Source organism: Gramella sp. KN1008 (assembly GCF_004332155.1).
GTDB lineage: Bacteria > Bacteroidota > Bacteroidia > Flavobacteriales > Flavobacteriaceae > Christiangramia.
The window spans coordinates 1-57,671 of the sequence record NZ_SJDV01000010.1; the positions used below are offsets into that span (position 1 = coordinate 1).

Genomic DNA, 57,671 nt, shown 5'->3' on the forward strand with positions numbered 1-57,671 from the left:
TCGCCCCAAACGGCTGTTTCTTATAACTCTCAATCTGTAATTCTTGAACGGCTGCTCTCTGTGAAAGCGGGTGCAAATATACAACGCTTTTTTCTTCCCAACCAAAACTTTTTTAGAAAAAATTTTGATTTCAAGCTAAAGCGCTCAACAACAAAACCCTTACCTGCTCCACAACCCCTTCCAAATGAACATCACTTCGTTTCCAAAGCGGGTGCAAATATAAAACGACTATCCTTTCCAATCCAAATAATTTTAAAGAAAAAATTAAAATTATTTTCAAGCAATTTCCAGCCTTAAGCCCTATTCCCATTACTGTCAGTGAACATCCGCTCCCTGCGAAAGCGGCTGCAAATATACACTCATTCTTTCCTTACCAACAAACTTTTTCTAAAGTATTTTTGGATTTTTTTAAGAGTAAACTTTAAACATTTGAATGTCAGGGTTCAGCACACTTGAAAGATCAGCTTCTTTTTTTGGGAGAGATGGATTTACTCCATTTATCAGTCAGCTCCAGATATTCAAAATCCAGTGCGGTAGCCTGTCTTTCTAAAATATTATCTCTAAAAGACCTTTGAAGTATATCCTCAATAAGAAAATCTTCCTGGTTGGATTCCGGATGATACTCCTCTTTTAGAGAGATGTCAAACATACTGGCAGTAGTATTGTACCAGAAAGCCCTCCACCCACTCTTTAGATTCTTAACAAGATTAAAGGCTGTTGTGCCGGTTTGCCGGTGAATTAACTTAACAAGGATCTGCCCTTCTGTGCGGGTAAGTTTTTTTAATTCTGCCGAAAACTCTTCCTCTATATAATCCTGTACTATCTTGGTATATTGTTTTCTATCCCGCCTGGATTTGATTTTATCAAGCCTCGCATTAAGGGTCACTAACCTTTCAGAAGCCAGTTTAGCATAAGGATAGACCTTGCGCGTCTTTTTTCTCAAAATCAAATAACGCCTTCTGGCATCAATATCATCAAATCGGAGCTTGCGCAATAACACAACCTCTTCAAGATCTATAGCTTCCCTTGGAACGGAATCTCCCGCGATGATCATATACCGTTTTTCTACCGTATCATTTTCCAGCGTATCCAGAGCCTTCTCAGAGGTACTCCTCTGAGCAAACCCGGTCACACCGAACAGAAAGATTAAAATGGAAATATATTTGATCATTTATTTCATTAAATTCAAAATGATTTTCACCAAAATCATTCCAAAATTAATCATTAGGCTGTTGCCTTCCGTGTAAATCTTTTTAATTTCGCTAAAATTTATGAATTATGAAGAAAACCGAAATACTGGATAAAAAATCATTAAAGTTTCTGGAGAACTATCTCAATAATGCAGCTCCCACAGGTTATGAAGCTGAAGGACAAAAATTATGGATGGAATACCTAAAACCTTACGTGGATGAATTCATAACCGACACCTATGGAACAGCTGTAGGAGTAATAAATCCTGAAGCCGAATATAAGGTCGTAATAGAAGGACATGCCGACGAAATTTCATGGTATGTAAATTATATTAATGATGAGGGCCTTATATATGTAGTAAGAAACGGAGGGAGTGATCATCAGATCGCGGCTTCTAAAAGAGTGAATATCCATACAAAAAAAGGAATTGTAAAAGGTGTATTCGGCTGGCCGGCTATTCATACCAGGGACAAAGAAAAAGAACAGTCTCCCAAAATGGACAATATTTGTATTGATGTTGGCTGCACCAGCAAAGAAGAAGTTGAGAAACTGGGAGTACATGTGGGATGTGTGATTACCTATCCGGATGAGTTCTTTGTATTGAATGAGAATAAGTTTGTATGTCGTGCACTTGATAACCGAATAGGTGGATTCATGATCGCTCAGGTAGCCAGACTCCTGAAAGAAAATAAGAAAAAGCTGCCATTTGGTCTGTATGTGACAAATTCAGTGCAGGAAGAGATTGGTTTAAGAGGAGCTGAGATGATCACTCACAGAATAAAGCCTAATGTTGCTATCGTGACAGATGTAACTCATGACACCACTACTCCGATGATCGAAAAAAAGACCAACGGTCTTAATAAGATAGGAGATGGTCCGGTAATTTCTTATGCCCCGGCAGTTCAGAATAAATTGCGGGAACTCATCATAGATACTGCCGAAGAAAAGAAGATCCCATTCCAGAGACATGCATCTTCAAGATTTACAGGAACAGACACTGATGCATTTGCTTATAGTAACGGAGGTGTGCCTTCGGCTCTAATCTCCCTTCCTCTTAGATATATGCATACTACGGTAGAAATGGTTCACCGTGATGATGTGGAAAATGTTATTAACCTTATTTATGAATCTCTTCTGAAAATAAAAGAAGGTGATACCTTCAGTTATTTTGAATAATAAATTCTCAATATAAGAAGTTCTAAACTCCCGTAAAATACGGGAGTTTTTTTATTTTTTCTTTCAGAATATTTCACAAATTTTTAATCATAAGCGAGAGTCATTCCCATTATCTTTAGGGAAAAAGCTATGACCTTATCACAGGATGACATTTCCACTATTATCAAAGACCCGCAGGAAGCGGTAAAAATGGCCGATCTGGTTTATGTTTCGGAAGATCATCTTTCCATCAAAAGAAAAAAGGTTGGACGTGGTTTCGCCTATTATAAAAAGGAGGAAAAGGTTTCTGATAAAAAAACCATCCAAAGAATAAAGAAGCTTGTTATCCCACCCGCCTGGAGAGAAGTAAGAATAAGCCACCTCAAAAACGGGCATATTCAAGTAGTGGGGCGAGATGACAAGGACCGGAAACAATATATGTATCATCCTGTCTGGTCCAGGATAAGAAACCAGACCAAATTCTTTAAGATGTCGGCTTTCGGGAAGGTATTGCCCAAAATAAGAAGACAGGTTTCAAAAGATATGGAGCTGGAAGGAATGCCACAACGAAAAGTTCTGGCTTTGGTAATTAGATTGATGGAAGAAACCCATATAAGGATAGGAAACCAGTATTATGCAAAGAATAACAAAACCTACGGTCTTTCAACTTTCAGGACCAAACATGTAAAGACATTTAGAAGTGGCCTTAAATTCGAATTCATAGGTAAGAAAGGTAAAGAGCATTCAATCACCGTAGAGAACAGGAAGCTTGTTGATCTTATAAACCAGTGTGAGGAAATACCGGGTTGGGAACTGTTCAAGTTCTATGATGAAAATGGCAAGAAACAGAGTATAGACAGTGGAATGATCAATGATTACATTCACGAAATAAGCGGAGACATATTCTCGGCAAAGGATTTCCGAACCTGGTCTGCCACCAAAATTTTCTTTGAAACACTACGGGAACTCGGTTACAAAGAGGATGAGAAAGAGAATAAAAAGAATATTTTAGAGGCCTTTGATTCTGCCGCTGAAGGTCTTGGCAACACCCGGGCTATCTGCAGGTCATACTACGTACATCCAAAAGTGGTGGAAACTTATGAAAACGGGGAGATTGTACCTTATTTTAAAAAGGTGAAGAATGATGAAGCGGCAGATTACATTGAGCTTTCGGAGACCGAAAAAGCTATTCATAAACTCATCCAGGATTATAAAATTGAGATCAATAATTAAATAACCGGCTTACCTTCTATATTCTTTCCCATATTTCAGATAAATTTGAAGTATGACTAATACCATAGCTGCAAGAATAGCCGATTTTCTAAGCAATTATCCGCCGTTCTCACTACTGGAGAAAGACCAGCTCCATAGTATCGCCCAGCAGGTGCGGATAAATTACTATGAACAGGGGAAAGCAATTTTCCTTAAAGGAGAGAAAGTTCATGAGCATTTTTACATTGTTCATAAAGGAGCAGTGGATCTTCAAAAGGTGGACGAGAAAGAGGAGCCTGAAACTATTGATAAATGTGATGAGGGAGATGTTTTTGGTTTAAGACCATTGTTCGCAAAAGAGAATTATCAGATCAATGCCATTACAGATGAGGAAAGCGTTATATACGCCATTCCGCTTACTGACTTTAAGCCGATAGCCGTGAGCAATCCCCAGGTTGGAAATTTTCTAATGGAAAGTTTCGCCTCTAACACCAGAAATCCTTACTCTAATGAGCACCGTGGGAAACTTTTTTCTGATGAGACCGAAGTGAGCTTTAATAAGGAAGTTCTATTTGACCTTCAACCTATCCCAATGGTCAAAAAAATGGTAACGGTATCCCCGGAGACCAGTATTCAAAAAGCGGCTACCTTAATGAACCGGCGAAAGGTGGGATCTGTGATCGTGGTGGAGGAACAGAAACCTGTTGGAATTGTAACCGATATAGATTTCAGGGAATCCATAGGGACGGGCAGGTTTCGAATAGATGACCCCGTGAATGTGATCATGAATTCGCCGGTGATATGCTACTCTAAAGGTATCACTATTGCCCAGGCCCAGCTTACCATGATGAAGCATAACATCAACCATATATGCATCACCAAAGACGGCACACCCAATACCAAAGTAAAGGGAATTGTTTCTGAACATGACCTCATGGTATCCCAGGGGAATAATCCGTCGGTATTAATGAAGGCGATTAACCGGGCGAGAAGCACAAAGAAATTAAAGAAAATCAGAAGCAAGATAATGTTTCTGTTGCAGGGTTATATAAAGAACAATATTCCACTTACTCATATTTCAAATATCCTTTTTGAGCTCAATGATGCAACCATAAAAAGAACTATCCGGAGGTGTGTGGACAAGATGGAAGAAGCTCCACCAGTAAAATTTGCGTGGATGTCCCTTGGCAGCCAGGGAAGAAAAGAACAACTACTACATACAGATCAGGACAATGCACTTGTATTTGAGGATGTGCCTGAAGAAAAACTTGAAGAGACCAGGGCATATTTCTTAAAGCTGGCCAGAAAAGTCACTAAAAGACTGAACATTATAGGTTATGAATTTTGCCCGGCCGAGATGATGGCCCGCAACCCAAAATACTGCCTTTCCCTTTCTGAATGGAAAAATCAGTTTTCTGAATGGGTAACCAATCCGGGGACTGATGAAATCTTATTATGCCAGATCTTCTTTGATTTTGACATCACCTACGGGGAAGTAAGGCTTACCAATTCACTGGCCGACCATGTCTTTGGTATATTGAAAGGCAACAAGAATTTCCTTACGCGACTGGCGGCTCAGGCTCTGAGGAACCCTTCTCCACTGGGATTCTTCAGGCAATTCCTTGTAGAACAGGACGGTGAGAAAAAGGACTTGTTCGATATCAAAAAAAGAGGGATCATGCCCCTCACCGATGCCGGGCGTCTCCTCATCCTGGAACATCAGGTAAAGAATATAAGCAATACGGCAGAAAGATTTGAAAAACTGGCCCAGCTGGAACCCAATAATAAGGAACTTTATCTTGCCTGCGCCTATTCCTCGAAGGCACTTATAAAATTTAGGACAAGGCAGGGACTTAAATACAAAGACAATGGGAGATACATTAATCTGGCAGATCTGAGTAAGGAAGACAAAGTAAAACTTAAACGTTGTTTTAAGACGATAAAGGAGATACAGGAGCTCATTAAACTAAGATTTGAAGTAACCTATATATGATATTCAACTGGTTTAAGAAGAAACAAAAGCTTGAGAATCTTCCGGAATTCTGGCGGAATTATTCAAAAAGCTTTGAGGAGAGTTTGCCTGAAGACATCAATGCAAACCGCTTTGTGGTCTTCGATACTGAAACTACTGGCTTTGATTTTGAAAAGGACCGCATCCTAAGCATTGGAGCCATGACAATCATGAATAATAGCATCGAGGTAAAGCACAATCTGGAAATATACCTCGAGCAGGAAATGTTCAATCCTGAGACGGTTAAAATCCACGGAATAATTCAGAATGAAAAATTTGAGAAGCTTTCTGAAATAGAAGCCTTGAAAAAGTTCCTTAAATATATCGGGAATTCTGTCCTGGTAGCTCATCATGCCAGGTTTGACATAAGAATGATCAATAAGGCGCTGGCTCGCCACAAATTACCAAAATTAAAAAACAAAGTTCTGGATACGGCGGTGCTTTATAAGCAAACACGAATATCAAGTAACCTGATAAACCGGGACCGTTCTTATTCTCTGGATGAAATTGCCGAAGCCTATAATATAGAACTTACCGATCGTCATACCGCATTAGGTGACGCATATATTACGGCAATTGTATTTATGAAGTTGCTTTCCCGAATAACCAAAGGAAAACCGGTAAGCTTTAAAAAGCTATACCGGTTCTAAGACCTAATGATTACATTTTCTCTGCGCCGCTTATAATATCTTCTACTACCTCCGGGTTAAGCAGTGTGGATGTATCTCCCAGATCTGCGGTATCTTTAGAAGCGATCTTTCTTAAAATTCTCCTCATAATCTTACCGCTACGGGTTTTTGGTAGTCCTTCTACAAACTGGATCTTATCGGGTTTGGCGATAGGCCCGATCTTATCTGCTATCTGCTGATTGATCTCTTTTCTCAGGTTATCCTGATTACGATATTCACCAGATTCCTTCAAAATAACATATCCATAGAGCGCATTTCCTTTCACCTCATGAGGGAAACCAACAACGGCTGACTCAGCAACTGCCGGATGCTCATTTATGGCATCTTCTATAGGTGCAGTACCTAGGTTATGACCTGAAACGATTATCACATCATCTACCCTACCGGTGATCCTGTAGTATCCTACCTCATCCCTAAGGGCTCCATCCCCGGTGAAGTACATATTTTTAAAAGCTGAAAAATAAGTATCCCTGTACCTGTCATGATTACCCCAGATAGTCCGGGCCATGGAAGGCCATGGGAATTTTATACATAATCTGCCATCTACCTGATTCCCTTTTATCTCTTCTCCATTCTCATCCATCAGTACGGGCTGGATCCCTGGAAAAGGTAATGTTGCAAAAGTAGGTTTGGTGGGTGTTACAAAAGGTATTGGGGATATCATGATTCCCCCGGTTTCGGTTTGCCACCAGGTATCTACAATTGGGCTTTTACTCTTTCCAATATTATTGTCATACCAGTGCCAGGCTTCCTCATTAATAGGCTCTCCTACGGTACCTAAAACCTTAATGGAAGAAAGGTCATATTTATCTACAAGATCAACGCTCTTTTTAGCCAAAGCTCTTATGGCAGTAGGTGCCGTATAGAACTGGTTCACTTTATGCTTTTCAACTATCTCCCAGAACCTGCCAAAATCGGGATAAGATGGAACCCCTTCAAACATTACAGTAGTAGCCCCATTTAACAGCGGGCCATAGATTATATAGGAATGACCTGTAATCCATCCAATATCGGCGGTACACCAGTAAACATCATCGTTCTCATACTTAAAGATGTTCTTAAAGGTATAAGCAGAATAAACCATATATCCTGCCGTGGTGTGAAGCATACCTTTTGGTTTTCCAGTAGAGCCTGAAGTATATAAAATGAACAGCGGATCTTCGGCATCCATGACCTCTGGCTGGCATTCGTCTGAAGCCGCCTCCATTAAAGGTTCAAGCCATTTATCCCGACCTTCTTTCATATTGATCTCGGCGCCTGTTCTTTTGGCAACAAGCACGGTTTCCACATCAGGACAGTCTTCCAGAGCCCTGTCTACAATTCCTTTAAGGTCTATTGTTTTGGAACCTCTATAAGACCCGTCTGAGGTAATAAGCATCTTGCAGTCGGCATCCAGTGTCCGGGTAGCCAGGGCTGAAGAGGAAAAGCCTGCAAATACCACCGAGTGAATAGCACCTATTCTTGCACAGGCAAGAAGCGCATAGGCCAGTTCAGGGATCATAGGAAGATAAATACAAACCCTGTCACCCTTTTTAATTCCGTTCTCCTTCAGGACATTGGCGAACTTATTTACCTTTTGGTTCAGTTCCTTAAAAGTTAGCTTAACTGAGTCTTCTTCAGGATCATTGGGTTCCCAGATAATGGCGGTTTTATCTCCGCTGGTAAGTAAATGCCTGTCTATACAGTTTTCTGTAATGTTCAGTTTCGCATTTTCAAACCATTTCACTTCAGGTTTTGAAAAATCCCATTTAAGTACATTATCCCATTTTTTTCTCCAAACAAAATGCTCTTCGGCTACTTCCTGCCAGAAATTTTCCGGCTCTCTAACAGATTTCCTATATACCTGGAAATATTCTTCAAGATTCTTAATGTGATAATTACTCATAATTTATTGAACTTATATGGTCGTTTTGGTTAATAATCAATTCTCTACAATGTATAAAATTGTTCGTTATCTTCTTTTAAAAAATTCAGTTTCGCTATTTTTTAACTAAAGAAGACTTTAAATATATAAATTTTCACATAAGTGCAGTAAATTCTTAAAATAAAAAAGCCGAATATATTATTCGGCTTGTGCTGTGCTTATAAGGTTTGATATAACTTAGCTTAGATAATTCCTTACGTTAGCATCAATACGCTCTTCGATATTAGAAACATCAGCTTTCACAAACTTCTCTCCTGTTATGTTTTCATAAAGCTCGATATATCTTTCGGAAACCGTTTCAATATATTCATCGCTCATCTCGGGCAACTGCTGCCCTTCTTTTCCCTGGAATCCTTTTGAAATGAGCCACTGCCTGACGAATTCCTTCGAAAGCTGTTTCTGGGCTTCCCCTTTTTCCTGCCTTTCCTGATAGCCTTTCTTATAAAAATACCTGGAAGAATCGGGTGTATGGATCTCATCTATCAAAACTATCTTTCCATCAGAAGTCTTTCCAAACTCATATTTGGTATCAACCAGAATAAGATCCTGTTTCGCGGCTATTTCGGTACCTCTTTCAAACAGCTTTCTCGTGTAATCTTCCAGCTGCACATAATCTTTTTCTGAAACAATTCCTCTTCTCAGAATATCCTCCCGGGAAATATCTTCATCATGATCCCCCTGTTCAGCTTTGGTAGCCGGGGTGATGATAGGCTCCGGAAACCTATCATTCTCCTTCATCCCTTCCGGCATAGAGACTCCACATAGTTCCCTTTTTCCTGCTTTATACTCTCTTGCCGCATGGCCCGATAGATATCCTCTTATCACCATTTCTACCTTAAAGGGCTCACATTTATAACCGACTGCCACATTCGGGTCGGGCGTAGCTTCCAGCCAGTTGGGGACAATATCGCTGGTCTTTTCCATCATTTTGGTTGCGATCTGATTAAGGATCTGTCCTTTATAAGGGATCCCTTTAGGCATTACCACATCAAAGGCCGAGAGCCTGTCTGTAGCTACCATAACCAGGCGGTCATTTTCAAGCGAGTAAACATCCCTTACCTTACCCTTGTAAACCGACTTCTGGCCGGGAAAATTGAAATCTGTTTTAATTATTGTATTACTCATAAAGAGTGAAAACTTTAGTTTTGGTTATTCGTTATGTTCAATTGTTTTGTAAGCTGCGATGATCTTTTTCACGAGTCGGTGACGAATCACATCTTTATCGTCCAGGTAGACCATGCCAACTCCTTTTACATCCTTCAGGATTAGTAGAGCTTCCTTTAATCCCGAGATCACCCTTCTTGGAAGGTCTATCTGTCCCGGGTCGCCCGTAATAATGAATTTTGCGTTCTTCCCCATACGGGTAAGGAACATCTTCATTTGCGCATGTGTGGTATTTTGTGCTTCATCCAGAATCACAAACGCATTATCCAGGGTTCTACCTCTCATAAATGCCAGAGGTGCAATCTGGATAACCCCTTTTTCGATAAAAATCTCGAGTTTCTCATGGGGAATCATATCCCTTAATGCATCATAAAGAGGCTGCATGTAGGGATCCAGTTTTTCTTTAAGGTCTCCCGGAAGAAATCCGAGATTCTCACCTGCTTCCACAGCAGGTCTGGTAAGAATGATCCTTTTCACCTGCTTTTCCTTTAAAGCCTTAACAGCAAGTGCCACCCCGGTATAGGTTTTCCCGGTACCGGCAGGACCAATGGCAAACACAAGATCGTTCTTTTTGGAAAGTTCTACCAGGCGCCGCTGGTTTGCGGTTTGAGCTTTAACCACTTTACCGCTAACCCCATGAACGATGGTCTCTCCACTTTCTTTAGAAGTTTCATAGTCTTCTTCACTTTCACTCGTAAGAACCCTCTCAATGGTGTTTTCGTCCAGCTTGTTATATTTACCAAAATGCTCCATGAGCATGGTAAAGCGTTTATCAAATTCTTCCAGCATTTCCTCATCACCAAAGACACGTATCTTACTGCCTCTGGCAACAATCTTTAATTTTGGAAAGTACTTTTTTAAAAGTTCAATGTGTTCATTTTGCTGCCCGAAGAATTCACGAGGGCTGATCTCTGAAAGTTCAATAAGAAGTTCGTTCAAAAGCTATATTTTTTTAGGTGAAGCATTACAGATTTTTTTCAGGAAATTTTAATTTGTCCTTCGTTCTCAATATCCTAATTTTGGATCAGGTTTATGGTATAATTTACCTTTTGTCCTAAGCGAATCACTAAAAATAAAATTATATTCGCCTTCTATACAAACTTAAGGAAAATAACCAGTTTCGGATTAAAAAAATATTAACAATCGCCTATGGCAATCATTACTTTAACGACTGATTTCGGGGAAAAGGATTATTTCGCTGGCGCGGTTAAAGGAGCTATCTATAGCGAACTTAGTGATGTAAGGATTGTTGATATTTCCCATTCGGTCTCTCCGTTCCATATAAGTGAGGCGGCCTATATTATTAAAAACGCCTATAAAAGTTTCCCTAAGGGAAGTATTCATATTATCGGGATCGATTCGGAACTTACCCCAGAGAACAAGCACCTGGCGGTAAAACTCGATGAGCATTATTTTATATGTGCCAATAATGGGATACTATCGCTTCTGGCTTCTGAAATAAAACCGGAAAAGATCGTTGAAATCAACATCCATGATAAGATACAGACCAATTTTCCGGTACTTGATGTGTTCGTAAAAGTGGCCTGCCATCTGGCCCGGGGCGGAACTCTGGAAGTAATAGGTAAAAGTGTTAGCGAAATAAGATATTTCAAACAATTTGAGCCTATCATCAATTCAGATAAAAACCAGATCCTGGGGCATGTTATCTATATTGATAACTACGGAAATGTGATCACCAATATCTCACGCAAGCTTTTCGAAACTGTTGGCAAAGGAAGGGCATTTACAATCAGGGCCAGGAGGGTGAATTTTTCCGAGATCCATGAGACCTATAGCCATGCGATAAATTTTAATGTTGAAAAAGAAAAAAGAAAAGAAGAAGACGGTAAAAAACTGGCGGTTTTCAATTCAGCCGGATATATAGAACTCGCTATTTATAAAAGTAATCCGAGTACCGTAGGCAGTGCCTCATCCCTTTTTGGGCTGGAGTACCTGGATTCTGTTACCATAAATTTTGAATAGATGTTCGTACGTATAGTGAAAATGGGGTTTCAGGAAGATAAGATCGATGAGTTTCTTGCAAACTTTGAAGAAAATAAGACAAAAATAAGAGGCTTTCAGGGTTGTCAGTTTTTAGAACTATACCGGGATAAAGACAATACAAACCGATTTTTCACGTATAGTTACTGGAAAGATGAAGAAGCGCTCGAGAATTACAGGCATTCTGATCTCTTTAAAAAGGTATGGGCTCAAACCAAGATCCTTTTCAATGAAAAACCTGAAGCCTGGAGCGTGGATAAAGTGGTTAGTCTTGAGTAGTTAGTATTAATTAGTGAGTTAGGTCACATTGAGCGCAGTCGAAAAGTGAAAAGTGAAAAGTGGAAAGTGAAGAGTGAAAAGTGAGATTTCTCCCTGCGGTCGAAATGACAATGCATTAAAAATAGAACAGACAACGCATAACCGATAACCCATAACTGATAATTGATAATTGATAGTATGCTTGCAATACTGAGTAAAGAAATACAATCATTTTTTTCTTCCCTTACAGGTTATCTTGTGATTGGACTTTTTCTTATTGCCTGCGGACTTTTTCTTTTTGTTTTCAGCGGAAGTTATAACATCCTGGATAGCGGTTTCGCTGATCTTAAAGCATTCTTTGAACTGGCTCCATGGATCTTTATTTTTCTTATTCCGGCGATAAGCATGAAGAGTTTCGCCGATGAAAAGCGTATGGGCACTCTTGAGATCCTGCTCACAAAACCCATTGGTTTAAAGAAACTGGTTATCGGAAAATATCTTGGGGTATTTCTTCTTATAATTTTAGCTATAGTCCCCAGCCTGTTATATGTACTAACCATAAGTGAACTGGGACGACCTGCGGGGAATTTTGACGTGGGCGCCACCTTAGGCTCGTATCTCGGACTGCTTTTCCTGGGAGGATGTTATGCCGCTATCGGGATCTTTGCGTCGAGCCTTACCTCCAACCAGATAATTTCATTCTTGCTTGGGGTCTTTCTTTGCTTCATCTGCTATTTTGCTTTTGAAGGACTCAGTGAAACGGGAATTTTTGGAGCTTCAGGTTACCTCCTGGAATCATTTGGAATTAGCTTTCATTATCAAAGCATCAGCCGCGGCGTAATAGACACAAGGGATATCATCTATTTTCTCAGTTTGATATTTCTGTTCCTTAAGCTAACTGAGATAAATCTTACAGCAACAAAGAACCGCAGATGAGGCAACCAAATAAAATAAGATCATTACTTATTCTGCTTGCTATCCTGATCGCTGTGAATTTTGTAGCTTCAGAATTCTTTCTGCGCTTTGATCTTACTCATGACAAACGTTATAGCCTCTCCCCCGCTGCCAGGGAAATTGTTTCAGACGTAGACCAGCCCATAGTATTTGACGTTTTCCTGGAAGGCACTTTCCCTTCAGAATTCAGAAGACTGCGGAATGAAACAAGGCAGATGCTCGAAGAATTTTCGGCATACAACAGGAATATTAAATTCAATTTTATTGATCCGCTGGCTGAAGGGGATGACGCCAACGCCATCGCTGAAGAATTTTATAAGCTGGGAATGGAACCTGCCCGATTGAATGTTCGGGAAAACGGACGGGAAAGTGAAAGCATCATTTTTCCCTGGGCTATTGCCAATTTTGGAAATAAAACTGTCAAAATCCCTCTTTTAAAGAACCAGATAGGCGCTACCGACGAACAACGCGTCACTGCCTCGGTACAACAACTTGAATATGCGCTGGCTAACGGTCTTAGCAAGCTTATTTATCCCAGGGAAAAGAAGATAGCGGTGATGAGAGGGAACGGAGAACTGCCGGACGCAAGGATTGCAGATTTTATCAGGACCATTCAGGAGTATTATTTTATGGCTCCTTTTACCCTTGATTCGGTAGCTGAAAATCCACAGAAAACTTTGGAAGAACTGAAGAACTATGACCTTGTTATAGATCCCAAGCCCACCCAGGCTTTTACGGAAAAAGAAAAGTATGTGCTGGATCAGTACCTTATGGATGGAGGCAAAATGCTCTGGCTGGCAGAAGCTACCAATATGGAAACCGACAGTCTTTTTAATGAAAGAGGCTCAGCCATTGCAATCCCCCGGGACCTTAATCTTGGAGATTATTTTTTCTCCTATGGACTCAGGATCAATCCTTCTCTGGTTAACGATCTTTACTCAGCCCCTATCATCCTTGCGAGCGGGAGTGGCAACAATACACGCTTCAACCCCTTTCCATGGTTCTATAGCCCGCTTACGAGCTCTCCTAATGATCATCCGATAATCAATAATATCGAAGCGGTAAAATTTGAATATGCCAATCCCATAGATACCCTGCCAAATAATGTTAGTAAAACCATTCTTCTATCCAGTTCTCCCCGAAGCAAAGTTGAGGGCGTACCCGTAGAAATAAGCCTGGACAGGGTGAACGAAAAACCGGATCTAAGCACTTATAATGCGGGAGAACAGCCTTTAGCGGTTTTACTTGAAGGTAGTTTTAAATCTGTCTATAAAAACAGGATTAAGCCTTTTGAATTACCAGATCCTCTGGAGGAAAGCAAGCCTACAAAGATGCTTGTGATCTCAGATGGCGATGTGATAAAAAATGATATTCAGGGCGGGAAACCGGTAGAACTGGGATTTCAGCGATATACTGGAAACACGTATGGAAATAAGGAATTTCTCCTCAATGCGGTAAACTATCTTCTGGATGATACCGGACTCATCAATATTCGTTCTAAGGATATTAGTCTCGCCTTTCTGGATAAGGAAAAGGTAGCTGCTCAAAAAGAAAGATGGCAGATTCTTACTCTGGCAGGACCATTACTCGTTCTGTTGATTTTCGGAATAGCTTACAGATATTACCGAAAACATAAATATGTGCGATAAGAACTTAAAAAGGTTCTCATACCCCTTCGCTGGACACATATTAACAATTTTCAGCTATCTACTATATACAATATGCTTATTTTCAGTATTTTGATTGTTTTTCAATCTGTAAGTCTGTTAATAAAAACTGCTCCAACAGTCCGTAATTTTTGACTTATTAAAATATATTTGTAATTGATTCAAAATAAATCAATAAAAGCCGATGAAATTTATTGTATCCAGCAATTATCTGCTGAAACAGCTACAAATACTTGGAGGGGTTATCAACAGTTCAAACACGTTACCGATTTTAGATAATTTCCTATTCGATCTTAAAAATGATGAACTAACGGTCTCTGCTTCAGACCTAGAAACAACTATGTCTGCCAAACTTCAGGTAGAGTCAGATTCTGAAGGAAAGATAGCCGTACCTGCCAAACTGTTATTAGATACGTTAAAAACATTCCCGGAACAGCCACTTACCTTTGTGGTTGAGGATAACAATACAATAGAATTGAGTTCCAACCATGGTAAATATGCACTTGCCTATGCCGATGGTGAAGAATTCCCGAATCCTGTAGAACTTGAAGATCCAAGCAGTACAGTTGTAGAAGCTGATGTGCTCGCCACGGCGATCGCAAAGACCATTTTCGCTTCAGGAAATGATGATCTAAGACCGGTGATGAGCGGTGTGTTCTTCCAGTTTAAGGAAGACGGGCTTACATTTGTTGCTACAGATGCTCACAAACTTGTAAAGTATTCCAGAGAGGATATTTCAGCAAATCAGGCTGCCGAATTTATCATGCCTAAAAAGCCACTGAATCTTCTTAAAGGTATCCTTGCCGGCAGTGAATCTGAAGTAAAGATAGAATACAACGAGTCTAACGCTAAGTTCACTTTTGATGATACCGAACTTGTATGTAGGCTTATCGACGGGAAATACCCTAATTATGAAGCGGTGATACCCAAGGAGAATCCAAATAAACTGACTATTGAAAGGAACCAGTTTCTAAGCTCGGTAAGAAGGGTTTCTATTTTCTCTAATAAAACCACTCACCAGGTAAGATTGAAAATCGCGGGAGCTGAATTGAACATTTCAGCTGAAGATGTTGATTACAGCAACAAGGCTGAAGAGCGTTTAACCTGTTCTTACCAGGGAGACGATATGCAGATAGGTTTCAATTCAAGATTCCTTATAGAAATGCTGGGTAATCTTACCGCCGATGAAGTAATGCTTGAAATGAGCCTGCCAAACAGAGCAGGAATCCTTACACCGGTTGACGGACTTGATCAGGGAGAAAAGATTACCATGCTCGTAATGCCGGTAATGCTGAATAACTAGATTTCAGTTCGCAATAGACGCTACAAATAGTATTAGATAAAATAAGAAGCCCGTTCAGTCAATTGAACGGGCTTTTTTTAACTAATTATATAAAAAACCAACTATTAAATTTTATTTCAGGAATTCGATCGTTAATGGGTAATACGGCATTTCTCCATTGCTCACTTTTATCGCATTCATTACTGGTAGAATTAAAGCTATAAGTCCTATGATTACCAGCATCAATATTCCAAGGCCAAATAGAATTATCAGGGGAATGCTGATGATAGAATAAATAAACAGACTTATCTGAAAATTCAGGATCATCTTCCCATGCATATCCATTCCCGCCACTTTATCCTTTTGGGTAAGCCATAGAATTAAAGGAACCAGGAATCCGCCTATTACTGTCACCAGGTCAAGTAACTGACTCAGGTGTGTCATGACCAGCATTTGATTATCTTCTCTCATTATTTTGTTTTTGATGGTTAGCAGAAGTCTTTATATAATAGACGCACAAAATAGCCCTTTGTTACAATTATAGATCAGCTGTGATTTCTTTTATAAATTTGCCAAATGAAAATGAATGATACGATTGTTGCACTTGCAACCCCGTCTGGCGCCGGAGCCATTGCAGTAATAAGGGTTTCGGGACCTGATGCTTTAAATATTGTTGCACCGCTTTTTAAGGCAAAAAGCAAAAAGGAGCTGAAAGAGCAGCCTTCACATACCCTGCACCTTGGAAATATCGTTGACGGCGAACGCACGTTAGACGAAGTGCTGGTATCAATTTTTAAGGGAACCAGATCTTATACCGGGGAAGAAACCGTGGAGATTTCTTGTCATGGCAGCCCCTATATTCAGCAGGAGATCATTCAGTTACTTATCAGAAAAGGCTGCCGGGCTGCGGAAGCCGGAGAGTTCACTTTAAGAGCTTTTCTAAATGCGAAAATGGATCTTAGCCAGGCCGAAGCAGTAGCCGACCTTATAAACTCCGAAAATGCCGCTTCCCACCAGATGGCAATGCAGCAGATGCGCGGAGGTTTCTCAAATGAAATTCAAAAATTACGAGAAGAATTGCTGAATTTTGCTTCACTTATAGAGCTTGAACTGGATTTTGCCGAAGAAGACGTGGAATTCGCGAATCGTGATCAGTTCAGGGAGCTTATATCTAAGATTCAGACCGTTCTTAAAAGGTTAATTGACTCGTTTGCGACAGGGAATGTTCTGAAAAATGGGATTCCGGTTGCAATAGTTGGTGAACCGAATGTGGGTAAATCTACACTTCTCAACGCACTTTTAAATGAAGAGCGAGCCATAGTTTCTGAGATTGCCGGAACGACCCGGGATACCATCGAGGATGAAATGAGCATTGGCGGAGTTGGTTTCAGATTTATTGATACGGCAGGGATACGCGAAACCCAAGATGTAGTGGAAAGCATCGGTATCAAAAAGACCTTTGAAAAGATAAGCCAGGCACAGGTTGTTGTTTACCTGGTAGACACAAGCCGGCTGAGATCTGATGAAAAAAGATTAAAAGAGGTTCACCTGGAGATCGAAAAGATCAAGAACAAATTCCCACAGAAGCCGGTAATTATTGTAGCCAATAAAACCGATCAGCTTAGCGAGGAGGAGGTGAATATTATAAAGTCTGACCTTGGCAGTATTTCTCATACCAGCCTGCAATTATTATCTGCCAAAACAGGATCGGGAGTTGAGGAGTTAAAGCAGAAGTTACTGGAATTCGTCAATACCGGAGCATTGCGGAACAGTGACACCATCGTAACCAATTCAAGGCATTATGCAGCCCTTTTAAAGGCGCTGGAAGAGATCAACAAGGTAGAGGAAGGTTTAAATGCTGAACTCTCGGGAGATCTGTTGGCGATCGATATCCGCCAGGCGCTACACCATTTTGGTGAGATCACCGGAGAGATCACTAATGATGACCTATTGGGGAATATCTTTGCTAATTTCTGTATTGGAAAGTAAGGCTTGTGAAATGGGAATTCTAAAGGTGGCTAACTTTTGGCAGACAAAAACGTGATACCATGAGAACCCCCTGGCGGCCTTTAATGATATTAATTCCTTTTGGAGAGTTATTTCAGTAAAAATAGATCTTTCTATTGAGCGATAGAATTGATTATAGGCCTAGTAAACCTCTTAGCTTTCAATCTAATTTAATGGCTTTTGTTGGAATAGGTAAGTTGTAATAGCTACACAATCAATCTTAAAGCCTACCTTTAATAAATTTCAACGTACATGTCCAGGATCTTACAGCAATCCTTTGTGATTCTCTTCGCCGGTGCTTTATTGCTACTCGCCGGATGGAGCAGCTATTCTGTATTTAAGTACTCTTCAGAAGCAGCAGAATTTAAAAAAGATTACAGCGAGCTAAACAGTATCACTCACGGAATAATGTCCGTTAACATCTGGCGTGACCATCTTACTGCAATGGTTCTAAACCGGATCGATGAATTCGAGTTTACCGAGGCACAGGAGGATACCCTTGTCCAGCAGGTTGAAAATATACTAACGGCGGGCATTGACAAAGGTGCAGATATTCTGGATCAAAAACAGAAAGGACTTAAAGCTAAACTTCAAAAATTTGCCGTAAAGACACTTGTTCCTGAAGATAAAATAAGGGCTCTTGTCCCCATGTTCGCCCAGACCATCGTCAATGAAATTCAAAAGCCGGAAAACAAAGAGGCATTGAAATTTGTCATTAAGAGCAAGTTACAGGAATACAGCGACCTCACCTATGATAATTCCGGAATAGAAACAAAGAAAATAAAAGCTCTTTTGGATAAATACAAGGTCGAGGATCTTGCCGGATTCAATGAGAAAATTCCGGATAAAATAACTCACCTGGAAGCTGAGACCTATTTTCACACCTATATATTAATAGGAATTATTGGAGTTTTCCTTCTCCTGTGGTGGCTGTTGAGAAATCAAAAAACTGTACATACACCACTTTTCATTATTTCGGTCCTGGTTTCTCTAGTGGTATTATTTTCGGGTCTTACTGCACCGATGATTGAAATAGATGCCCGTTTTCAACATATTAATTTTTCACTGATTGGGGAAAGCATCACATTTAATGACCAGGTAATATTCTTTCAAAGTAAGAGCATCCTGGACGTAATAGGAATTCTCTTTGCTACCGAAAAGTTAGACTCATACCTGGTAGGAGTTCTTATTCTGGCCTTCAGTATTATTTTTCCAGTTGCAAAATTACTGGCTACACAAGTCTACTTAGCCGGAAATGATAAGACAAGACAGAACAGGATCATTAAATTCTTCGCTTTTAAATCAGGGAAATGGAGTATGGCAGATGTTTATGTCATTGCCATCTTTATGGCTTATATAGGTTTCCAGGGTATACTTGATAACCAGCTGGCCCTTGTTAATCGAGATACTGATTCTCTTGTGAGTATTTCCACCAACAGAACCTCTTTACAACCCGGTTTTATTATTTTCATTGCTTTCGTACTCTTCAGTTTGATCCTATCTACCATACTTAAAAGAATCACCTCTAAAAAAGATAAGATCATAAGTAATATAAATAACTAAAAAATAAGGAAGTAATAATTTAAACACGCTCCGCTGGTCAATCACAATTCACCTTATGAAATGATTTCACTAACCTCAACTCTTTCAATTCTTCCTGCCCCATTTTCTTTGTATTCAAAATCAGAAACTCCTCCAGGAAGGCTTTTTTTGTAATTATTATGTCTTAATAACCTGACAATGATCATTATTTCCACCGTTGTTTCTTCTTTTTTTTACACTATCAAATTTAATAGCGAAAACGTTTTCTTAAAAACGAAAACAAAATAATCAGCATTTATGAAAGATACTGCTACTCTGAGTGATTTGGAAATAGCTCAACAAGGAGAATTACATCATATTTCAGACATCGCGGAAAAAGTTGGTTTGGCACCTCGCGAAATCGAGATGTACGGGAATTACAAAGCAAAGATCCCGCTTAATAAAATAGATAAAGAAAAAATAAAAAAAGCAAATCTAATACTGGTTTCGGCCATTTCGCCAACGCCCGCAGGAGAAGGAAAAACTACAGTATCCATAGGTCTCTCAGAGGCATTGAACCGTTTAGGAAAGAAAACCACTGTAGTGCTAAGAGAACCATCTTTAGGCCCTGTCTTCGGAATCAAAGGCGGTGCCACTGGAGGTGGTTTTTCACAGGTGCTGCCCATGGAAGACATTAATTTGCACTTCACCGGAGATTTTTCCGCAATAGAAAAAGCACATAATCTTCTTGCTGCCATTGTGGATAATAATCTGCAGAGTAAAACAAGGAATCTGGGGCTCGATGCGCGTACAATTTCACTTAAAAGGGTAATGGACGTTAACGACAGAGCCCTAAGAAATATAGTTGTTGGTCTGGGTGGCACAGGATCGGGAATTCCAAGGGAAAGCGGTTTTGATATTACAGCAGCTTCAGAGATCATGGCAATCATATGTCTTGCGGAAGACCTCCCGGATCTTAAAAGAAGACTTGGAAATATTTTTATCGGGTACACTTTTGACAGGAAACCGATCTTCGCTCGTGATCTAAATGCAGAGGGAGCAATGACAGCGCTCTTAAAAGAAGCGATCAAACCAAACCTGGTACAAACAATTGAAGGAAATCCCGCAATCATCCATCTTGGTCCCTTTGCCAACATTGCACAAGGTACCAACTCGGTGATCGCTACCAGGATGGGAATGAGCCTTTCAGACTATACCGTTACCGAAGCCGGATTCGGCTTTGACCTGGGTGCAGAAAAGTTCCTGGATATCAAGTGCCAAAGTGCGGGTCTTTCTCCAAAAGCCGTAGTGATTACCACCACTATTCGTGCTTTAAAGTATCACGGAGGTGCCCGGTTGGGCAATTTAACCATTCCTGATGTGGAATCCCTTAAAAAAGGCCTTCCTAACCTGGAAAAACACCTGGAAAATGCCAAACTATTCAACCTAACTCCGGTTATCGCCATAAACAGGTTCATGTCAGACAGTGATCAGGAAATCCAGATCATTAAAGAGCTGGCAGATAAGTTAGGAGTAAAAGTCGCTCTTGCCGATGGCTGGGCGAAAGGTGGAGAAGGTGCTTTAGAGCTGGCTCAAAAAGTCATTGAGGTTGTGGAAGATAACAAAGAACCATTTACTCCGCTTTATGAATGGGACTCAGCAGTGATCACCAAGATCGATAGCATTGCAAAAAAAATATATGGTGCCGGGAAAGTTGAATATGGTTCTAAAGCCAGAAAAGATCTTAAAAATATCCATGATCTGGGATTGGAAAATCTGCCGGTTTGCATCGCCAAGACCCAGAAATCTCTTTCAGACAATCCTGCTCTATTGGGAAGACCTCAGGGGTTTACGCTCAACGTCAGGGAAATAGAAATAGCCTCAGGAGCTGGGTTTTTGATCCCCATTACAGGAGATATGATGCGTATGCCTGGCTTACCAGCCACGCCGGCTTCAGAAAGAATTGATATTGATACAGAAGGAAATATTTCGGGGCTGATATAAAGAGCAAGATTTATTTACTTCTTAACAAAAACGGAACTTTTTAAGTTCCGTTTTTTATTACTAATCGAAAGACTTTGAACTAGTCTATTTTCCTTTAGGAATCCTTACAACATTTACTTCAGCCCGTTCATTCTGGGATTGCTCACCTACAGGTGTAGAAGATGAAATAAAAATTAACAAATATCGACTCCATTTCTTTCTATATTTGATAAGCCTATAATAGATTTAGTCCCTACCTATCGTTCTTATTTTACTTAGATGTTAAATTATTTTTTAGCCCCCTCTTCCAGGGTGAATTTCACCCGGATCCTGATTTTACTAATACTCATTATCCTTACCGGATGTTCGAAGGATGATGAAGAAATTCCGGAAACCCGGGACCCATTCTATAAGGATGCTCTTACCGCAGCAACTGTGCAGCAACTGGCCGGAACCTGGGCGATCTACCAGGTGGCTTTTGAAGGAAAAAATGCCGACGTACCCCCTACTTACGCAGAGTGCGGCAGAGATTTCTTCCAGTTTACCACCACCAACATTTACAGAGACTTTTACCATCTCTCCAGCTATCAGTGCGAAAAGCAAATTCAGGATCTGCAATATGACCTACAGGAAGGTGTGATCACCCTGCGGGATGAATTTGGCTCATCTGAAGAAATGGTGATACTTCAGCTCAACACTGATAAAATGGTGTTTAGAATAAAGGCAGACATAGGTGAGGATCCCGAACTGGAAATAATCAGCTTTGTGGCCCGCCGTTATTTGCCTCCCAATGATATAGACATATATTCCCACACTTTCGGGTCTCAAATCAATGACGACAATCGAAATGAAATCAAATATACGTGGCTGGCCTATGAAGGCTTTTATGAATTTGACCGTTACGAAATATACAGAAGTGATGCTGGTTGCAGTAAGGCCAGTGCGCAATTGATTGCAAGCATTGAAAACAGCTCCCAAAACTTTTTTATAGACGAAGATCCGCCGGTCGCTGAAGAATTATGTTACTATTTCAAGGTCTTTAATGAGAAAGGCCTGGTGGGAGAAAGCCAGTTAAATACATTTTTTACTGAAAACCTTCGGCCGCCTCTGGTGGAGTTTGTGAATGTAGAAGTAGAGAATGAAAAGGTGAGACTGGAATGGCAACCGTTCACAGGGAATTATTTTTCGCATTACAGGATAAGCGTTCGTAATTATAAAGGGGGCTCGGGCGCTGCATATCTGGAATATCCGGTGAAGATTATTGAAGACCGGGAAGTCTCCACTTTTGTAGATGAAAACCCTCCCCGAATTAAAAATCCGGTTTATGCTATTTATGCTTACGATATCTTCGGGAATGTAAGCTCAGACCTTTATTCTGATAAAAATGCGTGGGAACTGAACTGGGCTCATCAGGATGTCCTGGATTTTGATTTGATCAAATTTGTGACCCCGGATCCTAATACTTCGGAAATATTCTTCTACGGAAGGCTCTCTAACGGAAACTACAAGCTCTTAAAATATGACTATCAGAATAAAGCAATTTCTGCAATAGCCAACAAGATGCCAGAAGCAACCACCAGCATCCACATGCAGGTTCACACCGGAGAAAACGGAAAAGAACTGTTTTTCGCACAGGGAAATGCCCTGGCTGTTTATGACGCCGGCGATCTTTCCTATAAATACCGGCTGGAGTTAGAGAACGGAGCTTTCTTCTACGATTTCGCGTACCTGGGCAATAATGTTTTCAGCTTTACCGATAGCAAAAAGATATTTACCTTCAAACGCACGAATTCCAGTCTGGAATTTATAGCCGAAAAACCTCATTTCACAACGCATTATGGAAATACATATTACCACCTCTTACCATTGAAAAATGACGAAATCCTGGTGGGACATTACCAGGAAGCCGGAAGCTATAAGTTTTCTATCAATACGATGGGGGAAATATCAGGTGGAGAGCTTGTAAACATTCCTCTCAAATCCCGCTCGCAGAAAAAGACCCTATATAGCAGGGACCAGAATTATGTTATCAACCTTCTGGAAAACAAGCTATTCTCCACCCTCACCTACGAATTTCAGGGGTCCCTGGAACACCCTTATTTCCCTTCCGGAATAAGCCGGAATGGGAATCTTATCCTGGGGTCTAACAATGATCCACAGGAATATGTCACAAATGAATCGATCCATGAAAAGAAAGCCAGGGTCTATGACCTTACAACAAATAATGTGACTACCATTGATACCAAAGGCTATCCGCATTTGTTATTTGAAAATCACTTAGGGGAAATCATCAGCATCTCTTCCGGATTCAAGAGGCAGAGCCTGGAAAGCACTAGCCCTAAACCTGATATTTTTGTGGAAATTGTAGAATTTTAAAGAAATTCTGTCCAAAGAGTAATTTTAAATCCATTACACTATAAAGTCCGTTACCTGAGAATATCAATACTTAATATTGTAACAATGGTTACAAACAGTTCGGCTATATTTTTTTAGTTTCGGCAATTGTGAATTGGAAGTCCTATATAGCCATTTTCCTGATCCCATTATTTCTGGGGAAGTTATTAATGATAGATGCTAATGTCATAAGTCTCCTGAATAATGAGATCGAAGTGGTGAATCCTTATTGTAAAAAAGAAAAACTATCTAAAAATACTAAGAAGAAACCACAGCTGGAGCAACATGTAGAAACGTACAATTCAAAATTTTCCATAAATAGTTTCTGCACACCTCAACTAAACCTTCTACATTATACCTGGGAACCAGGCCTTACAGAATTCATAAATACTCATCATACACAACTTATTTCAAGATTAAGCTATCTATATCTGGATAGCCACTCCCCTCCTCCCAGACAGGTGTAATTGACATTTCAGCTTTTTCTGAAGCATGAACACATCGCTTCAGGAAAGATTATCAATTACAAAACACCAATAATAATGACGAACAAAAATCATATTAGTCGTCGTTCCATACAGTTATTGCGAATTCTGGTTAGCGGAATTTTCCTGGTGGCAGGCAGTAATCATTTACTGAATACCGCTAAAACAGTCCGCCGGCTTGAACAGGCAAGTTTTAAAGGCCTCGCCTATTTCTTTGGGGATCCCGAATGGCTTGTGATACTCTCAGGAATAGTAATGCTGGCAGCAGGTTTTTTATTTCTTATAGGATACAAAACAAGATGGGCGGCAATCATATTATTACTTGTATTAATACCAATAACCTTATCTGTACAGGTAGGACAGATAAACACGCTTGGGCCACTTTTTAAAAATATAGCAATTCTGGGTGGACTGCTGTTCTTTATAATAAACGACACCGATAAACTCTTTAAAATCAAATAACATGAAATCAATAATTTATAGTATAATCTTTTTAGTAACTATTCTTGCCGGGAACGTAGCCCAGGCTCAACAACAAACAGATGAAAAACACAATTATGTGGTACTAACCCGAAAAGTACCTCAACTTCAGCCAATACTGATAACTGCTGAAAACCTAAAAGAAGAAGATGCCGCAAAATTTGGAGAATTTCAGGTGATAATTTGCGGTCAGAATATTGGAGATATTACTGATGAAGCAAAGATGAATCAGTTTCTCAAAAAAGCCGAAGAGCTAGGCGTTAAACTGGTTGCCTGCGGGTTTTCTCTTAATAAGTTCAATGTAGATAAGAAACAAGTCCCAAAGCAAATGAAAGTAGTGGAAAATGGAATCCTGTATAACTTTCAGCTTCAGAAAAAAGGTTATAAAAGTATAAGCCTGTAATTATGAAAAAATATAAAATAAAACTAGTCAGTGTACTCAGCCTGATTTTTGTTATAGTCCTTTCGGTTGGTTGTAAAAACACCCTTAAGGAGCAGCATCTGGTGCGTAATAAAAACGACACCCTGAGTATTAATATTCTCCAGACTGCAGATATTCACGGGCAATTGGACTCCCACCCTGAACTATTCTGGGAGGAAGACCAGATAGTCTTCAAGCAAAGAGGCGGCCTGGCCAATATCAAGACCTTGTTTGAACAAGAAAGAAAAAATAACCCCAATACTATCATTGTGGATGGCGGTGATTTGATCCAGGGAAGTGGCTACGCTGCCCTATCTGAAGGAAAAGTGATGAAAGACATCATCAAAAATATGGGATATGATGTCATTATTCCCGGAAACTGGGAAGTGGTCTATGGTAAAGAAATCATGCTGGAGGTTATGAATTCCTATGATACCAAAGTGGTTGCCCAGAATATGTATCATAAAGATAGCGGCGAGCAACTTTTCCCCCCTTACTGGATCAAGGAAATCGAAGGCTTAAAGATAGGTTTTGTTGGTTTGAACGATCCCGATGTGCCGATAAGGCAAAATCCAATTTTCAGCAAGGGAATAGCTTTTAACGGAATTGAGGGGGAATTCCAGCAAACCCTGGATAAAATGAAGGAAGAAAAGAATGTGGACATTCTATTTCTGGTCACTCATATTGGAGTGTTCAAGCAGGTTGACCTGGCCAATAATCCAATAGCGAAAAACGTGGATTATATTCTGGGAAACGATACTCATGAAAGATTAAGAGAACCGGTTAAGGGAAAATACGCTAAGGTGACCGAACCTGGTGCTTTTGGTTCCTTTGTGGGAAAACTTCAACTTGATTTTGTTGATGGGAAACTGGTAAAGGATTCATATGAGCTTATTGAAGTCGATCCTAAAAGATTTCCGGCTGATGAGAATTTACAGGCAAAGATAGATAGTGCAAAAAATCCATATAAGGAAAATCTGGAAACAGTTATTGGATATACCAGAACACCATTGTACAGATATCTTACCGTGGAGAATCCAATGGACAATATGATCACCGATGCCGCCAGGTGGAAGACAGGAGTAGATATCGCGATCTCGAACGGCTTTCGCTTTGGTAACCCCATCGTACCCAAAAATGGAGAACCGGCCCCAATTACGCGTGCAAACCTCTGGAATCTCCTGCCGGTAAACGAAAAAGTGAAGACCGGAAAAGCTTCAGGTAAACAGATAAAGGACTGGCTGGAACAGGAAATGCATAACACATTCTCCCAGGATCCTCTGGACCGCTTTGGTGGCTGGTTGGTGAGATTTTCGGGCATGAAAGTAGAATTCGACAGTCAGAAGCAAAAAGGAGAGCGCATAGAGAAGATTACTGTGAACGGTGAGCCCATGCAGGCTGATAAACTTTATTCTATCTCAGCCTGTGTGCGCCCGGGGGATCCACTCGATAATCTTTGCCGTATGCCTAATGTAAAGGATGTCGAGGTAAAGAATTACACCATTCATGATGTGGTTAAAGAATATTTAAAGAAACATTCGCCGGTCTCTCCAAGACTTGAGGGGCGTGCTTATTGTGAATCCCTTGGAAAATATTCATTCTCTACCGTTCCTGGCACCACATATCAATTTCAATAATTAAAAATGTAACATGAAAAAACAAAATAGCACAAAGAAATCCTTAATTCAATATGCCATTTTCGGGCTTATAGCGATCATCCTTTATGCCACGGGGCTTCACACCGAAGTCATCGGGTTTGCACAGCGCGGATTACTGGAAACAGGTTTAATGAACCCTGATATTGAACAAGAGGATAGAGTGGCCAGTTTGGAAGGCGGTAATGAAAGCCTGAAAGAGGTAAGCAAAAATCCGGATGCTAGTTATGATCTGAACTTAAAAGATGAAAACGGCAACCTTATTTCTCTTTCACAATTTGAGGGTAAAGTTATTTTCATGAATTTCTGGGCTACTTGGTGCCCTCCCTGCGTGGCAGAGATGCCAGCGATAAACAAATTACATAATGACCTTGGAGATGAGGTAGTGTTCGTGATGCTTTCTATGGACAATGATTTTGAGAAGGCCATCTCATATAAGAACCGTAAGGAGTACGGACTTCCTGTTTACACCCAGGTTGGTCCTATGCCTCAAATTTACCATTCCTCTGCCCTACCCACCACTTTTGTTATCGATACCAAAGGGAAGCTGGTACTCACCCATAAAGGAATGGCTGATTATGACACGAAGGAATTCAGGAATTTCCTAAAAAGCCTGTAGTGATAAGGGATATTTCAACAATACTAACCTGATTCTGGTTCCCAACCGGAGTCAGGTTTTTTTTCTCCTATTTAATTCCTGTTCCTTCTGAATGGACGCATATACCTACCCCAATCACCAAATAAATTACCATTTTTACAGATTTAAAAAGCTTAAAAGGAAACTACTTTGAAGGAATTAGTTAAGCCATTATCTAAACCTTCATTTATAGCTTCTTCCAGGGTATCGAGATCACCTTCAGCGGTGGAGGCCGCAATTTTGGCAATACTATACTCTGCAGGGCTTAATCTACTCTCCGATTGTGCATAAACCGAAAAGTTTAGCAGTATCAGAAAGATTGACAATAACTTGATCATGTTATAATTCAGACTTCAGGTATTAATTCTTAAGAGTATTTTTTTCAGTAAAAAGAAGAAGCTACACAGTGGTTTTCCACTATAAAACTCCAATTTCTCTTAACCATTTATCTACCAGTTGAGTGACCTTTTCTTCACGTTCTCCCTTTATCGCCAGGAAAACCCCTTTCTTTTCATATCCACCTTCCACTGAAAATCCTTTCTGAACCTTACTTTCAGGACATAAGTCCTTAAGCTGTTCAAATCCCTCTCCCACCCCAAAGCCGGCATTGGTATTAAAGGGAATGACTGTTTTCCCACTTAAATTATTTTCCGTCAAAAAACTTTTCATTGGTGGAGGCATCTGCATATCCCAGGTGGGAAACCCGATAAATACAATATCATACTTTCCAAGTTCCTTAATGTTGGTTTTCAAAGGAGGTAGATATCCTTCCTCATTTTCCCGGTCTACCTGGGCTACTATTTTCTGATAATTCTCCGGGTAAGGGTTTTTCTTTTCCAGGGCAACAAGTTTCCCACTAACTTTTCTCTGAATGATTTCAGCAACCGCTTTTGTATTGTTAGTCCTGGTCCAATAGACGATCAAAATATTATCCTGTTTTAAAGTTTTAGCAACCCGACCAGAATTTTCAGTTTCAGGATTTGTACAAACTGAAAATATCATACAGAACAATATCAACCAGTACTTTAGGATCATTTTCTTATTCTTCGCGCTTTGCAGTAAGCTGTTTCACAAAAGAAAGATTGGCTAGTTTCCAGCCGCCGGAACTCTTCACATATACTTCGGTTACAATAAAAGGATTGGTAACTTCATTTCCTCCAACAACAGCAAGTAGCGTAATTTCGTTTAAAACAATCGCGGTATTTCCAACTATATCTGCAGAAACCCTATGAACATCTGCTTTTTTATAATGGATACCGCCGCTTCTTATAATTTCCACCTCACGGTCTTTCCCCCAGCTTCCGCCCATATGCACAAATTGAGCATCCTTATGGAACAAATCGGCAAGTTTATCAGCCTCCTTATCTGCCATCCATTGCCATTTCTTTTTAGAAAGTTCAATGATTTCCTGCTCTGTATCTGCTTTCTGTGCCCAGGCCATGTTTCCATATCCACATACTAAAAGGAATACAATAATTATTGTTTTAATATTCATGACTATTATATTTTAAATTCTATTAATGTTCAATTTCATGAGTATCCCTAGCACTGCTAAATGTCAGGTCTAACAATTTCCAAGAATCGCCTTCCTTTTGATAAAATTCGGTTACGGTAAATTCATTAACCACATCATTTCCGCGTACATGCGCCGTGAGGGTTATGCGATTCCAGAGTATAGCTGTATTGTCTCCAAACGTCTCTACTGCAACATCATGAATATTCGCATTTTTGTACCATATACTACCCGATTCAATGATTTCAAGTTCTCTGTCTTTTTTCCAGGTTCCGCTCATATGGACAAATTTTGATTTATCATGAAAAAGAGATGCAAGCTTTTCAACATCTTTATCTGCCATCCATTGCCATTTCTTTTTGGAAAGTTCAATGATTTCTTCCTTTGGATTTTTATTGGATAATTCCGGCTTCTTAATAGCATTATAGGTATCAGCGGTTAGGGTATCGGTCCATTTTGTAGATGCGTTTCCACTAATTGCTATATATGTAACCGGGTTATCTGGTGTGGCGCCATGCCAGTGTTCCACATCAGGAAGACATTTCACAACATCTCCGGGACGAACCACCTGAACTTCTTTTCCTTTTTCCTGATAATAACCAACACCATGAGTTATTAATAATAATTGGCCTTTTGGATGCAAATGCCAATTGAGTTTGGATCCTTCCGCCGATACGGCCTGGGCAATATTAAAATCAAATGTTTCATCTGCCGCAAACACATGGCTCAACCATATATCTCCAGTATGATGAACATTAGGTGCTTTTTTACCTTTTGGAAAAATACTCTCCTGTGCTGCCATAAAGTTTGGGACGAACAAGCTTATTGCAAGGATCAAATACCAGTTTTTTATACTTTTCATATTTTAAATTTTTAAAAGTTAATTATATCATACCAGTAATACAGACATTAAAAATTGCTTTTTAATAATAGCAAAATAATTATGTCTTTCTTTTATAAATAGGTTAAATATTAAGTCTGTAGGTCACTTTTAGATTAATTGATCTATATCTGGGTGCAAACCGGCTCGTAAAATAGTTATCATTATACACTAAAAATAGGTCTGAAAGTGGAGCAAAACGCCATTGCAACCTGGAATTGACACCAAAGTTATCCCGCTGATTACTATACTGTAACGACGTAGACCAGAATAGATTTTTTGTAAAATTAACCTCAGCCCGGGGTGTTACTAACCAAATTCGGCACCGGGATATGGATTGGGAAGTCTTATTCCATCATAGTTAACAGCAAGATTAAGTTGCACCCAGGGTTGAAACCTGAATCCAGCTTCAACTCCAGCAGCGTAGCTTTTCCCATTGAAAAATTCCCCTTCATAAAGCTCAGCTTTGTGATATTATCCAAAACTAAAAAACCACCTCTATTCTTCTACTTTAAAGGAGGTGGTTCTTAGTATGATTTTTATCAGAAGGTATCACTATACCAGTTCTTCTTCGTTTATTTCCTCTTCGGTTTCAGGTTTTTCTACAGCCTTGAATTCATTTTCCTCTCCATCAAAATATGGGAATACATCCACAATCGTAGATTCGGTAATTGCCGGGATACTATAATCACCCATGGTGTTCTGCATGGCCTGCGTAGTATTTTCAAAAGCTTCTTTCACATCATTTGCCTGAATAAGCAAATACATGTTCGACTTCTTTTCTTTTCCGCTTTCATCATCGTAGGCTATAAGAGAGGTCTTCACCTTGAACCAGCGATCTGAATTCTCAAAGGGATGTACTTCGGCTAAGTTGGCAAGCTTGATATTTTTTATCAGAAACTCTTCGCTGGTATACGCCTTCATCTCTTCAGTTATTCTGTTTTCGGCCTCGGTATAAGAAACAGCATCCAGTAAATAGGTCTCTGTAACAACCTTGGAATCGCCAGATTCATGAACTTTTCTGTATTTTACTTTGCATTCGTACCAGGTAACACTCATATCTTTTATTTTTTAGGGCCGCAAATATAAAATCCTGGAAGATACCGGCAGTTTATATGATCTAATAGATATTCACAATTATAATTAACGTAAACTTTTTCGAGCTACACAGGAGAGCTTATATAATTAATTGTCACTTCTTTAGTAGATATTTATCGGATTAAAAAAATCCAGGCGAAAAGTTTTTATGTACCCTCAAAAAACTTCGCTTCCTAAATCTTCTTATCGAAGAAAAAGAGTTCCCATACACTTATCTACTCCGGCGTCCTTACCGTAATAAAATTCTTAAAGGCATGATAAAATACATAGCTCTGGACGTGAGATTGATTACTTTTGGCCATTCTCCAATCACATGCTAAGACCAACAGGATTATGAAGCTCGTTAATTTTTCAAAAAAAGAAGACGCTTACGTTGCGAAGGCCATAACCTCTGTGAAGATTTTTGGAATTAGCCTAAGCAGCACCACCCAGCAATTCGTCAAACCATTATCTGAAGAAACCTGGTACGATTTTAAAGGACATGAAGTTTCGGAAAATAAACAAATACTGCTGGATAAATGGCTAAGGGACCATCAACGATTTCTTGAATAAATCTTTAGGTCATCTCCTTTAAAATAAGGATAGGGACCCTGATATTAAAATCCACTTCCTCTACCACGGTCTGGCTGAACAGTTTCTGAAAAAATCCCTGCCTGCGTTTATACAGAGCCAGCAGATCGCTCTCACGGCTCTCTATGAACAGGTGAACCCCGGTGGTGACATTCGTTTTCGTTAGTTTATGAAAGCTGAATTCAGATCCCGATAATAGGGTGCTTAGATTTTCCTTTTGAGCCAGCTGTTCCTCGGTCATTCCCTTATTATCTGTATCTATGTATACCACCCTGATGCCCGCATTTAAAAATCTGGAGATATCAATAAGAGATGTTAGTTCCCGTAATTTAAAACCATTCCTGAGATTGGTAGGGAAAACGATCTCCCGTTCCATATCCCCACTTAATTGAATCTTTTCGGGAACTACAAGTACAGGACAATTCTCGATCTTCTCTATAACTTTTGAAATAGTATTATCATATGCCGAATTGATAGGTGCACTCTCTCCTGCTGCGCCCATTAAGATCAAATCTATACCATGAGTATCTACTGCTTCCTGTACTCCTTCAGTGAGGCTGCCCTGGTGGGAAATGATTTCAAACTGATGCCCCGGATTCTCCTTTCTGAAACTCAAACCTTTTAAAAGCTTATCCAGATTATGTTCCGATTTTTCCTTTGCAGAACCTTCTCCTTCCTTCATCAGTGAAATATTCTCTCCTAGCAAACTCCTAGCGCTAAAAGAATTGAACAGGAAAAATCTACAGGGCTGGGTTTTATACATAGACATGCCATATATAAGTGCATTCCAGGCATGTTTGGAGAAATTGGTTGGTATAAGGATTTTCTTTTCCATGCTTTTCAGCTTCCGTATTGGCAATTGAATTTACCAAATATAGTGAACCCGGAAGAATTAAATAATGAAAGAATTTTTAAGCTCCTAAAACTCATAGAATCAAATCCCGCAAAAGCCTTGTTCCAAAATATATTGAGGATAAAATCTCTTGTTAAAATCCTTTTCGTACATTGTATGAATAATTCCAACCAGTATTTTTCCCAGGTGATGATAAGTTCTGAAAATTTTAATGACCACTTTAGAGTGAACTCCTCCTGTGAATTTCAGTCTGGTGAACTATCCTCTTCTCCCCGATCGCTTTTTTTAATTATCCAGACGATGGATAACAAGATCAGCTATTGTAATCCCGCATTTAAAGAATATTGTGGTTATGGAGATACATGCATGAATAGCTTAAAGATCTGTAAAGAAATCATGCATCCTGAAGACCAGTCGAATTATTTTAAACATCTAAAATCATTCAGGAATATTAATAATACTAAGGAAAAATATATTGTCGTGAGGCTAAAAAACCAGCACGGCGAGTGGTCACCCTTTTGCTTTAAAGACAGGATTTATACAGGCCACCCTTCTCAAAAAAAGCTTATTCTTACGGAGGTCTTTGCATTACATGAATCTGCAGAATCTGACACTGACTCTCAACAATCACTTAGTTTAGAGTACAGGCATTTATTACAATCCCTGGACGAAGCTTTCTGTATTTTTGAAATGATCTATGATGAGAACGGATATCCTGTAGACTACATCTTCCAGGAAATTAATCCGGCTTTCGAAAAACAAATCAATCTGAAGAATGTTACTGGAAAAACCATGCGGGAACTAATTCCCGATCATGAAGAACATTGGTTTAAAACCTACGGTAATGTAGCATTAACCGGTGAACCCATTAGATTTCAGTATCAGGCCGGAAAGATAGATAACGCCTGGTTGGATTTGTATGCTTTTCGCCTTGGGGATAATAATAGTAGACGGGTCGCTGTTCTTTTTCATAATATCACCAGTCGTAAGCTGGCAGAAGACCAAATGAAAAAGGTTAAAGCAGACCTGGAGAGAAAAGCAAAGAAACGACAGAAGGAACTTGAAGAAAGTAATGCACTGCTTAAGACTATCTTTAATACTACTACTCTTGGAATAGCAGTTCTTAAGCCTTTACATAATGAAAAAGGTGAGATTACTGATTTCAGATTCGTTAAGACTAACAACGTACTCCTGAAAATTTTTCCGAAAGCCGGCACTAAGGGAGCAACTTTTTTTGACGCTACCCGTGATAAACCCAGTCTGGGAATATTTAACGAACTTAAAGAAGTAAGCAAAACAGGTAAGGACTTTGACAAAGAACTATCTTTTAATCAGGAAGGTTATAATAATTGGTTTCGTATAACTGCGCTACCCCAGGGTGATTTGCTTATCGCTACAATAGAAAATATAACCGAACGTAAGTTAAAAGATAAGGAACTAAAGGAAACGGTGAGGTTTAAACAACAATTAGTTCGCACCTCTCCTGAAACCATTGTTATAATTAATCTTAATGACCAGAATGTTCGGTATATCAATAAAGATATTTATCCTAAAGAAGGTCTCACCAGAAAAAGAGTACTAGGCACTCCATTACCGGAAATTATTCCATATATCCATCCACGCGACAGGGAGCGAGTTCTGGATTTTCATAGGAAAATCCTGAAATCGGGAGATGATGAAATTCATGATATTGAAATAAAACTTCAATTAAGACCTAATAAATGGGAGTGGTTTAGTGTAAGAGGAAAGGTATTTCACAGGCGTGATGATTCCTGGGTAGATGAATATGTACTTTTGATAAGGAATATCCATCAGCAAAAAAAGACTCAGAAAGCTTTAATTACAGCTGAAAAATTCTCAATTATGGGAGAAATTGCGAGAACTCTGGCGCATGAACTACGGAATCCTATCACAAGTATTGGAATGGCGACCCAGGTAATGGGTAAAAAGCTGGACCATATCCCACACCATGGTTTAGATAAATATTTAAAAATTCTTAAGAACAGTGCTTCAATATTAAACGAGCTGGTTAGCGATCTATTAAATTCTTCCAATTATTATGAATCTGTTTTAGAGAAACAGGACCTTACTGAAATCGTTGAAAGTACTCTGGAAAAGGCATCTGATCGTATTTACCTGGCCGGGATAGAAATTAAAAAAGATTACGAAGGCCATCATTATATTCTTGCCGACAGGGAGAAGCTGGAGATCGCTCTTCTGAATATAATCTTAAACGCCAGCGAGGCCACAATACCAGATGAAGGCATTATTTCTGTAAAAATAACTGAAGAGGAGAAAGATATATTACTTTTTATTGGGGATAATGGTCATGGCCTTGAAAAAAAACAAATGGATCGGTTGTTCGATGCATTCTATACCACCAAAGAAACAGGGGTCGGTGTAGGGCTCTATTCAGTAAAAAATATATTAGAAGAACATGATTCAAGAATAGAAGTCTCCAGTGAACCTGAAAAAGGCACCTGTTTCACCATTTATTTCCCCAAAGTAACCTAAGCCATACCACAATATCCTTTACTACATCCTCAAGAGGAGTTTTTTATTTTTCCTCCACACTCTGAACCACGATTCTTATCAAGCACTATGACTATGTTTGTTAAAACACCTAAATTTATCCTACTAACAAAAATCATTAAGAAATGAATAAATATTTTCTCCTTGGCATTTTTGCCTTTTCAATTCTATTTTCATCATGCAAAAATGAAAAAGATAATGCTGCAGAATCTGAAGAAACCAATAAAGATAAAATGGTTGCCGAAGGCATTGATATCGAAAACCGCGTAAACCAGTATGCGGAAGTTAAACTAACCTCAGACCTTAACAACCTTTCTGAAAACCAGAAGAAGATCATCCCTCTCCTTATAGAGGCAGCTAAGATCACAGATGAGTTATTCTGGTATCAGGCGTTTGGTGGCAGAGATACACTCATGCCTAAATTAGGGGAAATGTCGGCCGAATATGTCAATTTAAATTATGGTCCCTGGGACAGGTTGAATAACATGCAACCTTTCATTGAAGGATATGGTCCAAAACCTGAAGCCGCTAATTTTTATCCTTCAGATATGACTAAAGAAGAGTTCAATAATGCAGATCTTTCTAATAAGGAAAGCCTTTATACCTTTATCCGAAGAAATGACCAGGGTGACCTCACAGCGGTATGGTACCATGAAATGTTTCCTGAAAAACTTAATAAAGCTTCTGATTTATTAAAACAGGCCGCCGAACTTGCTGAAGATCCCGGGTTTAAAAAGTATTTGAATCTTAGGGCGGAAGCCTTCTTAACAGATGAATATTACGAAAGCGATGTGGCCTGGATGCAGATGAAAGATAATTCCATAGATATGGTTACCGGTCCTATAGAAACCTATGAGGACCGTCTATTTGGTAGCAAGGCGGCTTTTGAATCCTATGTTTTGATCAAGGATAAGGAGTGGAGCGAGCGATTGGCCAAATATGTAGCTTTCCTGCCCATGTTACAGCGCGAATTGCCGGTGGAAGCCAAATATAAAAAGGATAGCCCTGGAACAGAATCAGACCTGAATGCGTATGACGTGGTATATTATGCAGGTGATTCCAATGCCGGAAGTAAAACTATTGCCATCAACCTTCCGAACGATGAAAAGGTACAGCAGGAATATGGAAGCAGGCGTTTGCAATTGAAGAATGCCATGAGGGCTAAATATGACCAGATCCTAGTTCCTATTTCTGAAGAATTGATAGCTGAAGAGCAAAGGAAACATATCACTTTTGATGCGTTTTTTGCCAACACGATGTTTCATGAGGTAGCGCACGGCCTTGGGATCAAGAATACCATTAATCAAAAAGGCACAGTACGAGAAGCCTTAAAAGAATATTCTTCTGCACTGGAAGAAGGAAAAGCTGATGTGCTGGGTATTTATATGATCACCAAACTCCACGACAAAGGTGAAATTAAGGATGCGGAGTTGATGGATTACTATGTTACTTTCCTTTCCAGTATCTTCAGATCCGTACGTTTTGGTGCCTCTAGTGCCCATGGAAAGGCCAATATGGTAAGATTCAATTATTTTAAAGAAATGGGAGCTTTTACCCAGGATGAAACCGGAATGTATAGTGTAGATATGCCAAAGTTCAGAGAGGCGATAGATGCGCTTTCCAATGATATTCTTGTATTACAGGGAGAAGGAGATTATGAAGGTGCTGGAAGGCTTTTAAATGAAAAAGGGCAAATAGACAGTGAACTTGAAGCTTCACTGACACAACTATCGGAAAAGAACATTCCTGTAGACATTAAATTTGAACAGGGAACCAAGGTTTTAGGACTATAAGAGTTTGTAAATAAAAAGGCTGACCTTTTCATCAGGTCAGCCTTTTTTTCTGATTTTTATGAAACGGTCTCGTGAACTTCTCTCGCGGCCCGTGCACCAGACCTCAGCGCACCTTCCATGGTACTTCTAAGGATTATGGTATGTTCGCCGCCAAAATGCACATTCCCATAAGGTGCCTGTAAATTTTTAAGATGTGCCGTGACATCTCCGGGTGCATACCAGCTTGGGCCTCCAAGGGAATATGGGTCCTGACTCCATCCTTTAACATGCCCCTTCATGAAATGATCCTCTATACCGGGATAAAGTTTTTTCATCTCCGTTTTCATTTTCGCAATAGTTTTTTCCGGAGCAGCTTTTTCAAGTTTAGGAGCTGATGGTCCTGCAACCATACTCTCAAGAATAGCAGGATTGTTTTCTATACCATTTGAATTTACTAGCGGGGTAATATCCCCCACTGGAAGATCTGTAAATGCCATTCCCGAAACTTTATCTTTCATCCAGAAAGGCTTATCAACCTGCAAATAAGTTCTGGTAAGGTTAATTACCGGAACATCCTGTATGGCCTTTTTCTTACCGGCAGGCAAGGAAGGTTGGAATTCAACAGTTCCCAGTACCTTTAATGGGAATGTCACAATTACCTTATCAGCATTAAAATCTTTTAAAGCTCCATTCTGTATTGCTGAAACCACTACTCCATTACCATTATCGCTAACCTTTTTTACCACGGTCTCATAACTGATATTCTCGCTCATTCTTTTTGCCATTTCTCGTGGAAGTGCATCATTCCCGTTTTTGAGAATGAAAGGCGCCGCACCCATAAAAAGCCCGGCATCTGAAACTGCCATGGAAAGTCCGGAGGTCTCACCTGGCATCGCTGCAAACCACTGGGTGTTTTTGATAAGCTTGATGGCACCTTCACTTGCACCATTTTTCCGCAGATATTCTTCCAGCGAAATCTGGTCCAGGTGTACAAGGGGAGCCTTATCCCATTTCTCAGGCTGACCTATCTCTTTTGGTAATGTTTGTAATATATATTTCTGTACGATTCCCATGGGTCCCAGTTTCTGTTCTTCAGCAGTGAGATCATAGGGCCAGTTAACAGTCTCGCCAGGCTTCGCATTTATCTTTTTCCCATTCAGATGATAGGTTATAGCAGAATCTGGAAAGGACAACGGCACTTTTTCCAGTCCGAATTCATCGATGAATTTTAAGGCATGGGTATAAGTATTGGAATAAGCTGCAGCCCCTTCCTCGGCATGCAGGCCATTGGCAAAGGGTTCCCGGATGGTCGATACCCGACCTCCAGGCCTGTTTCTTGCCTCAAGCACCATTACCTCATGACCGGCCTCTCTAAGGTCCCAGGCGGCAGCCAGGCCTGCAAGTCCGGCACCAAGTACCAGTACCTTCTTAGGATTACTGGCAGGCCCATTAATAAAATTACTGGCTGAAAGTACTTCCGGAAACATGATTGTGGTTCCAAGAGCACCCATTCCCACGCTGAATTGTTTTACGAATAGTTTTCTTGAAATTCTTTTCTCTTCTTTTTTCATTTTGATTGGTTTGGTTATAAAAGACTGGAATCAAAAAAGCCAATTAGCAGCAGGGTTAATAATCTGGCTTTCAATTAATAACAAACCTAAATGTAATGAAAATCTAAAGGAAAGAAAAATATACACCTTTCCTGATAAGAATATCAGATAAGGGAAATCTTAGAAAGCTAGGTTTTAATCCGTTTGCAGAAGAGGTTTGATCACTTCCCAGACATTATCAGTCACAATCCTATAGCCTTCGGCAGTAGGGTGAATTCCATCATCCTGGTTAAGTTCCGGTCTTCCCGCAACATCTTCTAATAGAAAAGGAATTAGCTCAATATCGTTTTTTTCGGCAAGCTCTGGAAAGATATTTCGAAATTCTGTAGTGTACTCCTGCCCCATATTAGGTGGGATCTGCATCCCCGCCAAAACTATCTTGGCTTCGGGATTCTTTTCTCTTACAATGTCTACGATCTCCTGAAGATTTCTTTTGGTCTCTTCTAACGGGATTCCACGAAGGCCATCATTTGCGCCCAGTTCCAGCACAAAAATATCCACATTCTGATTCAATACCCATTCAACCCTGTTTTTCCCGCTAGCCGTGGTCTCTCCACTCAAACCAGCATTTACAACCTCATAAGGCAGATCAAGAGAATCAATCTTCGCCTGGATCTGGGCAGGAAAAGCTTCTTCGGTTTCAAGTCCGTATCCAGCCGTAAGGCTATTTCCAAAAAAGAGAATAACTCCATTTTCCTGCTGGGTATCCTGCTGAGCGACATTTTCCTCTTTCTTTTCCTCTTTTTGATTCTTTTCACTGTTTCCGCAGGCAGAAAGTAAAACAAAGAATAAAGAACAAACAATTAATAAGCTTCTCATAATACAGGAAATTAAATCAAAATCATTTCATTATTTTGTTGGTCCAAAATAGAAAAACAAAAACGAAAGATGGCAAAGATATTAAACGTACAAAACTTAAAGAAAAGCTATTCCAGCGGTTCAAAGAAGTTAACTGTACTTCATGATATCAATTTTGATATTGAAGAGCAAGAAACCTTTGCCATTGTGGGACCATCCGGTAGTGGGAAAACTACTTTGCTTGGCCTCTGTGCGGGGCTGGATGAAGCCGACTCAGGTAGCATCGAACTGTGTGGAACGTCCCTTAGCGATCTTAATGAAGACCAGAGAGCGCTTCTAAGAAACAAGGAAGTCGGCTTTGTTTTTCAGGATTTCCAGCTTATTCCTACCCTTACTGCTCTTGAAAATGTAGCGGTTCCCCTGGAATTACGTGGAGATAAGAGGGCTGTTGAAGTAAGCAGGGAACTATTGACCAAGGTAGGCCTTGGTGATCGTTTTGATCATTATCCTTCGCAATTATCAGGAGGAGAACAGCAACGGGTAGCCCTTGCAAGAGCATTCAGTAACAGGCCATCGATTCTTTTTGCCGATGAACCAACGGGAAATCTTGATGAGGAAACAGGAAAGAAAGTAGTAGACCTCCTTATCGAACTTAATAAAGAAGCAGGAACAACCCTGGTGATCGTGACCCATGACCTTGAACTGGCTCAGAAAACACAGCGAATACTGAGACTCAAAGGTGGAAAAGTACTGGAAAACCAGAAAGTATAATTTAGCAATGCATCATCACAATCAATCAAATAAAGCAGGTTTTGGATGGCTCCTTAAAATGGCTCTCAGAGATGGGAAGGCCAGTAGCAGGAAACTGATACTCTTTATGGCTTCCATAGTGCTGGGTATCGCGGCTGTGGTATCTATCCAGTCTTTCAGCAATAACCTTAAGAAGAATATCGCACTCCAGTCTAAAGCCCTGATGGGTGCCGATTACATCATAGACAGTGATAAGACACCTACTGAAAGGGTTTCGTTCATAATCGATTCCCTGGGAGGGTCTGAAGGAAAAGAGATCAGTTTTGCTTCTATGGCCGCTTTTCCCGGAAAGGAAGGGACAAAACTGGTTCAGGTAAGGGGAATAGAAGGTGATTTTCCATTTTATGGAGAACTGGAGACCAAACCGGCTTCAGCAGCTACTGCATACCAGGAAAAGGAGGGCGCTCTCCTGGATGCGACAGTAATGCTGCAACTAGGCATTGAGCCGGGAGATAACATCAAGATTGGAAACATCAGCTTACCCATTGTGGGAGCTTTGAAATCGGTGCCTGGAAGCTCAGCGGTCTTTAGTTCTGTGGCTCCTCCGGTGCTTATCCCATATAAATTTATCGAGCAAACAGGGCTCGTTCAAACCGGAAGCCGTATCAGGTATAAGTATTACTTCCTTGCCGATCCAAAGCTGGATATGGAAAAATTTGATGAACAGCTGGATCCTATCCTGGATGCCAATGACGCCGATCTTGATACTCATACCTCTACCAGCGAACGAATGGGCAGGCGCTATGAGAACTTCGGTAAATTTCTCAATCTTGTTGCGTTTATAGCGCTATTACTGGGCTGCGTTGGTATTGCCAGTGCGATTCATATTTACATAAAGGAAAAGCTGAAGTCTATTGCCGTTCTTAAATGTATTGGAGCGACCAAAAAACAAACATTCCTTATCTATCTCCTTCAGATCTCAATGATAGGCCTGGTGGGGGGGATAATAGGAACAGGGCTGGGATTGATACTTCAACAACTTTTCCCCCTGATCTTACAGGATTTCATTCCGGTAGATGTTGAAATTTCATTCGCACCCAGGGTTATTTTTATGGGAGTATTGCTGGGGATATTCATGTCTGTCCTTTTTGCGATGTATCCTTTGATAGGAACTTTATATGTTTCCCCTCTTCATACTTTAAGAGTTCAGGATGCCAGCCCTAAAAGGTCCAAAAAAGCCGGTCTGCTTGTCTTATCGGCTATCTTCATTTTTATTTTCCTTTTCTCTTTCTGGTTACTGGAAGACTGGGAATACTCCATATCATTTGTGGTGGGTATCATAGTGACATTTTCACTTGTTGCCGGAGTGGCCAACCTTTTTATGAAAATGATCAAAAAGTATTTTCCTTCTAGCTGGGGATTTGTTCCCAGGCAAAGCCTTCTGAACCTTTTCCGTCCACAGAATCAAACATTGATACTGGTGCTCGCAATTGGAATCGGGACTTTTCTTATAAGCACCCTGTATTTCACAAAAGATCTGCTATTAGCACAAGCCTCACTGGAAGACCAGTCCAATAGTCCCAATATGATCCTGCTGGACGTTCAATCAGACCAAAGTGAAAAAGTTACATCAACCATCAATGACCAGGACCTGGCAGTAGTTGAAAATATACCTATTGTGACAATGAGGGTACAGAGTATCAAGGGTAAATCTGCAAACGAGATCAGAAAGGATACCGTGTCAAGAGTCAATGGATGGGTACTTAATCATGAATTTCGAACAACCTATAGGGACACATTAATTTCCTCAGAAGTACTTGATCAGGGAGAATGGATAGGAAAAAAACCTGAAAAAGGAATGGTGCCAATTTCAGTAAGTGACAACTTTGCTGAAGATGCCAAAGTAAGTGTTGGAGACGAAGTAAGCTTTAATGTTCAGGGTGTCATTCTCAAAACAGTTGTGGGTAGTATACGAACCGTAGACTGGAGCCGGATGCAACTAAACTTTTCTATCGTCTTCCCTACCGGGGTTCTTGAAGACGCGCCACAGTTCAGAGTGCTTACCACAAAGGTGCCCGATGAAGCCAGCTCAGCTTCATTACAACAGGCTTTAGTGGCTGATTTTCCAAATGTTACTATCATTGATCTGCGACAGGTCTTAAGCCTAATAGAAAGGATTCTAAACAGGATCTCCTGGCTGATCAATTTCATGGCATTCTTCAGCATTCTCACCGGGATCATCGTACTTATAGGTGCGGTAAGAACCAGTAAATATCAACGTATTAAAGAGAGTGTGCTTTTAAGAACCATTGGTGCAAAAAGTGATCAGATCCTTAAGATCCTAGCCCTGGAATATTTCTACCTGGGAGTTCTGGGCGGACTTTCCGGTATTCTGCTATCTCTTATAAGCAGTCAATTGCTGGGGTTGTTTGTATTTGAGACTTCGTTTGTGCCCTCATGGATCCCATTTATTGTTCTATTTCCAGGGATAACTCTACTTGTAATGGCAATAGGATTAGGCAACAGCATCAGTGTTATAAAGAGTCCTCCTCTGGTCGTGCTCAGGAAAGAACTGGCTTAATCTTAATAATCCCGGAAGACCATGTGCTGGTAGGCGGTTTGCAGATCACGCCAACATTCCTGGACAGGATGATCCCGGTTAATTACATCCATTCCCAATAAGGGAATTATCTGGGAAGTTTTCCTGTAACAGTATTTACTAAGGTCGATACTTATCTTCTGCAACTTCTTTTTTCGAAGATCCCTATTCTTTATGTGGCCTTGCCAGCTATTACCAACAACCTCGTAAAATTTAGCAGAATCCAATTGTAATTCTTTCTGAAAATCTGAAAGCAGATGTTCCACCTTATGATATTTCTGGGGTTGAAATTTTTTCCAGACAGGCATTTTTTCCCTGGTGATATTACTTATTTCGTACCAAAGGCTTCGGGTTATCCCAAGTACAACAGGTGCAAAACAGACTCTCGCGAAAAGATCAAAAGGATAACTACCTAAAGGATATTCAAATGTCTTAGGCGTATGGGAAAGGTGAAAGAAGTTCTCTTCAGGAAGAAAAACATTGCGGGCCACGATCCTGTGACTGCAGGTAAGTTCCAATCCAACGGCATTCCAGTTGCGCACAATCTCAACCTGATCCTTAGGCAAAATGACCGCCGCTGTCTCTCCTTCCTTATCGATTACCGCGGTAAAAAGCGAAGCCTGTTCACTGCCACTGCAATAATCCCAGCTTCCGTTCACATTATAAAGCTGCCTGCTTGGTTCGGCATTACCATCGGGTTTGCCACTGCCCGCCACCAGGGCTTCGACAGGTTTAAAATATTTTTGTCTTAAATTTTCACTCAGGTATTGAGAAAAATATCCACCTCCCACTCCAATCGCCAGCAACCAGCCCCAGTTTCCATCGAGTTGAGAAGCATTTTCTATCCATTTTGCTCCGGTCTTCAGGTCAAGTTCGAGCCCGCCCAGAGAGCTCTCAATAAACATCTTAAAGAGCCTTGCTTTATAGTGCTCCTGTAACGCCTCTTCATTTAGCTTGCCTTTTTCAAGAAGATTCTGGTCCTTAAAGAAATTTCTGAATTTCAGATGATTGCTACGAATCCATTCTGAATCATCATTTTGTATAGCTGCAATTGCCGGTTCCCACATGTCTCAAAGATTATAAAACCTGGAGTTTGATCCCCCCGTTTATGACAAAGCCGTCTACCGGAGCATAAATATCCCTGAACTGTGGATCGGAAATTGAGCCTGTATAGATAGAATCGAATCTGGTTTGACGAGTATCGGTAAAATTCTCAAAATTGAGGAACAGCGAAAATTTTTCCCACTTCATTTCGGTCATTAACCCAAAGATCCAGTAATTCTCACCGGTGGTGCCATCTCCCAGTTTCTGTGTATCAAAATAATATCCTTCCAGGCCAACAACCAGTTTATCTTCGATCTCATACACAAGAACATTATTAAGCCTGTTTTGAGCCACAAGTGGCATTTCTGAAGTTTCCCCATCATAATGTCGGTTCACATCTGCAAGGGTGTGGCCTACAAACAGTTTGAAATTACTATAGGACAACCTAAGGTTGGTTTCAATTCCTTTAGTATCCAGAAAACCATCAGGCTGTAAATACTCGAAATTTTCTCCGAGCGTATTGGTAAGGATAAGGGGATCATCCACCCGTGTGTAAAAGAACAGAGAATTGAGACTAAAGTCTATAGTTTCAAACAGCTCCGTACGATAATTAATATCGAAGTTTGCCCCATAAGATCGCTCTGCTTCGGTTTCATCCACATCTACAGGCAACACATTCTGAAACTGAATTCTTTCAGCGTCTTCAGTAAAGATAGAAGGAGTCTTATAGCCCAGGCCTCCCCCCATCCTGGCCGTAAGATTTTCTGAAAGATTAGCCATTACCGACAATCTTGGAAGTAAGAAGGTTCCGTATTCATTCTGATGATCGAGTCTTAACCCGGATTCCAGGCTTAAAAATTCTGTTGCCTGCCAGTTGTTCTGTACAAATACACCGTAGGTAAGGTGATTATAATCCACAGCCTTAGAATCGGGGTTCTGATCTTCCTTAAAACTATCTACCCATAAGTTTGCCCCGGCAATCCATTCAGACTCCCTATCACCAAAACCATAGGTTACTTCATTAAATGAGGCGAACTGATCTCCTGAAAAAACGAAATCCGGTATACGGATCTTTCTTTCAAAAAAGCTGAAACTATTCTTTATATTGAGACTAGAACCATTCTGAAATTTCTGTTCATAACCAGCCCGTGTGGTAATACGGCGGGTATTATTTTTCTCGAAGTAAGGATCCTCAACCCCACCATCATTTTCAATGAATTCAATATTTCCTCCTGTACGTTCTTCAATAACAGCATTAATGCCAATATCCAGAGTAGCATTTTCCCCTGGATAATAGAATATTCGTGGATTTAAGGTATATCTGTCAAATTCCGGAATGGCAGTCAGGCCAATATCGGCGGGATCGTAAGGACTTCCCAGGTTATAGGACGCGAAGATGGTAGTCCCCAATTTATCAGATCTATTTGAATAAAAAGCACTTGCATCAAGGCCAAGGGCTGAAGTTCCGTTAAGCAACAGGTTGAGCTCCTCTTCTTCTGTTGGAGTTTTAGATACCAGATTCACCAGTCCGGCGATCGCTCCACCTCCATATAATGTGGAAGAAGCTCCTTTTATCACCTCCACCTGCTTCAGGTCCAGAGGTACGATCTGCAGAAGACTTAAACCTCCTGAAAACCCCGAATATAATGGGTAACCATCTTTTAACAACTGGGTATATTTTCCATCAAGTCCCTGAATCCTGATACTTGAATTATAGGAAGTGGCTGAAGTTTGCTGGGTCTGGATACCTGTGGTCTCATTCAGCAGCATCCGGATATCACCTGGCTTCATATTTCCTTTTTCCCCGAGTTCTTCCCCGGAGATCACTTCCACTCTTGTGGGAAGATCGGCAATAGTACGTCGGGACCGAGTGGAAGAGATAAAGACGGCTTCCATTTGCTCGCCTGCCGGATATAAATAGATAGTTTCGGTTTTCTCATTAGAACGTGGAAAATCATAACTCTTTTCAAGGGTTTGGAAACCTAAATAACTAAAGATTATGGTCTTTGCTCCATCCGGAATATCGGTAATTTCAATCATACCTTCCTCATCTGCAGTACCTCCAAGATCGCTGCCTTTAACCACTGCATTTGCTCCATCCAGCGGCGTGTTTGTTTCTCCATCAATAATGCGGGCAGTAAAACTGTTTTGCGAAAAGCTGTGAAAGGAACTTAAAAATATTAAAAGCCAGAAAAATCTGTAGTTCATATTAAACAGGATAAAATGATTTTTGAATTATGAACCGACAAATTTAAGAAAACAGAATTAGTGAGGTTGATCAAACCAAAAGAAAGTGATCACATAGTTCAAATATGGAAACAACACTATCCTTAAGTTCCAGGCTGTTCTTTAATTCGAAGAAAATGATGATCTGTTCAATAAAATAGAGAGTGAAATCTACGATTTTTCCGGTTGCAAAGAGAAGGATCAATACTACTCCTATGGCCTTTAGTGTTAGAATAATGGGTTTAAAAAGGTCGGTAATCAGGAATGCGGATAGTAATCCCAGGAATAATGCGTTAAATATTGAAAGTTCAAATCCTAAAATACCAAGGGCTGTAACTCCCGAAGTTGTAAGGAAAGAAACACTTTCCATTCCTATAATTTCTTCATTAGAGTTTTCAGCAACTTTATCTGATTTCTCTTTCACCGGCTGCATACAATAGCCACAGATCTTTAACCTGTTGCCTATATGGCTTTTCTTAACTCCTTTACAGTGCGGACATTTTTGTGAATTGATCATGACTATTTTATTTAATAGTAGATCAAAGGCTATGGAAGAAACTGGGAGCCTGCCCGAGGAGTTAATTAATAAAAGAAAGATAAGGTTAAAATGAACCTGAAAACAGGGGAAAATGACCCTAAATAAGAAACCCGGTGTGATGAACCAGGTTTCTGTCTTTAGACTATTTTATAAACTGCACCCGATAATTCTGGCCGTTTATACTTGCATTTAAAATATAAACTCCTTCCAACCATGAGGAATGATCTACTCCAAGTGAAACACTGGTAGTTCCGGTTGGGACCAACAGGTTTTCGGTGGCGATCAGGTTCCCCGAAGAACTGTATATCTTCACCTGTAATTCCCCTTCATTCAGGGGCTGAGTGAAATACATGCCTATGGCTTCGTCAGAGATTGGATTGGGCGATATATATAGATCATTTAGCGGCTCAGACATGGAAGCCTGGGCTTGCGTACATTCTATTCCTGTAGCATTTAAACTGGTATTCAATTCCAGTCCGTTTCTATCATTCCAGTACACTACAAGCTGAGTTTTTCCTTTACTAACCGTTCCACTTGTAAAATTATAGATCTCACCCGGAGCTAGTTCAAAACTTCCTGATGAATCACCTGTGGAAGACATTTTTCTTAATTCCCATCTTCCGGTTACCGTACAGGTTCCCGGATTTTCTATTTGCCACTCAATTGATGTATTTGTGGAACAAATCTCCGAAACCAGGAGATTATCAGCTCCCGAACAAGAGGTTACAGGACCGTCAAATCCATCACAATCCTGATCCTTGCCATCTGCAGTATCATCCAGGGCACCCGGATAAATACTGGCATCCTTATCATTGCAATCTGTATTATCCAGAACATATCCTGATGGTTGGGTACACTCCTGGATAGATGTATATGGGTCACCAAAACCGTCTCCATCCCAGTCTAAATACCAGTTTTTAGCTGCTCCAATTTCAGGATCTCTGTCATCACAGTCATCTGCATTTGAAACATAACCTTGAGGTAGAGAACATTCTTCCACCAAATTAGCTGGATCTCCCAGCCCATCGCCATCTGTATCAGCATAAAAAGTTTCGGTTGTACATGAGCCGCTTAAATTAACAGGTAATTCTTCGCTAAACTCTGAGGTATTGCCTAATGCATCTGTAGCAGTTGCTACAATCAAATCGCCTTCAGTAATTGTATTCCCTGAAGGGATTCCAATTGAGGTGATTAAATTCTTTTTCCCTTTTGGTAAATTAAAAACCTCAACACTTCCCAAATACTCTTCTCCCTGCCGGTTCCCATCGCTTTTGAAAATTTCAATAGTTAATGGATATATAGAATATTTAGGATCAGAGTCAATTTGAAATTCTATTTCTAGTTGGGAACCTATAAGGTTTGATTTTAAAAGTACAGGGTAATTCTGTAGATTATTGGCACCCAGATCAGAATCATTAATATCATTGGCTGTAACATTATCATCTCCCAGGTCGATCCCCAGTCCATTACTGAAAATATTATTCAAGGAAATCCTATTATTATATACATAATATGAATTTAGGAGAGCTATTCCTTTGGAATTGAATGCAATCTGATTAAGATTTTCAGGTTCTCCGTCTCCTATATAATTATTATTTCCATCTATTCTTATTCCTACTCCTCCATTCCCAAGAGCTTCATTATTATTATTGATCCCTATTGAGTTCCTAAAGAATGAATTATTGTTCGATCCATTTTGTATACTTATTCCGTCGCCTGTATTTCCTGAAATCATATTATCTGATATAATATTGTCAGAACAGTTATTCCCAGAAATTTCTAAACCAACACCGTTAGGAATTCCCTCCACGCCAGCTTTATCTGTACCTATAAAATTATATTGGATTGAATTATTATTGCTGAAGTCATATGAAGCTGAAGTATATAAAAGGATACCTATGTCATTCCCCGAAATAAGATTTCCTTTTCCCTCCAAACCTAATTTATTCCCGGTATTTTTTATACCAACACCATATAAATTTGGTACTGCCACATCTTTTGTACTATTAAGTCCCAGGGTATTATTTGTGACGATATTACCTCCACCTACGAGGTGTATTCCTACCACATAATTCCCAGAGATTAAATTGGCGTCTATGATATTATTATAGGAAGGATAACTTACAGATACACCGTGACTATTAATTATAGGAGTAGAACCATTTGCCCCAATTCCTATATAATTACCCCTAACTTCATTTTCTCCACTTTTGTAACCTAGGAGAATTGCACTTCGCCAACTTCCTCCTATCACATTAGCATCATCCGATTCTGTTCCTCCAATAAGATTATTACGGGAATCTGCAAATCCATCTCTGCTTCCTGTGTACATCCCAAAAATATTTCGAAAAGGAGTTATTCCATCTGCCTGGACTCCAATAAAATTTGACTGGATGGTATGATTTCCCGAATTTAAAACCTGGATTGCAATTCCAAGATAATACTCTAAGATTGAACCATATTCATCCTCCTCTATCAAGCCAAATCCTCCCAAAATAAAGCCTTTTACCAGGCTACCTGAACTATTTCCCGTAAGAAAGAACCCCTGAGGAATTAGATCCCTGGGTGTTTCTTCCTCCACATTTATAAGTTCCAGTTCGCTTCCACTAATAAGTATCTTTGGAGTGGACCAGGTATATCCGGGTTGCGTAGTAGCGTCCAACCTAATAGTTTCTGTTATAGGTGGCAAGTTTTCCTTTAATAGTATTGTTTTTACTTCATCCCCAGGGATATTGAAATAAACATTATCAGTTTCTTCAGTTTTGTTTGCATTCTGGATTGCCGCCCTTAAAGTGCAATTCCCTTTAATATCTGCACATTTATTATCTTCTAAATTGATATCAGGCAAATCAGATGTACTATTTACTATAAATGTACTTTGCGAGAAAACTGAAGAGTAAGACGTAATTGCTAAAACAATCAGTAAAAATTTAAAATGTTCAGAAAAGTAATGCTTCCCCATAATATATTTTTTTTGGTTGGTTAATAATTCCAGGAAAGCTCAAACGTTTGGGGATAAAAAAGAATGCTTCAATATATTCTTTACTCTTAATACATAAAAGGGGAAAAACACCCTAATTTCCTGATTTACAGATATTAAAAGCTAATTTTTAATTCATTTAGTATAAGTTTAACTCATATTTTTATGCTACAACATCTATCAAGTCTTATTTTTAATAGCCTTTACATAACCTGTCTAAGCAAACCACAAGATGAAAACCTATCATTTAGAATTAAATGATGTCGACGATTTTATTCCTGAATTCGCTAAAAAATTAGGCTCAGACTATACTGAACATTTAGGAGAATACAATTTTAAAATACCCCACAAAAATGGTGATGGAAATATAAGGGGTATAAATTTCCCTAATGGTGTGGGTTTGTATACCTACCATTGTAAATTTCTCGAAAACCTGCAACTAAAGATCTCCCTGCCCTCTATAAACCCAATTAGGTTTCTTTACTGTATTGAAGGTGAAATAGATAGTTTTTTTGATAATAATGAGGATTTTACAACTATAGAGAATCACCAGTTTCTTATCTCAGCACCCAAGGACTCTGAAACCCATAATATTATTCTAAAAAAGGATACAGCCATAGTGCTATGCTATCTGGAAATAGATAGGCTCAAGTTTCAGCAGTACTTCTCTTTTGATCTTAATGAGCTTGAACCCGTATTCTATAAGGTATTCAGCGATGTAAAAGCAAAGCATCGAATATGCAAAACCGGAAGTTATAGCCTTAAAACCGCAGAAACCATTAAAGAAATAAAGAATTGCGAACTTGAAGGTTTTCCCCGAATAAACTTTATAGGGGCAAAATCACTGGAGATCTTGAGTTATATGCTTACCCGTTTTAAAAAGGAAAAGCAGATATTTCAGAGTAAGACCCTTAAGCAAAGAGATATGAAGGCCTTAGAAAAGGTAGTTGAATATCTGGACCATAATATTGCGAAGGTGGGTACGGTAAACGACCTTGCAAAAATAGCCGGAATGAATTCAAATAAGCTACAGGAAGCTTTCCAGCTTATCTATGGTAAAACAGTTAATGAGTATATAAGAGACATCCGTCTCACTAAAGCACTTAACATGTTAAGCGCAGGAAATAGAAATGTAAGTGAGGTGGTATATGAACTGGGGCTTTCAAGCCGCAGCTACTTTTCTAAGATCTTTAAAGCAAAATATGGCATTTCCCCGAGAAAGATACTTGCCAGCAAATCCAGGTCTAAACTAAAGACTTAATTTAATCAACCCCCCGATCCAGGGTATAACAGCATTACAATTGTTATTAAATATTTAAAATAGGGGATTAATCCCCTTTTCTATCAACTATCTTTACGGTACTTTAGTATTCAGAAATTCACTCCCCTATTCCCCCCCTAAATTGTTGAAAAGAATGTTCCCAACCTAAAAAGGCGGGGAATCCCAGCCCCCCATATTAAATATATCATCAATCAAAATTTTTACATCATGACAGCTTTTTCAAACATCATCGAGAGCTTCGGCTCATTAAACGAAGGAAACCTTACTCACCACAAACCTTTTTTAAACCAAAGAAGTGGAACTGGTAGAAGTTCATGGTACAACCGTAGAAAATACGGAATCTAATTTCATCATTCATCAAACACATCAATCATGAAAGCGCATATCAATATTAAACAACAGCCTAGAGGTATGTACAATGGCTTAAACTTAAGAAGGCTGGCAGAGACAGTAATAATCAGATGAAAAATCCGGCATCCAATCCGGAATAATTGAGGAACCAATACGGGGCAATCATTCATCAGTCAGAATTATGAGAGACGTTCTTTCGTACCCGAACAGTAAAAATCCTCTAATTTGGATTAGCCTTACATAAATGCCGGGCTTTCATCTGGTAATAAACATCAATCATCATATCTAAAAAATCAGTCATCACATCTGTTTCTTTCTGAAAAGTACCCTGATTCATCAAATCAGGGTACTTTTTCATTGTTCATAAATCTCATTTCGCCAACAAGTACCTATTAAAGGTGCCCAATTGTTCGTATATTCAGGGCCTAGTTTAAATTAATCAAACATGAACCGACAAATACGAAAAGGCCTGGGGATTTTTGTCCTGGCCTCTGTTCTCAGCTGTGCTAACAGTGAGGAATCCACTAACGAAAATGACACCATGAATAATCCTTTATTAGCCGAATGGACAGGACCCTACGAAGGTGTACCCGCATTTGACAAAATGCAGGTAGAGCTTGTAAAACCCGCCATCCTGAAAGGCATGGAATTACATCTTGCTGAAATTGAAAAAATCGCCAATAATCCTGAAAAACCTACCTTTGAAAACACGATAGTTCCTATGGAACTGGCGGGAAAAGAGCTGGACAGAGCATTCGTTTACTATGGAATCTATAGCAGCAATGTCTCCAGTCCTGAATTCCGCGAGGTTCAGAAAGAACTTGCGCCCGAGATTTCAGCTCACTATTCCAGGATAAACCAGAATACCGCACTTTTTGAAAGGATAAAAAGCGTGTATGAAAAATCCCAGAAGGATTCATTAGCTGCGGCAGAGCAACGTACCATAGAACTTATCTATGAAGACTTTGCCATGAGTGGTGCAAACCTAAACGAGGAGGATAAAAAACGCTATGCGGCTATAAATAAAGAACTTTCCGAGCTCTATACCCAATTTTCCAATAACGTACTTGCTGATGAAGAGAACTACGTGATCTACCTTGAGGAAGACCAGCTTGGAGGCCTTCCGGAATCCTATGTGAAATCTGCTGCGAAAGCTGCAGCCGATCGTGGAAAGGAAGGAAAATATGCCGTTACCAATACCCGGTCTTCCATGGATCCATTCCTTACCTATTCAACTGAAAGGGATCTACGTGAAAAAGTATGGACAAATTATTATTCCAGAGGGGATAATAATGACGAATATGACAATAAGGAGATTATCTCCGAGATCTTAAAATTAAGAGATGAACGGGTGGAGCTATTAGGCTACGATAACTATGCGCAGTGGAGACTCCAGAATCGTATGGCTAAAAATCCCGAAAACGCCATGGACCTTATGATGAAAATGTGGCCTGCCGCGCTTGCGAGGGTTGAAGAAGAGGTGGAAGATATGCAAAAGATAGCCGATGCCGAAGGAGCGAATATCACCATCAAACCATGGGATTATCGATTTTATGCAGAGAAAGTTAGAAAGGAAAAATATGACCTTGACAGCGAAGAAGTGAAACAATATCTTGAATTAGGGAATCTAACCCAGGCTTTGTTCTTCACTGCAGGAGAGTTGTTTAACTTTGATTTTTCGCCAGTTGAGGAAGGAAGCGTACCCGTTTTCCATGAAGATGTAAAGGTTTGGGAAGTTACCGATAAGGATTCAGGAGAGATAGTAGGATTATGGTATCTTGATCCTTATGCAAGACAGGGAAAGAGATCCGGAGCCTGGGCAACCACTTACCGTTCTTTTACCGAACTGGAAGGCGAAAAACTGGTTCTTGCTTCTAACAATTCTAACTTTATCGAACCTGCACCCGGCGAACCTGTTCTGGTATCGTGGGACGATGCGGAGACCTTCTTTCATGAATTCGGACATGCACTGCATTTCCTTTCTTCAAATGTGAAATATCCAACTTTGAATGGCGGGGTAAGAGATTATACTGAATTTCAGTCACAATTGCTGGAAAGATGGCTGTCTACAGATAAGGTCATCAACCAGTTCTTAAGACATCATGAAACTGATGAAGTGATACCCGATGAACTGGTAAAAAAGATCAAAAAGGCTTCGACTTTTAATCAGGGATTTGCTACCACTGAATTTCTGGCTTCGGCAATAATGGATATGAAATATCATACCACCGACCCTGAAGATATAGATCCTGAGCAATTTGAAAAGGAAACATTGGAAGAGCTGAATATGCCGGAAGAGATCGTGATGAGACATCGTAGCCCTCATTTTGGACATGTGTTCTCCGGGGAGGGTTATGCTACCGGATATTATGGTTATTTATGGGCCGATGTACTCACCTCTGATGCCGCAGAAGCTTTTGCCGATGCTCCGGGTGGATTCTATGATAAAGAACTTGCTCATAAGCTGGTAAAATATCTTTTTGCGCCAAGAAATGCCATGGATCCGGCAGAGGCCTACAGAAAATTCAGAGGAAGGGATGCTGAGATCGATGCTCTTATGAGGGATCGGGGTTTTCCTGTACCTGATAATAACTAATTATAAAGCACCCCGGATCCGTTCGGGGTGTTTACTTATATCTTAATACTAATGAAAAATATATATATTCTATTTCTTCTTGGTTTGATTTGTATTCACACAACAATTGGTCAGACTAACGGAGAAGGCCCCTTTACTCAGCTTATAATACGCGGCGTCACCCTCATCAATGGTAATGGAGCCCCACCCATGGGTCCTCTGGATATTACCGTAGAGAAAAACCAGATCACAGGTATACATAATGTAGGCTATCCCGGCGTAAAGATAGATGAAGCAAAAAGACCAAAATTAAAAGAAGGTGGTCGTGAACTGGATGCCAGCGGAATGTATCTTCTGCCCGGATTCATTGATATGCACACCCATATAGGAGGAAAAGCCCAGGGAGCCACCCCTGAATATGTCTTTAAACTTTGGCTCGCTCATGGAGTCACTACGGTTCGGGAAGTTGGTGGCCCCGGAATAGACTGGACGCTGGATCTTAAAGAAAAGATCAGAAATAAGGAAATGCCCGGGCCAAGGATCGTCAGCTATACGGTATTCGGGAACGGGAAGGATGAGCCAATTACTACATCAGGGGAAGCAAGAGAATGGGTGAGAACAAATGCCAATAAAGGCGCTGATGGGATCAAATTCTTTGGAGCTTCACCAGAGATCATGAAAGCCGCACTGGATGAAAACGGAAAACTCGGGAAAGGTTCCGCCATGCATCATGCACAGTTAAGTGTGGGAAGATGGAATGTTCTTAATTCGGCTAAAGCCGGCCTTACTTCCATGGAGCACTGGTATGGTCTTCCGGAAGCTCTCTTCCATGACCGTACGGTACAGCATTACCCGCTGGATTATAATTATCAGAACGAGCAGCACAGATTTGCCGAAGCCGGTAAACTCTGGGCCCAGGCTGCAGGACCAGGTACAGAACACTGGAAGAAGACCATGGACACTTTACTGGCTCTGGATTTCACCCTGGATCCTACTTTCAATATATATGAGGCAAGCCGTGACCTGATGCGTGCAAGGAGGGCTGAATGGCACGAAACCTACACCCTTCCATCCCTCTGGAAATTCTATCAACCGAGTAAAATCTCTCACGGTTCTTACTGGCACTACTGGGGAACTGAGGAAGAGGTAGCCTGGAAAGAGAATTTCAGGATATGGATGCAATTCGTAAATGAATTTAAGAATCGCGGCGGAAGGGTTACCACCGGTTCAGATTCCGGATTTATATTTCAACTATATGGTTTTGCCTATGTGAGAGAATTAGAGCTGCTTCGGGAAGCCGGTTTTCATCCGCTCGAAGTTGTGCGCGCCGCTACCCTTAACGGGGCCGAAGCCTTAGGAATGGACGATAAGCTTGGAACCGTGGAAGTTGGTAAACTTGCAGATTTCGTGATTGTGGAAGAAAATCCTCTTCAAAACCTTAAAGTTCTTTATGGAACGGGTGCTATTAGGCTTACCGAAGAAAATGAGGTTGTTCGGGTAGGCGGAGTTAAATACACTATTAGGGATGGAATCATTTATGATTCAAAGGCTCTGCTGAAGGAAGTTGAAGAAATGGTCACCAAAGAAAAAGAGACACAGGGATTTGAGATCACTCAGCCGGGAATGGACTGATCGGTTTCAATTTTAATTTAAAATAAACAGGCTGTCTAAAAAGTACGTTTGCGTCAAGTTGTCCCGATAGCGATTGGGATTTTTCAGCTTCTAAATTGAGTTCACTTAAGATCCTGAAATAAATTCAGGATGACCTCAATTCTATCTTTTTAGACAGTCTCTTTTTTTCTATTTTGAACCTATGTACAGACATTTCAAGATCTATAAACCTTATGGCTACCTAAGTCAGTTCGTCACTAACCAGAAAAAGGCCGGAAAGCACAGATTACTGGGTGAATTATATGATTTCCCTGAAGGCACTATGGCTGTGGGACGTCTGGATAAAGATTCGGAAGGTTTGTTGCTGCTGACTACCAATGGCAAGCTCAGCACTAAAATTACGGCAGGTGATTCCGAAAAAGAATATTACGTACAGGTGGATGGAGAGATCACTTCCGAGGCTATGGAAAGTCTTACGAACGGAGTTGATATAAGTATTCAGGGTAAGACATATACCACTCTTCCCTGTAAGGCTGAAAAACTTGATGCGGTTCCATCTTTTCCGGAAAGAACTAAAAAGGTAAGGGATGAAAGACATGGACCCACAAGCTGGATAAGCGTAACTTTAACCGAAGGTAAATTCCGTCAGGTAAAAAAGATGACAGCCGCAGTAGGCTTTCCAACCTTAAGACTTGTACGAGTCCGGATCGCCAATGAATTACTCGATGGTATGGATGTCGGGGAAGTACGTGAAATCAGTGAAGTGAAATTTTAATTCCTAGCAGTCAGAAAATTCCAGTTTAAAGGCTTTCTCGAATAATCGAAAGGTTTCCTGTGCCTTATAAGCCGCCTGTTCAATTTCTTCTTCTGTAAATTCACGTGATCTAAGGGATTTAAGAAACTTATTCCATCCTTTTATACTATCCCGGGTGCCACTGAAAAAAGTTTGCGATGACAAATGCTCCAGTGACCCACACTTACTTACCTCCCTGCCAATGACCATTCCGCCCATGGCCGACCCCTCTATAACGTAGGCCGCGCCAAGAGCTTCGGCTTCATTTTCACAATGGAAATCAGAAAAGGTATCACATTCGGGATCATGCATGCCCACTCCTGCAAGATCTGCTTTCAGCTTTTCTGCCTTGTCACCCGCCTGGCCGGGAAGAAATCTTGAAATTTCCTTTTCCACCTTACAGTATGCCAGGAAATTCTGGTAAAGAAGAAGCTTGTATTCTTCCAGACCTATAGAATGATCCATGATCTTATTAGCCAGATTTTCACCTTCCAGTTTCTTATGTAGGTCTGCAGTTGCTTCTCTTAATCTATTCAGCATCATCTCCAATATTAAACCTGTTCATCGCTTCCTTGATCTTCTTTATATTTTCTACATGTTCCACATTATCAGTATTGATCTTATCCAGGTATTCGTAGATCTGGTTAACGGTGATCTTATTATTTCTGATACGTTCCCTGAGCTCATCCCGCGCGACCATATTCACCACCACCTTTTTTAAGAAAGGCTCCAGCTTTTCACTGAGGTTATTCATATGTTTTTTCAAAATATAGCCGGAAGCACCATTGAGAATAGTATTGGCTGCAAGTTCTTCATCATGGATAGTTCCTGTAATAAAAATGAAATCTATACTACTGTCAAATCCCTTAACCAGCTCCATTACATCAAGACCTGTACAATTAGGAAGGTTATAGTCAGAAAGTACCACGTCCGGAGCAAAGTTCACGAGGTGGTTTTTACAATCCTCCAGGTTATCGGCAACCTCAATCACCGGATTTTTAACTATCTTCTTAATCTGCCTTTTAATGAGCATTACATCGCTTTCGCGATCTTCGACCAGTAATATTCGCAGAGATGTTTTAATCATTGGGTTACAATTCGGAAATCGGATATACGAAAATATTATAAAGCCCGGGTTCTTACAATTTTGATCTGTTAAACATGGAAGTAAAAGGTAGAACCTTTCCCGGGTTCACTTTCAGCCCATATTTTGCCGTTATGCTTTTCCATGATCTTCTTAACAATGGCCAGGCCTATTCCGGTACCTTTAAAATTATCGTTTGAAAATCTTGAGAAAAGGTCAAATATGGCTGTCTTATGTTTTGGATCAAAACCAATACCATTATCTCTGATATAATAAGTTGTTCTCCCTTCTATCCCTGTGGCACCTATCTCTATTTCAGGATTTTCTTCCTTTTCAGAGTATTTAAGAGCATTAGTGATAAGGTTAGACCATACCTGCATGATCATCCTTTTATCTCCCATCATATGTGGCAGATCTTTTTCCATGATAATCTTCGTTCGAGGATAATTGGTCTTTACATTGAAGGATTCCAGAATATCTTCTACCAGGTGATTTACAGAAAAAATGCCTTTGTCCAGACTCTGCCCGGAAACACCAGCAAAGGATAGGATATTATCAATAAGCTCCTGCATTTCCCTTGTGGAACTAAGTATGATATCTACGGCCTGCTGCCCTTCCCTTTCCAGGTTATGGTAATGATCCTCTTTCAGAATATGAGCGTATCCATCTATTCCCCGTAAGGGAGCTTTTAAATCATGTGAAAGTCCCTGGCTAAAAAGTTCGAGTTCATCATGAGCCTCCAGTAATTGTTTATTTAACCGGTCTATCTTGATTTTCTGCTTCTCCAGTATGATATTGCTTAAGCTCTCGCGGATAGCTTTGGCAGCACTTATCTGATAATCAAGCCAGGGATTGGAGACACCAGTTAATTTTTGAGTCCACTTTTCAAAGGATTTACGAGGCGTAATTCGTTGCTTATCCTCATCAAAATTCGCCATTTTATCCGGGTTTCCACCCCAGGTAACATTCTGAACTACCTGAGGCCTGAACCACATAAGGAAGTCTTTATTACTTCTACCTAACTTTACGCTCAGGATACCCGAAGCTGTATCGCGAAATTCTTCTGCCGGTTTATAAGATCGGCTTAAATTCTTAGTAAAGAAAACTGAATTACCCTGGTC

50 protein-coding genes (1 of these 50 running past the window's edge) are annotated in these 57,671 nt (G+C 40.1%); 28 read left to right on the forward strand and 22 right to left on the reverse strand.

Going from position 1 to position 57,671, the window contains the following annotated elements:
* A partial coding sequence (locus EZJ28_RS16125; RefSeq protein WP_207388469.1) for a hypothetical protein occupies positions 1-297 on the forward strand: 297 nt, incomplete at its 5' end.
* A 163-nt stretch (positions 298-460) separates the two neighbouring features.
* Here EZJ28_RS16125 and EZJ28_RS14305 read toward each other — a convergent pair.
* Positions 461-1,171, reverse strand: a complete 711-nt coding sequence (locus EZJ28_RS14305) for a DUF4294 domain-containing protein (protein WP_131399081.1) — start codon at positions 1,169-1,171, stop codon at positions 461-463.
* A 107-nt stretch (positions 1,172-1,278) separates the two neighbouring features.
* Here EZJ28_RS14305 and EZJ28_RS14310 point away from each other — a divergent pair, with 107 nt between their 5' ends.
* The 4 genes from EZJ28_RS14310 (at position 1,279) to EZJ28_RS14325 (ending at position 6,219) form a co-directional block, all read left to right on the forward strand.
* Positions 1,279-2,367 carry a M42 family metallopeptidase gene (locus EZJ28_RS14310; RefSeq protein WP_207388470.1) on the forward strand — a complete coding sequence of 363 codons (1,089 nt, stop codon included), beginning with the start codon at positions 1,279-1,281 and terminating at the stop codon, positions 2,365-2,367.
* Positions 2,368-2,496: 129 nt separating this feature from the next.
* Positions 2,497-3,579 carry a DNA topoisomerase IB gene (locus tag EZJ28_RS14315; protein WP_131399083.1) on the forward strand — a complete coding sequence of 361 codons (1,083 nt, stop codon included), beginning with the start codon at positions 2,497-2,499 and terminating at the stop codon, positions 3,577-3,579.
* A 52-nt stretch (positions 3,580-3,631) separates the two neighbouring features.
* The gene (locus EZJ28_RS14320) at positions 3,632-5,551 is read left to right on the forward strand and encodes a DUF294 nucleotidyltransferase-like domain-containing protein (RefSeq protein WP_131399085.1); all 1,920 of its coding nucleotides are present in this window, start codon (positions 3,632-3,634) and stop codon (positions 5,549-5,551) included.
* Positions 5,548-6,219 carry a PolC-type DNA polymerase III gene (locus tag EZJ28_RS14325; RefSeq protein WP_131399087.1) on the forward strand — a complete coding sequence of 224 codons (672 nt, stop codon included), beginning with the start codon at positions 5,548-5,550 and terminating at the stop codon, positions 6,217-6,219. The genes EZJ28_RS14320 and EZJ28_RS14325 overlap by 4 nt, the downstream gene beginning before the upstream one ends.
* 10 nt (positions 6,220-6,229) lie before the next feature.
* Here the strand turns inward: EZJ28_RS14325 and acs are convergent, their stop codons facing one another.
* The 3 genes from acs to EZJ28_RS14340 all read right to left on the reverse strand — a co-directional run bounded on the left by acs (position 6,230) and on the right by EZJ28_RS14340 (position 10,285).
* Complete coding sequence (gene acs / locus EZJ28_RS14330) at positions 6,230-8,143, reverse strand: acetate--CoA ligase (protein ID WP_131399089.1); 1,914 nt, start codon at positions 8,141-8,143, stop codon at positions 6,230-6,232.
* Between the two features lie 216 nt (positions 8,144-8,359).
* Positions 8,360-9,307: a phosphoribosylaminoimidazolesuccinocarboxamide synthase gene (locus tag EZJ28_RS14335; RefSeq protein ID WP_131399091.1), complete on the reverse strand. Its 948-nt coding sequence runs from the start codon at positions 9,305-9,307 to the stop codon at positions 8,360-8,362.
* Between the two features lie 24 nt (positions 9,308-9,331).
* Complete coding sequence (locus tag EZJ28_RS14340; protein WP_131399093.1) at positions 9,332-10,285, reverse strand: PhoH family protein; 954 nt, start codon at positions 10,283-10,285, stop codon at positions 9,332-9,334.
* Positions 10,286-10,495: 210 nt separating this feature from the next.
* Between EZJ28_RS14340 and EZJ28_RS14345 the strand changes: the two genes are divergently transcribed.
* From EZJ28_RS14345 to dnaN, 5 genes are all read left to right on the forward strand, one after another.
* Entirely contained in the window at positions 10,496-11,329 is an 834-nt protein-coding gene (locus tag EZJ28_RS14345; RefSeq protein WP_131399095.1) for an S-adenosyl-l-methionine hydroxide adenosyltransferase family protein, read from the forward strand.
* Positions 11,330-11,626: a putative quinol monooxygenase gene (locus EZJ28_RS14350; protein WP_131399097.1), complete on the forward strand. Its 297-nt coding sequence runs from the start codon at positions 11,330-11,332 to the stop codon at positions 11,624-11,626.
* Between the two features lie 177 nt (positions 11,627-11,803).
* The gene (gene gldF, locus EZJ28_RS14355) at positions 11,804-12,541 is read left to right on the forward strand and encodes a gliding motility-associated ABC transporter permease subunit GldF (RefSeq protein WP_131399099.1); all 738 of its coding nucleotides are present in this window, start codon (positions 11,804-11,806) and stop codon (positions 12,539-12,541) included.
* Positions 12,538-14,208 carry a gliding motility-associated ABC transporter substrate-binding protein GldG gene (gldG, locus tag EZJ28_RS14360; RefSeq protein ID WP_131399101.1) on the forward strand — a complete coding sequence of 557 codons (1,671 nt, stop codon included), beginning with the start codon at positions 12,538-12,540 and terminating at the stop codon, positions 14,206-14,208. The genes gldF and gldG overlap by 4 nt, the downstream gene beginning before the upstream one ends.
* A 202-nt stretch (positions 14,209-14,410) precedes the next feature.
* On the forward strand, positions 14,411-15,529 hold the full coding sequence (gene dnaN, locus EZJ28_RS14365) for a DNA polymerase III subunit beta (protein ID WP_131399103.1): 1,119 nt from the start codon (positions 14,411-14,413) through the stop codon (positions 15,527-15,529).
* A 111-nt stretch (positions 15,530-15,640) separates the two neighbouring features.
* Here dnaN and EZJ28_RS14370 read toward each other — a convergent pair whose 3' ends face one another.
* Positions 15,641-15,979, reverse strand: a complete 339-nt coding sequence (locus tag EZJ28_RS14370; protein WP_131399105.1) for a DUF4870 domain-containing protein — start codon at positions 15,977-15,979, stop codon at positions 15,641-15,643.
* A 105-nt stretch (positions 15,980-16,084) separates the two neighbouring features.
* Between EZJ28_RS14370 and mnmE the strand changes: the two genes are divergently transcribed.
* Positions 16,085-17,497: a tRNA uridine-5-carboxymethylaminomethyl(34) synthesis GTPase MnmE gene (mnmE, locus tag EZJ28_RS14375; RefSeq protein ID WP_131399107.1), complete on the forward strand. Its 1,413-nt coding sequence runs from the start codon at positions 16,085-16,087 to the stop codon at positions 17,495-17,497.
* Between the two features lie 270 nt (positions 17,498-17,767).
* Positions 17,768-19,078 (forward strand): paraquat-inducible protein A, encoded by a 1,311-nt coding sequence (locus EZJ28_RS14380; protein WP_131399109.1) that lies wholly within the window; start codon positions 17,768-17,770, stop codon positions 19,076-19,078.
* A gap of 53 nt (positions 19,079-19,131) precedes the next feature.
* On the opposite strand, the gene EZJ28_RS16215 is transcribed toward EZJ28_RS14380, so the two are convergent.
* Positions 19,132-19,263, reverse strand: coding sequence for a hypothetical protein (locus EZJ28_RS16215; RefSeq protein ID WP_278248339.1), 132 nt, complete (start codon positions 19,261-19,263; stop codon positions 19,132-19,134).
* 91 nt (positions 19,264-19,354) lie between these two features.
* Between EZJ28_RS16215 and EZJ28_RS14385 the strand changes: the two genes are divergently transcribed.
* From EZJ28_RS14385 to EZJ28_RS14415, 7 genes are all read left to right on the forward strand, one after another.
* A complete protein-coding gene (locus EZJ28_RS14385; RefSeq protein WP_131399111.1) occupies positions 19,355-21,040 on the forward strand; it encodes a formate--tetrahydrofolate ligase in 1,686 nt (561 codons plus the stop codon).
* A 258-nt stretch (positions 21,041-21,298) separates the two neighbouring features.
* Positions 21,299-23,395 (forward strand): lipocalin family protein, encoded by a 2,097-nt coding sequence (locus tag EZJ28_RS14390; protein WP_131399113.1) that lies wholly within the window; start codon positions 21,299-21,301, stop codon positions 23,393-23,395.
* Positions 23,396-23,523: 128 nt separating this feature from the next.
* Entirely contained in the window at positions 23,524-23,880 is a 357-nt protein-coding gene (locus EZJ28_RS14395; protein ID WP_131399115.1) for a hypothetical protein, read from the forward strand.
* 75 nt (positions 23,881-23,955) lie between these two features.
* Entirely contained in the window at positions 23,956-24,360 is a 405-nt protein-coding gene (locus EZJ28_RS14400; protein WP_131399117.1) for a DoxX family protein, read from the forward strand.
* Position 24,361: 1 nt separating this feature from the next.
* Positions 24,362-24,781 carry a DsrE family protein gene (locus EZJ28_RS14405; protein WP_131399120.1) on the forward strand — a complete coding sequence of 140 codons (420 nt, stop codon included), beginning with the start codon at positions 24,362-24,364 and terminating at the stop codon, positions 24,779-24,781.
* Positions 24,782-24,783: 2 nt separating this feature from the next.
* Positions 24,784-26,436, forward strand: coding sequence for a bifunctional UDP-sugar hydrolase/5'-nucleotidase (locus EZJ28_RS14410; RefSeq protein WP_131399122.1), 1,653 nt, complete (start codon positions 24,784-24,786; stop codon positions 26,434-26,436).
* Between the two features lie 13 nt (positions 26,437-26,449).
* Positions 26,450-27,073: a TlpA disulfide reductase family protein gene (locus EZJ28_RS14415; protein WP_131399124.1), complete on the forward strand. Its 624-nt coding sequence runs from the start codon at positions 26,450-26,452 to the stop codon at positions 27,071-27,073.
* 152 nt (positions 27,074-27,225) lie between these two features.
* On the opposite strand, the gene EZJ28_RS14420 is transcribed toward EZJ28_RS14415, so the two are convergent.
* The 5 genes from EZJ28_RS14420 to EZJ28_RS14445 all read right to left on the reverse strand — a co-directional run bounded on the left by EZJ28_RS14420 (position 27,226) and on the right by EZJ28_RS14445 (position 30,543).
* Complete coding sequence (locus tag EZJ28_RS14420) at positions 27,226-27,429, reverse strand: hypothetical protein (RefSeq protein ID WP_131399126.1); 204 nt, start codon at positions 27,427-27,429, stop codon at positions 27,226-27,228.
* A 79-nt stretch (positions 27,430-27,508) separates the two neighbouring features.
* The gene (locus EZJ28_RS14425) at positions 27,509-28,093 is read right to left on the reverse strand and encodes a flavodoxin (RefSeq protein ID WP_242670134.1); all 585 of its coding nucleotides are present in this window, start codon (positions 28,091-28,093) and stop codon (positions 27,509-27,511) included.
* Between the two features lie 37 nt (positions 28,094-28,130).
* Positions 28,131-28,586, reverse strand: a complete 456-nt coding sequence (locus EZJ28_RS14430; protein WP_131399131.1) for a nuclear transport factor 2 family protein — start codon at positions 28,584-28,586, stop codon at positions 28,131-28,133.
* Between the two features lie 22 nt (positions 28,587-28,608).
* Positions 28,609-29,466, reverse strand: coding sequence for a DUF4440 domain-containing protein (locus tag EZJ28_RS14435; protein ID WP_131399133.1), 858 nt, complete (start codon positions 29,464-29,466; stop codon positions 28,609-28,611).
* A 573-nt stretch (positions 29,467-30,039) separates the two neighbouring features.
* Entirely contained in the window at positions 30,040-30,543 is a 504-nt protein-coding gene (locus EZJ28_RS14445) for a DUF4494 domain-containing protein (protein ID WP_131399135.1), read from the reverse strand.
* A gap of 372 nt (positions 30,544-30,915) precedes the next feature.
* Between EZJ28_RS14445 and EZJ28_RS14450 the strand changes: the two genes are divergently transcribed.
* Positions 30,916-31,134, forward strand: coding sequence for a hypothetical protein (locus EZJ28_RS14450; protein WP_131399137.1), 219 nt, complete (start codon positions 30,916-30,918; stop codon positions 31,132-31,134).
* A gap of 4 nt (positions 31,135-31,138) precedes the next feature.
* Here EZJ28_RS14450 and EZJ28_RS14455 read toward each other — a convergent pair whose 3' ends face one another.
* Positions 31,139-31,987 (reverse strand): universal stress protein, encoded by an 849-nt coding sequence (locus EZJ28_RS14455; protein ID WP_131399139.1) that lies wholly within the window; start codon positions 31,985-31,987, stop codon positions 31,139-31,141.
* A 174-nt stretch (positions 31,988-32,161) separates the two neighbouring features.
* Here EZJ28_RS14455 and EZJ28_RS14460 point away from each other — a divergent pair, with 174 nt between their 5' ends.
* Together EZJ28_RS14460 and EZJ28_RS14465 are read left to right on the forward strand one after the other, a co-directional pair.
* Positions 32,162-34,519: an ATP-binding protein gene (locus tag EZJ28_RS14460; RefSeq protein WP_165499090.1), complete on the forward strand. Its 2,358-nt coding sequence runs from the start codon at positions 32,162-32,164 to the stop codon at positions 34,517-34,519.
* 143 nt (positions 34,520-34,662) lie between these two features.
* A complete protein-coding gene (locus EZJ28_RS14465; protein ID WP_131399143.1) occupies positions 34,663-36,330 on the forward strand; it encodes a Zn-dependent hydrolase in 1,668 nt (555 codons plus the stop codon).
* 56 nt (positions 36,331-36,386) lie between these two features.
* Here the strand turns inward: EZJ28_RS14465 and EZJ28_RS14470 are convergent, their stop codons facing one another.
* Together EZJ28_RS14470 and EZJ28_RS14475 are read right to left on the reverse strand one after the other, a co-directional pair.
* The gene (locus tag EZJ28_RS14470) at positions 36,387-37,880 is read right to left on the reverse strand and encodes an NAD(P)/FAD-dependent oxidoreductase (RefSeq protein WP_131399145.1); all 1,494 of its coding nucleotides are present in this window, start codon (positions 37,878-37,880) and stop codon (positions 36,387-36,389) included.
* A gap of 174 nt (positions 37,881-38,054) precedes the next feature.
* Positions 38,055-38,738 (reverse strand): arylesterase, encoded by a 684-nt coding sequence (locus EZJ28_RS14475; protein WP_131399147.1) that lies wholly within the window; start codon positions 38,736-38,738, stop codon positions 38,055-38,057.
* A 69-nt stretch (positions 38,739-38,807) separates the two neighbouring features.
* Here EZJ28_RS14475 and EZJ28_RS14480 point away from each other — a divergent pair, with 69 nt between their 5' ends.
* Positions 38,808-39,488, forward strand: coding sequence for an ABC transporter ATP-binding protein (locus tag EZJ28_RS14480; protein ID WP_131399149.1), 681 nt, complete (start codon positions 38,808-38,810; stop codon positions 39,486-39,488).
* 7 nt (positions 39,489-39,495) lie between these two features.
* Positions 39,496-42,048, forward strand: coding sequence for an ABC transporter permease (locus EZJ28_RS14485; protein WP_242670135.1), 2,553 nt, complete (start codon positions 39,496-39,498; stop codon positions 42,046-42,048).
* Between the two features lie 2 nt (positions 42,049-42,050).
* Here the strand turns inward: EZJ28_RS14485 and EZJ28_RS14490 are convergent, their stop codons facing one another.
* The 4 genes from EZJ28_RS14490 to EZJ28_RS14505 all read right to left on the reverse strand — a co-directional run bounded on the left by EZJ28_RS14490 (position 42,051) and on the right by EZJ28_RS14505 (position 48,722).
* Complete coding sequence (locus EZJ28_RS14490) at positions 42,051-43,133, reverse strand: hypothetical protein (RefSeq protein ID WP_131399151.1); 1,083 nt, start codon at positions 43,131-43,133, stop codon at positions 42,051-42,053.
* A gap of 10 nt (positions 43,134-43,143) precedes the next feature.
* Positions 43,144-45,318: a TonB-dependent receptor gene (locus EZJ28_RS14495; RefSeq protein WP_131399153.1), complete on the reverse strand. Its 2,175-nt coding sequence runs from the start codon at positions 45,316-45,318 to the stop codon at positions 43,144-43,146.
* A gap of 70 nt (positions 45,319-45,388) precedes the next feature.
* Positions 45,389-45,853 (reverse strand): hypothetical protein, encoded by a 465-nt coding sequence (locus EZJ28_RS14500; RefSeq protein WP_131399155.1) that lies wholly within the window; start codon positions 45,851-45,853, stop codon positions 45,389-45,391.
* 163 nt (positions 45,854-46,016) lie between these two features.
* Complete coding sequence (locus EZJ28_RS14505; protein ID WP_207388471.1) at positions 46,017-48,722, reverse strand: MopE-related protein; 2,706 nt, start codon at positions 48,720-48,722, stop codon at positions 46,017-46,019.
* Between the two features lie 364 nt (positions 48,723-49,086).
* Here EZJ28_RS14505 and EZJ28_RS14510 point away from each other — a divergent pair, with 364 nt between their 5' ends.
* Positions 49,087-50,115 carry an AraC family transcriptional regulator gene (locus EZJ28_RS14510; protein WP_131399160.1) on the forward strand — a complete coding sequence of 343 codons (1,029 nt, stop codon included), beginning with the start codon at positions 49,087-49,089 and terminating at the stop codon, positions 50,113-50,115.
* Between the two features lie 592 nt (positions 50,116-50,707).
* Here the strand turns inward: EZJ28_RS14510 and EZJ28_RS16070 are convergent.
* Complete coding sequence (locus tag EZJ28_RS16070; RefSeq protein ID WP_165499091.1) at positions 50,708-50,845, reverse strand: hypothetical protein; 138 nt, start codon at positions 50,843-50,845, stop codon at positions 50,708-50,710.
* A gap of 87 nt (positions 50,846-50,932) precedes the next feature.
* On the opposite strand from EZJ28_RS16070, the gene EZJ28_RS14515 reads away from it, so the two are divergent.
* The 3 genes from EZJ28_RS14515 (at position 50,933) to EZJ28_RS14525 (ending at position 55,448) form a co-directional block, all read left to right on the forward strand.
* Entirely contained in the window at positions 50,933-53,083 is a 2,151-nt protein-coding gene (locus EZJ28_RS14515) for a M3 family metallopeptidase (RefSeq protein ID WP_131399162.1), read from the forward strand.
* Between the two features lie 51 nt (positions 53,084-53,134).
* A complete protein-coding gene (locus tag EZJ28_RS14520) occupies positions 53,135-54,694 on the forward strand; it encodes an amidohydrolase family protein (protein ID WP_131399164.1) in 1,560 nt (519 codons plus the stop codon).
* Between the two features lie 181 nt (positions 54,695-54,875).
* Positions 54,876-55,448, forward strand: a complete 573-nt coding sequence (locus EZJ28_RS14525; protein ID WP_131399166.1) for a pseudouridine synthase — start codon at positions 54,876-54,878, stop codon at positions 55,446-55,448.
* Positions 55,449-55,451: 3 nt separating this feature from the next.
* Here EZJ28_RS14525 and EZJ28_RS14530 read toward each other — a convergent pair whose 3' ends face one another.
* The 3 genes from EZJ28_RS14530 to EZJ28_RS14540 all read right to left on the reverse strand — a co-directional run.
* Positions 55,452-56,009, reverse strand: a complete 558-nt coding sequence (locus EZJ28_RS14530; protein WP_242670136.1) for a biliverdin-producing heme oxygenase — start codon at positions 56,007-56,009, stop codon at positions 55,452-55,454.
* Positions 55,996-56,553 (reverse strand): response regulator, encoded by a 558-nt coding sequence (locus tag EZJ28_RS14535; RefSeq protein ID WP_131399170.1) that lies wholly within the window; start codon positions 56,551-56,553, stop codon positions 55,996-55,998. The genes EZJ28_RS14530 and EZJ28_RS14535 overlap by 14 nt, the downstream gene beginning before the upstream one ends.
* Positions 56,554-56,621: 68 nt before the next feature.
* On the reverse strand, positions 56,622-57,671 hold the 3' end of the coding sequence (locus tag EZJ28_RS14540; protein WP_131399171.1) for an ATP-binding protein. The gene runs 1,161 nt beyond the window's last position; 1,050 of the gene's 2,211 nt are visible here — the last part of the coding sequence; its start codon lies beyond the right edge, outside the window — the gene reads right to left on this strand; the stop codon is at positions 56,622-56,624.

Coding starts and splice junctions, on each gene's coding strand:
- EZJ28_RS14465 (WP_131399143.1), top strand. CDS start 34,663: ATGAATAAATATTTTCTCCTTGGCATTTTTGCCTTTTCAATTCTATTT.
- EZJ28_RS14450 (WP_131399137.1), top strand. CDS start 30,916: ATGAAGCTCGTTAATTTTTCAAAAAAAGAAGACGCTTACGTTGCGAAG.
- EZJ28_RS14345 (WP_131399095.1), top strand. CDS start 10,496: ATGGCAATCATTACTTTAACGACTGATTTCGGGGAAAAGGATTATTTC.
- EZJ28_RS14410 (WP_131399122.1), top strand. CDS start 24,784: ATGAAAAAATATAAAATAAAACTAGTCAGTGTACTCAGCCTGATTTTT.
- gldF (WP_131399099.1), top strand. CDS start 11,804: ATGCTTGCAATACTGAGTAAAGAAATACAATCATTTTTTTCTTCCCTT.
- EZJ28_RS14305 (WP_131399081.1), bottom strand. CDS start 1,171: ATGATCAAATATATTTCCATTTTAATCTTTCTGTTCGGTGTGACCGGG.
- EZJ28_RS14445 (WP_131399135.1), bottom strand. CDS start 30,543: ATGAGTGTTACCTGGTACGAATGCAAAGTAAAATACAGAAAAGTTCAT.
- EZJ28_RS14510 (WP_131399160.1), top strand. CDS start 49,087: ATGAAAACCTATCATTTAGAATTAAATGATGTCGACGATTTTATTCCT.
- dnaN (WP_131399103.1), top strand. CDS start 14,411: ATGAAATTTATTGTATCCAGCAATTATCTGCTGAAACAGCTACAAATA.
- EZJ28_RS14480 (WP_131399149.1), top strand. CDS start 38,808: ATGGCAAAGATATTAAACGTACAAAACTTAAAGAAAAGCTATTCCAGC.
- EZJ28_RS14400 (WP_131399117.1), top strand. CDS start 23,956: ATGACGAACAAAAATCATATTAGTCGTCGTTCCATACAGTTATTGCGA.
- EZJ28_RS14315 (WP_131399083.1), top strand. CDS start 2,497: ATGACCTTATCACAGGATGACATTTCCACTATTATCAAAGACCCGCAG.
- EZJ28_RS14475 (WP_131399147.1), bottom strand. CDS start 38,738: ATGAGAAGCTTATTAATTGTTTGTTCTTTATTCTTTGTTTTACTTTCT.
- EZJ28_RS14320 (WP_131399085.1), top strand. CDS start 3,632: ATGACTAATACCATAGCTGCAAGAATAGCCGATTTTCTAAGCAATTAT.
- EZJ28_RS14530 (WP_242670136.1), bottom strand. CDS start 56,009: ATGATGCTGAATAGATTAAGAGAAGCAACTGCAGACCTACATAAGAAA.
- EZJ28_RS14350 (WP_131399097.1), top strand. CDS start 11,330: ATGTTCGTACGTATAGTGAAAATGGGGTTTCAGGAAGATAAGATCGAT.
- EZJ28_RS16070 (WP_165499091.1), bottom strand. CDS start 50,845: ATGAAAAAGTACCCTGATTTGATGAATCAGGGTACTTTTCAGAAAGAA.
- EZJ28_RS14415 (WP_131399124.1), top strand. CDS start 26,450: ATGAAAAAACAAAATAGCACAAAGAAATCCTTAATTCAATATGCCATT.
- EZJ28_RS14455 (WP_131399139.1), bottom strand. CDS start 31,987: ATGGAAAAGAAAATCCTTATACCAACCAATTTCTCCAAACATGCCTGG.
- EZJ28_RS14520 (WP_131399164.1), top strand. CDS start 53,135: ATGAAAAATATATATATTCTATTTCTTCTTGGTTTGATTTGTATTCAC.
- EZJ28_RS14535 (WP_131399170.1), bottom strand. CDS start 56,553: ATGATTAAAACATCTCTGCGAATATTACTGGTCGAAGATCGCGAAAGC.
- EZJ28_RS14425 (WP_242670134.1), bottom strand. CDS start 28,093: ATGATATTTTCAGTTTGTACAAATCCTGAAACTGAAAATTCTGGTCGG.
- EZJ28_RS14525 (WP_131399166.1), top strand. CDS start 54,876: ATGTACAGACATTTCAAGATCTATAAACCTTATGGCTACCTAAGTCAG.
- EZJ28_RS14485 (WP_242670135.1), top strand. CDS start 39,496: ATGCATCATCACAATCAATCAAATAAAGCAGGTTTTGGATGGCTCCTT.
- EZJ28_RS14390 (WP_131399113.1), top strand. CDS start 21,299: ATGTTAAATTATTTTTTAGCCCCCTCTTCCAGGGTGAATTTCACCCGG.
- EZJ28_RS14370 (WP_131399105.1), bottom strand. CDS start 15,979: ATGAGAGAAGATAATCAAATGCTGGTCATGACACACCTGAGTCAGTTA.
- EZJ28_RS14470 (WP_131399145.1), bottom strand. CDS start 37,880: ATGAAAAAAGAAGAGAAAAGAATTTCAAGAAAACTATTCGTAAAACAA.
- EZJ28_RS14325 (WP_131399087.1), top strand. CDS start 5,548: ATGATATTCAACTGGTTTAAGAAGAAACAAAAGCTTGAGAATCTTCCG.
- EZJ28_RS14420 (WP_131399126.1), bottom strand. CDS start 27,429: ATGATCAAGTTATTGTCAATCTTTCTGATACTGCTAAACTTTTCGGTT.
- EZJ28_RS14500 (WP_131399155.1), bottom strand. CDS start 45,853: ATGATCAATTCACAAAAATGTCCGCACTGTAAAGGAGTTAAGAAAAGC.
- EZJ28_RS14435 (WP_131399133.1), bottom strand. CDS start 29,466: ATGAAAAGTATAAAAAACTGGTATTTGATCCTTGCAATAAGCTTGTTC.
- mnmE (WP_131399107.1), top strand. CDS start 16,085: ATGAAAATGAATGATACGATTGTTGCACTTGCAACCCCGTCTGGCGCC.
- EZJ28_RS14430 (WP_131399131.1), bottom strand. CDS start 28,586: ATGAATATTAAAACAATAATTATTGTATTCCTTTTAGTATGTGGATAT.
- EZJ28_RS14515 (WP_131399162.1), top strand. CDS start 50,933: ATGAACCGACAAATACGAAAAGGCCTGGGGATTTTTGTCCTGGCCTCT.
- gldG (WP_131399101.1), top strand. CDS start 12,538: ATGAGGCAACCAAATAAAATAAGATCATTACTTATTCTGCTTGCTATC.
- EZJ28_RS14380 (WP_131399109.1), top strand. CDS start 17,768: ATGTCCAGGATCTTACAGCAATCCTTTGTGATTCTCTTCGCCGGTGCT.
- acs (WP_131399089.1), bottom strand. CDS start 8,143: ATGAGTAATTATCACATTAAGAATCTTGAAGAATATTTCCAGGTATAT.
- EZJ28_RS16215 (WP_278248339.1), bottom strand. CDS start 19,263: ATGATCATTGTCAGGTTATTAAGACATAATAATTACAAAAAAAGCCTT.
- EZJ28_RS14460 (WP_165499090.1), top strand. CDS start 32,162: ATGAATAATTCCAACCAGTATTTTTCCCAGGTGATGATAAGTTCTGAA.
- EZJ28_RS14405 (WP_131399120.1), top strand. CDS start 24,362: ATGAAATCAATAATTTATAGTATAATCTTTTTAGTAACTATTCTTGCC.
- EZJ28_RS14310 (WP_207388470.1), top strand. CDS start 1,279: ATGAAGAAAACCGAAATACTGGATAAAAAATCATTAAAGTTTCTGGAG.
- EZJ28_RS14385 (WP_131399111.1), top strand. CDS start 19,355: ATGAAAGATACTGCTACTCTGAGTGATTTGGAAATAGCTCAACAAGGA.
- EZJ28_RS14495 (WP_131399153.1), bottom strand. CDS start 45,318: ATGAACTACAGATTTTTCTGGCTTTTAATATTTTTAAGTTCCTTTCAC.
- EZJ28_RS14335 (WP_131399091.1), bottom strand. CDS start 9,307: ATGAGTAATACAATAATTAAAACAGATTTCAATTTTCCCGGCCAGAAG.
- EZJ28_RS14490 (WP_131399151.1), bottom strand. CDS start 43,133: ATGTGGGAACCGGCAATTGCAGCTATACAAAATGATGATTCAGAATGG.